Raw genomic sequence first — 55,432 nt, forward strand, 5'->3', positions numbered from 1 at the left:
AACCCTCACAGAAGATCATCAAGGCGTACGGCTCATGCGGCTCGAGTGACAGGCAAGAAGGGCACGCACACTTCCAGAACCACCAGCACGCTTCCTCTTCGAGTGAGGCTGGTTAGGATCATGCCGTATGGAGGCTCCCGGAGAGACGCGCGGGGTTCTGTATGTGGTCGCGTGCGCCGCACCTGCGGCTGCCGACCTTCAGGCTTTGGTGGCGCTCGCTCAGGAAGCCGGATGGCAGGTACATGTGGTCACCACGCCGATGGGCGCGCGCTTCGTCGACGCTCCAAAGCTGGAGCGGCTGACCGGTGATCAGATCCGCAGCGCCTACCGCATGCCCGGCGACCCCAAGGGGCTGCCCCCCGCCGACGCGGTGATCGTGGCTCCGGCGACGTTCAACACCATCAACAAGTGGGCCAACGGCATCGCGGATACGTTCGCGGTCGGACTACTGTGCGAGGTGATGGGCTTCGGCGTTCCGATCTTGGCCGTACCGCTGCTCAAGGACGCCCTTGCCAGGCATCTCGCTTTCGGCCGCAGTCTCGATGTCTTGCGAGAGATGGGCGTGCGGGTCCTGTTCGATCCCGATGCGCCGTCACATGCGCGCATGCCATCCTGGGAAAGCATCATGCGAGAACTGCACAGCGCTGTCGGGAGGCGACGCTCACAGGGGGTCGGGAACTGTTCACTAAAACGTGAGCGAACGTAAGCGAACGCGTGTTCAATGGGTGCGTGAAGCTTGCCGAGTGGGCGCGGTCGCAGGGCATTCACCCGCAGACCACTTACCGATGGTTCCGGGAAGGCAAAATGCCTGTCCCGGCCCGCCGTCTGCCCACCGGCACGATCGTCGTGGACGCTCCGGCCGCCGGGAGCCCGGGCGGGGCCGCGCTGTACGCGCGGGTGTCTTCCCACGATCAGCGCGCCGACCTGGACCGGCAGATAGCCCGCCTGACCTGTTTCGCCACCGGTGCCGGACTGGCCGTGGTGGCGTCGGTCACCGCCGCCCAAGCCGCTGATCGCCAGACCTCGTGAAGGTCGTCCAGGCGTACCGGTACGCCCTTGACCCCACGCCCACGCAAGAGGGCGCGCTGGCGTCGCACTGCGGTGCGGTGCGGTTCGCCTTCAACTGGGCTCTGGCCCTGGTCAAGGCCGCCCTGTCCCAGCGGGAGGCGGAGAAGACCTATGGGATGCCCGAGGAACTGCTGACCGAGGCGCCCTGGTCGCTGCCCGCGCTGCGCCGGGCGTGGAACACCGCCAAGGGCGCGGTCGCGCCATGGTGGGCGGACAACTCCAAGGAGGCCTACAACTCCGGCCTGGACGGGCTGGCACGGGCGTTGAAGAACTGGGCCGCCTCCCGCGCCGGGACCCGGACGGGCAAACCTCCCGGGTTTCCCCGGTTCAAGTCCAAGCACCGCACCATCCTGTCGTGCCGGTTCACCACCGGTGTCATCCGCCTGGAGGCCGACCGGCGCCATGTGACGCTGCCCCGGCTGGGCACCATCCGCACCGCCGAATCCACCCGCAAGCTCGCCCGGCACCTGGAACGCGGCACGGGGCGGATCCTGTCGGCCACCATCCGGCACCAGGGCGGCCGGTGGTTCGTCGCGTTCACCTGCGCAATCGACCGGGCCGACCGCGCCCCGGCCCGGCCGGATGCCGTGGTCGGGGTGGATCTCGGGGTCACGGCGCTGGCGGTGCTGTCCACCGGCGAGACGATCGACAACCCCAAGCACCACTGGGCGGCGCTGCGCAAGCTGCGCAGACTGAACAGGGAACTGGCCCGCCGCCAGGGCCCCCGCACCCCGGGCGGGGGCCGGCGCGAGGCGTCGGCCCGCTGGCGCACGACCAAGGCGGCACTCGGTAAGGCGCACGCGCGGGTGGCCGGCCGGCGGCGCGACGGCCTGCACCAGCTCACCAGCCGGCTGGCCGCCGCCTACGGCACGGTCGTGGTCGAAGACCTCCACGTGGCCGGGATGCTGGCCAACCGCCGCCTGGCCCGCGCCGTCGCCGATGCCGGCATGGCCGAGGTGCGCCGCCAGCTCGCCTACAAGACCACCTGGAGGGGCGGGCGGCTGGTAGTGGCCGACCGCTGGTTCGCCTCCAGTAAGACGTGCTCGGCATGTGGCGCGGTGAAAGCCAAGCTCGCCCTGGCGGAACGCACCTACGCGTGTATCGCCTGCGGTCTGGTCCTGGACCGGGATGTCAACGCCGCACGCAACCTGGCCGCGCTGGCGGCCCGGTATGAGCACGACGTCGCCCAGAGTTGCGGGGAGACGCGAAACGCCCGTGGAGCCGGTGTAAGACCCACCCGGGTGGGCTGTCGGCAGTGAAGCGGGAACCCCGGGAAACCGGGGAACGCCGTGGCCACAAGGCCACGGCTGCCTGACCTGTGCCCGCATTTGATCACATTTCAGGTAACGGTGATTGCGTGGATGCTCGATAGAACAGGCGTGGCGGCGCGGAACCTGGAGGGACCCCGCCGCCAGGCCTGGCGGGGATCCGCGTCGACGGTAACTACTCGGCCTATGACCCATGGCATCCGTCTATCCCTCGGGTTACAGCATCCACCACCCTGGTTACAGGGTTGCACCCTTCGACGTTCGCCGTGTTCGGGGTGGCCTTCGGATGTTCGGGGACCCGGGTAGGGGTCGGGTGGGCGGGCAACGACCGCACCACCGAAGCGACCGCACCACGGGTGGGCGGACGTGGCCAGGCCGGTGGGGACGAGCTTCGGTAACAGAAGGCCGAGAGGTCGCTCGCGCCTCACGCGTGGGCGGCGGAGCCGTACGTCACCGCCGGAACCGCCGCCCCGCGAGTTCACTCGCGCCCAGCGTTTGGGCAGCTCACAGCCCCGAAAGCGCCTTGTGCAAACTTTCCGTACGGCATCTGCCTGGACAAACGGACTTAAGTAACATCACGTTCACATATGGGCAACAGATGCGAAATGGCGGGTTGCAACTCTATGAGGGCAGTAGATCCCTCTCCTCAAGGACTCCGCCGATGACCTTCAAGGCTGAATACATCTGGATCGACGGCACCCAGCCGACCGCCAAGCTCCGTTCGAAGACGAAGATCCTGGCCGACGGTGCCGAGCTCCCGATCTGGGGCTTCGACGGATCCAGCACCAACCAGGCCGACGGCTCCTCCTCCGACCGCGTGCTCAAGCCGGTGTTCACCTGCCCGGACCCCATCCGCGGCGGCGACAACGTGCTGGTGCTCTGCGAGGTCCTCGACATCGACATGACCCCGCACTCCAGCAACACCCGCGCCGCCGCCGTCGCGGTGGCCGAGCGGTTCGCCGACCAGGAGTCGTGGTTCGGCATCGAGCAGGAGTACACCTTCTTCAAGGAGGGCCGCCCGCTCGGCTTCCCGATCGGCGGCTTCCCCGCCCCGCAGGGTGGTTACTACTGCGGCGTCGGCGCCGACGAGGTCTTCGGCCGCGAGGTCGTCGAGAAGCACCTCGACCTGTGCCTGGAGGCCGGTCTGGCGATCTCCGGCATCAACGCCGAGGTCATGCCCGGCCAGTGGGAGTTCCAGGTTGGCCCGGCGGGCCCGGTGGAGGTCTCCGACCACCTGTGGATCGCCCGCTGGCTGCTCTACCGCGTCGCCGAGGACTTCAACATCGCCGCCACGCTCGACGCCAAGCCGGTGAAGGGCGACTGGAACGGCGCCGGCGCGCACACCAACTTCTCCACCAAGGCGATGCGCGAGGGCTACGACCCGATCATCACCGCCTGTGAGGCCCTCGCCGAGAACGCCCTGGAGCACGTCAAGCACTACGGCTCCGGCATCGAGGACCGTCTCACCGGCCACCACGAGACCGCCCCGTGGGACAAGTTCAGCTACGGCGTCTCCGACCGCGGCGCCTCGGTCCGCATCCCGTGGCAGGTCGAGGTGGACAAGAAGGGCTACATCGAGGACCGTCGCCCCAACGCCAACGTCGACCCCTACAACGTGACCCGCCTCATCGTGAACACCTGCTGCTCCGCCCTGGAGAAGGCCGGCCAGGTCTGATCCAGCGGTCCAGCGCGCGAGAAGCCGCGACCACCTTGCCGGAGGTGGTCGCGGCTTCTCGCGTTTCCAGCGGCCCGGGCCGGGAAGCCCCCAGACCCGGGCCGGGAAGCCCCAGACCCGGGCCGGGCGGGCAGCAGGACCGAAAGGCAACAGGAAGGCGACAAAAAGGCATCGGGAAGATGCCGGGAACGTGCCAGCCGGCTCACAGAGGCCGCCTCACCGGCCAAAACTCTCAAATGGCAAATATGAGGCCGAATCAGGTGCTTTAGGACAGCACAAAATGACTACCGCGCGCCGTACCATGACTGCGATGCGGAACGTCGTGGAACAGTTACAACGCCTGGGCATGTCGGGTTACGAGGCCAAGGCATATCTCACGTTGGTCGGAGCCGGGCAGCCACTCAACGGCTACGAGGTGGCCAAACGTTCCGGCGTGCCGCGCAGCACGGTCTACGAGACGCTGAGCAAGCTGGTGGCCAAGGGCGCCGCCTACGAGCTGCACGGGGCCGAGGCCGCCGTCGACTACCTGCCGCTGCCACCCCAGTCACTGCTGGAGCGCATGCGCCGGGACTTCAACGACTCGATGGAGTCGCTGCAGGCCTCGCTGCCCAAGGTCGTCGCACCGCCCAAAGCCCACCCGATCCACAATCTCAAGGACGCCGAGGGGCTGCTCATCCGGGCCGAGGACGTGGTGGCCGCCTCGCGCGCCGACCTGTTCCTGTCGATCTGGCCCGAGGAGATGAGGCGGCTCTCCCCCCTGATCAAGCGGGCGGTCGAACGCGGTGTCGACACGTCGGTGATGCACTTCGGGCCCGCCGAAGACGCCGAAGACACGGTCGGGCACCTGTACGAGCACCGTTTCTCCGCCCCCGACGCGGCCATGGAGAACCTGGGCTGCCGCCTCCTCGTCGTGGTGAGCGACCAGCGGGAGGTGCTGGTCGGCGGCCTGAGGAACGGTTCCGGCTGGGGCATCTACACCCAGGATCCGGCCATGGTCCTGATGGCGGTGGAATACATCAGGCACGAGATCGCCCTGCAGATCGTCGCCGGCCGGATCGGGCACGAGTCGCTGCGCGAGTTCTGGACCAGCGACCCCGAGCTCACGCGGCTGCGCGCCGGCCATGGCCACCCGACCTCCCTGCTCCACGCCACCGGCATGCCCGATTCCCCACGTTCGGGCGATGAATCGCCTGATTAGGGATGTGAGAATCTTTGAATTAAGTTGTCTCCTTTCGGGGGAAGGTAGGTCATGGACAAGCCGGTCATCATGACAGTGGATGACGATCCGGGCGTCTCGCGTTCGGTAGCGCGTGATCTACGGCGTCGTTACGGCCACTCCTACCGCGTCGTCCGGGCCGACAACGCGGCCCAGGGCATGGAGAGCGTCCGCGAGATGCGGCTGCGCGGAGACGACGTCGCGATCATCCTCGCCGACTATCGAATGCCCCAGATGAACGGCGTGGAGTTCCTGGAGCAGGCCATGGACCTGTATCCCTACGCCCGCCGCGTGCTGCTCACCGCCTACGCCGACACCGACGCCGCCATCCAGGCGATCAACGTGGTGGATCTCGACCACTACATGCTCAAGCCGTGGGATCCGCCGGAGGAGAAGTTCTACCCGGTGCTGGACGCCCAGCTCGACGCCTGGCAGCGGACCGACCGGCGCGAGTCCGACGAGCTGCGCGTGGTGGGAGCCCGCTGGTCGGCGCGGTCGTACAAGGTCCGTGACTTCCTGGCCCGCAACCAGGTGCCCTACCGCTGGGTGCTGGCCGACTCCCCCGAGGGCACCGAGCTGCTCGCCGCCGCCGGCGAGGCGTGCGAGATCAGCCCGGCCAAGCTGCCGCTGGTCATCACCGCCGACGGCACGAAGCTCGTCGCCCCGAGCACCTCTGAGCTGGCCGCGGCCGTCGGCCTGTCCACCGCCCCGGCCACCGACTTCTACGACCTGATCGTCATCGGCGGCGGCCCGGGCGGGCTGGGAGCGGCGGTCTACGGGGCCTCGGAGGGGCTGCGCACGGTGCTGGTCGAGCAGCACGCCTCCGGCGGGCAGGCCGGTCAGAGCTCGCGCATCGAGAACTACCTGGGCTTCCCCGACGGCGTCTCCGGCGCCCAGCTCGCCGACCGCGCCCGCCGCCAGGCCCTGAAGTTCGGCGCGGAGCTGCTCACCGCCCGCAGGGTCACCAGCCTCGAGGTCAGGGGGCAGGCCAAGGTGGTCGGCTTCGCCGACGGCAGCAGCATCGCCGCGCACACCGTGATCCTGGCCACCGGCGTCTCCTACCGGCGGCTGAACGCTCCCGGCCTCGACGACTTCATCGGCACCGGCTGCTACTACGGCGCGGCCCTGACCGAGGCGCCCGAGTGCAGGAGCCGCGAGGTCTACATCGTCGGCGCCGCCAACTCGGCGGGGCAGGCCGCCGTCTACCTGTCGGGATACGCCAGCAAGGTCCACCTGATCGTCAGGAGCGACGGGCTGGAGAAGTCCATGTCGCACTACCTGATCGAGCAGATCTCGCAGATCCCGAACATCGAGGTCCACATCGAGACCGAGGTGGTCGGCGCGGAGGGCGAAGGCCATCTGGAACGGCTCACGCTGAAGGGGCCGGACGGCGAGCGCACGGTCGACGCCGAGTGGCTGTTCGTCTTCATCGGCGCCGAGCCGCTCACCGACTGGCTCGGTGACACGGTCGAGCGCGACGCGAAGGGCTTCATCCTCACCGGACCGGACCTGACCGCCGCCGAGAACCGCCCCCGCAACTGGCCGCTCCGGCGCGAGCCGTACCACCTGGAGACCAACGTGCCGGGCGTCTTCGCCGCCGGGGACGTCCGAGCCGACTCGATCAAGCGGGTCGCCTCGGCGGTCGGCGAGGGCGCCATGGCCGTGGCACTCGTTCACCGTTACCTGGAGAAGGCGTGACTGAGCGAGGCGAGATCCCCGGCGGGCATGGCGCCATGGCCGCCGGCACCGAAGGAGGCCGTATGACCAGCACGGACGTACTCCGCGGACTGTTCCTCTTCGAGAAGCTCGACGACGAGAAGCTGGAGTGGCTGGCCACTCACGGCGTGGAGCGCGAGTTCGGCCCGGGCGAGCCGATCCTCCGGCAGGGTGAACCGGCCGAGGCCTTCTTCGTGCTCATCGACGGCGAGATCGTCATGAGCGTCGAGACCCCCACCGGGGCGGTCTCCATGACTCCCACCTCCCAGCCGGGGGTCTACGCCGGAGCCACCTCGGCCTACCTGGGCGACCGCGCCCCGGAGGCCTACACCCACTCGCTGCGCGCGACCAAACCGGCGCGGCTCTTCGTGCTGCCGGCCAAGAAGTACGGCCTCATGATCGGCGAGTGGTTCCCGATGGCGGTGCACCTGCTCGACGGGGTGCGCCTCGGCGGGCTGGCCCAGCGCGAGCTCATCGACCGGCGGCAGCGGCTGACCGCGCTCGGCACGATCACCGCCGGTCTCACCCACGAGCTCAACAACCCGGCCGCGGCGGCCGTGCGTGCCGTGGGCGAGCTGCGGGAGAAGATCCGGGTGGCGCGGCGGCAGCTGGCCGAGCTGGCCGAGGCGGGCATCCCCGCCAACCGGCTGCGCGCCCTGATCGACCTGCAGGAGGGGTGCACCGACAAGGCCAAGAGCGTGCCCGCGCGGTCGCCGCTGGAGGTCTCCGACGCCGAGGACGAGCTGAGCGACGCGCTGGAGGAGGCCGGGGTGAGCGACGCATGGGAGATCGCCCCGGCGCTGGTGGGCGCCGGGTTCGGGCTCGGCGGGCTGGAAAAGGTGAGCCACGCGGTCGGGGACGAGCACCTGCCCGGGGCCACGCGCTGGCTGGCGGAGGCCATCGAGATCAACCAGATGCTGAACGAGGTGACCGACGCGACCGAGCGGATCACCGCGCTGCTCGCCTCCGCCAAGCAGTACTCCCAGATGGACCGGGCGCCCTACCAGACGGTGGACGTGCGGGAACTGCTGGACAGCACGCTCACCATGTTCCGGGGCAAGATCCCTCCGGGGATCAGCGTGGCCACCGACTACGACCCCGAGCTGCCGGCGATCCCCGCCTATGCCGGGGAGCTCAACCAGGTGTGGACCAACCTGATCCACAACGCGCTGGACGCGATGGCCGGCACCGGCACGCTCACCGTCCGCACCCGGCTCGAACACGACACCACCGCCCTGATCGAGATCTGCGACACCGGCCCGGGCGTCCCCGAGCACCTGCGCGAGCGGATCTTCGAGCCGTTCTTCACCACCAAGGCGGTGGGCGAGGGCACGGGCCTGGGCCTGGACATCTCCTTCCGCATCGTCGCCGGCCGGCACGGCGGCGATCTGCGGGTGGAGTCGGTGCCCGGAGACACCTGCTTCCAGGTACGGCTGCCGCTGGCCGAGCTCCCGGCTCCCTGAGGCGCCCTTGAGGCGGCCCGCCGGGAGGCTCAGCCGTAGACGCCGTTGACCATGTCCATCAGGCGGGCGAGGACCCTGCCGCCGGAGACGCGGACCCCGTCGTGCTCCCACTCGTTGGTCACCCAGGTCCGCACGTTGCCCACCGCGCGGGCGGTGCGCATGGACAGGCCCTCGTCGACGTACATGTCGTCGTAGTAGACGGCGGCGGCCACCGGGACCGGGTTGGCGGCCAGCCGTACCGGGTCGTAGAGGCGGGGCCAGCCGGGGTCGGCGGCGAGGATCTCGGCGGCGCCCTTGAACGGGCGGAGGGCGGCGATCTCGTCGAACATCCAGGGGTAGATCATTTCCCCGGTGGGAAGCAGCGGTTCGGCGTCCTCGGCGAACTCCTTGGGCAGCAGCCGGTGAGCCGACCACGCGGTGGCGGCGCCCTGGGCGTAGATCGACTCGTGCAGCACCGCGTAGAGGGGGTTGCCGACGAAGCCGGTGGCCACCATGACCTCGTACAGGAACAGGTCGGAGAGCTTCCCGCCGATCCACGCCTCGTCGAGCACCCAGTGCAGGTAGTCGGCTCCGTCGCCCATCCCCAGGCACACGCCCATGGCCTGCAGGCGGCGCACGGACAGCACGTCGCCGTCCGGGAGCCTGACCTCCTCGCCGCGCAGGTGGTCGGCGATCGCGTTCAGGCGCGCGGAGTCCTCGAGGTAGCGCGCGAAGTAGCGGTCCACCTTGTCGCGGACCCGGGGGTAGGTGCGGGAGTAGACGTCGTCGGCGGTGGCGTCGAGCCCCGCCAGGCCACCGGTCACGTAGCAGGCCTTGAGGCCTTCGGGCGCCTGGGAGAGGTAGGTCAGCGTGATGAATCCGCCGTAGCTCTGGCCGAGGGTCTCCCACGGCCGGTCTCCGCAGAGCTCTCGCCGGATCCGCTCGGCGTCGGCCACGATCGCGTCGGCGCGGAAGTGCTTGAGGTGGGCGGCGATCTCGGCGTCCGTCCCGGTCACCGTCTTGGCGGTGACGGGGGTGCTGCGGCCGGTTCCCCGCTGGTCGAGCAGGAGCACCCGGTGGGTCTTCAGCGCGTGCCCCAGCCAGCCGTCGGCCGCGGTCGGCCGCGGTGACTTGCCGCCGGGACCGCCCTGCAGGAAGACCAGCCACGGCAGATCCTCGTCCCGCCTGGCCGGGTCGACCGCCTCGCGGGCGAAGACCTCGATCGTCGCGCCGCCGGGATCGGCGTGGTCGAGGGGGACGGTGAACACATGGTCGGTGAGCGCGACACCGGGCAGCAGGACAGTCACCCGGGGAACGTTACCGGTTGCGCCATTCCAGATAGCGCGGGCGTTCCCGGACATAGTCGGCGAACGCCCGCGCCGCCAGTTCCCGTACGGCGGGCACGTGGGCGGCCAGTTCCCCCTGTGGATGCCATACCAGCAGGTGCCGCATGAGCAGGGGGTCGCCCCGCAGCGGCCGGATGACCAGCCCGTCGCTCTCGGCGAAGGTCGCCCGGCAGGGGGCGACGGCCCGGCCGGAGGTGACGATCTCCCTTATGGTCCAGGCGTCCACGGCCCGGTGGGGCGCGTGCGGGACGAACCCCGCCTGGTGGCAGGCCGTGCGGAAGCATTCGGGCCAGCCTCCTCCGTCCGGCGGCGACAGCACCCACGCCTCTCCCGCGAGGTCGGAGAGGTCGAGCTCGGGCCGGCCGGCCAGAGGGTGACCGCTCGCGAGCGCGACGAAGACGGGCTCGGCGGCGACCGGCTCGTGGCACAGCGGAGGTACCGGCCGCAGCTCGTGCCCCACGTAGTCGACCACCACGGCGGCGTCCAGGCGGCGGGCGGCCACCAGGTCGCACAGGAGCCGCGGCGCGGCGTCGGCGTAGGAGGTGACCTCCCTTCCGCCGAGCAGGTCGCCGAGCCGGTCGACCAGGCCGACCAGGATCGGCCCGTCGATCCCGCCGAGCCGTACCGGGCCGCCGGCGGGGCGGGCGGCGGCGCCGGCGAGCAGCTCGTCCATGCCGCTCAGCACGGTGCGGGCCCGGGTGAGCACGAACTCGCCGAGCGGGGTGGGCCTGGCGCCGTGGCGGTCGCGCTCGAAGAGCCTGCCGCCGATGACGCGCTCGACCCGCTGGAGCTGGGCCGACAGCGCGGGCTGGGTGGTGCCCAGGAGGGTCGCGGCCCGGGTCAGGCTACCGGTGTCTGATATGGCGCACAGGACTCGTAGATGTCGTAGTTCCAGGCTCACCGGACGAGCGTACGACTCCATCCCACTTTCCATCACCCCCGAATGATGGATGGCCTTTGACCTGTGTTTTCGCCTTTCACGCGAATTCCGGCGGGTCGTCTCGTCATCTCCACGTGATCGGCGCGTTACCGCTGGACACCGAAGATCAGCGCACTTCACGACATTTCCGAAAGGAATTCCTGTGCGCCGAATCTCCCTCCTCGCCGCGGTGACCGCGACCACCGCCTGCGCAGCCACCCTGGCCGCCGCACCCGCGCTGGCCGATCCGGCGGGTCCGGCGGGCTCGACGGACCCGTCCAGGCCGGTCGAGGTCTTCTCCGAGGACGGCACCATCACCCGCGCCGAGGCCCCCGCCTCCGCCGCTCCCCGGGCCCGCACCCTCGCCCCGGCCGCGGCGAAGCTCACCCCCATCGAGGTCAATGGGCCGAGCGAGAACCGGATCGACCTGGTCTTCGTCGGCGACGGATACACCGAGGCCGAGCTCGGCCGCTACGGCGAGCAGGTGGCCGCCAAGTGGGCGCTGCTGTCCAACCGCGAACCCTTCAAGAGCTACCGCAAGCTGTTCAACGTCTGGCGCGTCGACATCCCCTCGCCCGTCTCCGGCGTGAGCGGCGACCCCTCCCGCGACGTGGTCAGGAACACCCCGCTCGGCATGACCTTCTGGTGCGAGGGCCTGGAGCGGCTGCTCTGCGTGAACGAGGAGCGGGCGAAGGCCTACGCGGCGCTGGCGCCCGGCGTGGACCAGATCGCGGCGATCGCCAACTCCGCCAAGTACGGCGGCGCGGGCTACCCCGACGAGGAGATGGCGACCTTCTCCGGCGGCAACGAGCGCGCCGGGGAGGTCCTGCCGCATGAGCTCGGCCACTCCCTGGGCGACCTGGCCGACGAGTACGACTACTACGCCCACCCGGGTGACGGCAGCCGCTACGAGGGACCGGAGCTCTCCGAGGTCAACGTCAGCATCCGCGACGCCGGGCGCATGCGTGCCGAGCGGGCCAAGTGGTGGTACTGGCTGGGCGCGCCCAGCCCCGACGGTGACACCGTCGGCGCCTACGAGGGCGGGTACTACACACAGTACGGCGTCTACCGGCCCACGTCCAACTCGCTGATGAAGTCGCTCGGCCGGGAGTTCAACTCCGTCGGCAGGGAGAAGATGATCCAGTCGTTCTACGCGATCGCCCGGCCGATCGACTCCCACACGCCCGACGAGCACCCGGTGGCGCGCAAGAGCACGCTCTCGGTGACTCTCGCCCCGATCTCGACGCTGTCGGTCCGCTGGTACCGCAACGGCAAGGAGCATCTGCCCTGGCGGGGCCGTACGTCGGTGAACGTCGCCGGCATGGGCGGCGGCGACACCGTCACCGCGGTCGTCTCCGACACGACCGCCGACGTGCGCGACCCCGGCTACCGCGAGGAGTTCCTGACACAGTCCGTCACCTGGACCGTTCGCGCCAACCACTGATACGCTCGACCAAGCGAGCGCTTGGTTACGTACGGCCTGCCGTACCCGAAGCGCGGAACGGGCCACACGGAGACGACCGCCAGGGGATAGCCGATGAAGTTCTCGACCTTCCACCTCTTCCACCGGTTCGACGGCCAGAGCTTCAAGGATGTCTACGACTATCACCTTGAGCTGGTCGAACTCGCCGAGGAGCTGGGTTTCGACGGAGTACGGCTGGCCGAACACCACTTCCGCGACTACGGCGTGGTGCCGAACCTGTTCACGATGCTGGCCAACATGGCCGCCCGCACCGAGAAGCTGCGGCTGGGCACCGGCATCGTGGTCCTCCCGCTGCACAACCCGATCCACGTCGCCGAGGAGGCGGCCATGGTGGACCTGCTCTCGGGCGGGCGGCTGGAGCTGGGCATCGGGCGCGGTTACCAGAGCTTCGAGTTCGAGGGCTTCGGCATCGACCTGGCCGAGGCCCGCGACCGGTTCAACGAGGCGCTGGAGGTCATCCTCGGGCTCTGGGGCAACCCGGCCTTCCAGCACGAGGGCAAGTTCTACCGGACCGGAACCGAGGTCGAGCTCGTCCCCCGGCCGGCCCAGACCCCCTTCCCGCCGATCCACGTTGCGGCCGTCTCCCCCGAGACCGTGACCATGTACGCCGAGCGGGGCCTGCCGATCCTGGCCGACCCCGCGGCGACGTTCCGCAAGGTGGTCAAGGCGGCCGAGACCTGGCGGGAGACCGCCGGGAGCGCCGGGCACGACGTGACCTCCTCGGAGCTGGTGGTCGCCCGCAGCGTCTACGTCGCCCCGACGGCGGAACAGGCCCGCGAGGACCAGGCCCGGTTCGAGGCGATGTTCGACCGGGCCCGGATCTTCAACGAGAAGAGCTCGCCGATCGACCCCAGGACCGGCAAGGCCGCCCAGGGGTTCGAGTACTACCAGGACCGCTATCTCAAGGGCGGTTCGGTGTCCAACGACTTCCGCTGGGAGCAACTGGAGGTCATCGGCGACCCCGAGCGCGTGATCGGCCAGATCCGGCTGCTCCAGGACGCCGGGTTCGCCAACCTGCTCTGCGACTTCGGCAGCACCAGGCCGATGCCGCTCGAGGAGATGAAGAAGGTCATGCGGTTCTTCGCCGCCGAGGTCATGCCGGCTTTCAAGTGATCCATCCCGTACGGCTCGCGCCGGACACGACAGGCAGGGCGCGGGCCGTACGCCACCCCCCAGGAGGCGCGATGATCCACCAGTTGACCCTGTCCGACGTCCTCGCCGAGCACGCCCGCAGCCGCCCCCAGGTGACGGCGGTGGTGGACGGCGAGACGCGGCTCACCTACCCCGAACTGGACGGGCGGGTCACCCGCCTGGCGAACGCGCTGGCCGCCCGGGGGGTCACGGCCGGAGAGCGGGTGCTGTGGCTCGGCCAGAACTCGCACGCGGTGCTGGAACTGCTGCTCGCCTCGTCCCGGCTCGGCGCCGTCTTCTGCCCGGCCAACTGGCGGCAGTCCACCGACGAGCTGTCCTTCATCGTGGACGATCTCGCCCCGAAAGTCGTCGTCTGGGAGGGCTCCGAGGCCGCCGCTCCGCTGAGCGGGGACGGCTGGATCCTCGCGGGCGCCGACTACGAGGCGTTCCTGTCGGGCGGCGCCCCCGGCGCGGAGGGGTACGGCGGCGCGGGAGGCTCCGGCGGGGCTGGGGAATCCGGCGGCGCGGGAAGCTCCAGCGGCGCGGGAAGCTCCGGCGACGCGGGGGGATCCGGCGGCGTTCCGGAACCTGGCGACGATTCCGCACCGGTGCTCGCGCTCTACACCGCCGCCTTCGACGGCCGCCCGAACGCGGCCCTGCTCAGCAGCGCCGCGCTGGTCGCGCACAGCACCGGTCTCCTGGTGGTCCGCCAGATGGAGGACGGCTTCACCTTCCTGAACAACGGCCCGCTCTTCCACGTCGGCACGATGATGTTCTGCCTGGCCACGCTGCAGATCGGCGGGACCAACGTGTTCACCCCGGCGTTCGACGCCGAGGAGGTCTGCCGCCTGATCGACGCGGAGAAGGTCACCCAGGCGTTCCTGTTCGGCCAGATGATCGACGCCGTGGTGGCCGCCAACGCGGGCGGCAAGTACGACCTGACGTCGCTCCGCTTCATCTCCCACTCGGCCGAGTGGGACGCGATGACGACCGTGGACGACTCCCCCTGGTGCCGTTCCAAGATGGGCGGCTACGGCCAGACCGAGGTGGGCGGAATGCTGACCTTCCTCGGCCTCGCCCCTGGCGCCGCCGGACTCGCCGGACGGCCCTCGCCGCTGGTCCAGGTCCGCATCCTCTCCCCTGAGGGCGACGAGGTGCCGTCCGGTGAGGTCGGCGAGATCTGCGCCCGCGGCAAATCGCTTTTCTCCGGATATTTCAACCGGCCAGAACTGAACGAGGCGAAGACGCGCGGCGGCTGGCACCACACCGGCGACCTCGGCCGCCGCGAGCCCGACGGCACGATCACCTTCGTCGGCCCCATGCTTCGCATGATCAAATCCGGCAACGAGAACATCTATCCCGCCGAGGTCGAGCGGGCGCTGAAGACCCACCCCGCCGTCGCCGACGCCGCCGTCATCGGCGTCCCCGACGACCGGTGGCGGCAGGCCGTGAAGGCCGTCGTCGTCCTCAAGAGCGAGGCCACGGCCGAGGACGTCATCGAACACGTCCGCACCCGGCTCGCCTCCTACAAGAAGCCCAAGCACGTCGACTTCGTCGAGGCCATCCCCAAGAAGGGCTTCACCCCCGACTACGACGCCCTCGACGCCGCCCACGGCGGAGGCGGCTACCCCGGCTCGTGACGCTCACCCCGCCCACGCCGCTCGCACCGTGAGACGGCCGCCTCCGAAACACGGAGGCGGCCACTGGGTCCCGACGACCTTGCGCAGGCTGCCGGCATCGGCACGGATCAACGGACGGCGCGAGCACACGTCCCGCAACGCCGCCGAGACCACACGGCCGCCGCTGGGTGAGATCGCGGACCGGCGCGCCTACCCGAGCAAGGCTCGCGATCTAACGACTCTCCACACATAAGCCCAGCTCAGCACGGTCGACGCCAATCAGTCGAACGCCGCGAAGTACTCGGCGGAGCGATCAACGAGTACCGCCGAGCCGCGTAGTCCAGCCGCAGAAATCCCAGCTCAGACCGTACACGCGAGTTTTGAAGCGGCGCAGGCCTGCCCTTGCCCGTCAAATGGTTGACCTTGCTGGATTCCATCCATACCGTCCGCTTCATGACCTCTGCTGCCGACCAGAGAGAGATGATCCTGGAGATCGCGACCCGCATGTTCGCGGCACTCGGATATGACGGAACTTCCCTTCAGCAGATAGCGGAGGCCGCCGGGTTCGATGTCGCCACGGTGACCTCCCAGGTGGGGAGCAAGCGAGACCTCTACCTCACCATCATGGAACGTGCCCACGAGGCCGACAGCGCCGCGATCGAGGCGGTCATGGCCCAGTTCACTCCGCTGTCTCCCGCCGACGCCCCACAGATGATCCACGCGCTGGCCGACAGCTATCTGGACTTCTGCATGTCCAACCCGCAGATCCCCGCACTCTGGGCGCACCGCAGCCTCTTCGACGCCCAGGACATCACCGACCTCGAGCGTCGCTATGTCTGGCCGCTGCACGCCCGGATCCACAAGAGCGTCCAGCCCGCCCTCGAGGCCGGATACATCGACGACGCTCCTGACTTCAGGTACGTCCTCTGGACGATGATCTGGTGCGTCGAAGGCTTCTGCTGCGGCGACGTACTCGACGACGAAGGCTACCGCCTTGGCCCCGATGATCAGCAAGCCCGCATCGACTTCCGCAGGTACCTCCACCTCCTGCTCGACCGTCTGCTCACTCCGCCGCAGAAGACCCCCTGACGACCTGATCATCTCACTCGGCCTCTGCCCCCAGCAGGCGCGTAGCCTGCCTGTAGTGCTCCAAAACCCAATTTTTCGGCACCCGCAGAGGTACGGCTGCGCGACCGGGCGCTCGTCCCTCTTCCCGGCCGTCACGGGAGCAGCAGGCCCCAGTGAAGAGCCCACGGGACGAGCACCGTCCCTCCGGCGAGCAGGAGGCCGAGCCGTACCCTCTCCCCTCGCGTCACGGAACCTCGGGAGCGGCGCCAGGCGAGCGCGGTGAGGATCGTGGCGATCACGGAGGCCACCGCGAGGGCCTGCAGGGCCAGCCAGATCAGCGGGCGTCCCGCCAGCACGGGCCCGGGAGCGGCCAGCTTGCCGCCGGTCGTCAGCAGGTAGAACAGATAGGAGAACGAGCCGAGCACCACCGTGAGCCCTCCGGCGCTGAGCAGCCGCGCGGCTCTGGTCGCCGGAGCCTGCGAACGGCCGCGGAGGCGCCTCGCCAGCGCGACCACCGGGTAGGCACCGAACGCGACCACGAACAGCGCCAGGGCCACGAGCTGGATCGCCCCCGACCCCCACCAGGCCGGAGGATCCATCGGCCTGCTCGGCGTGACCTGCACGGGGGCGGGTCCCGACGTCCGCGCCGTGGGCGGCCTGCCCGCCGTGACCTCGCCGACCCAGGATCCGACCAGATCGGCGTAGCCGGGGGCCAGCTCGGGCAGCCGGGTGACACCGCCGTCGGGGCTCTGGTGGGCGGCGTGGTCGGCGCCGGGGAAGAAATGGAACGCGTAGTGCCTGTTGCCGCCCTTCTCCAGCGCCCTGGCGAAGATCGGCGGGCTCTCCTTGGGCGGGGTCAGCAGGTCATGGGTGCCCCAGATGCCGAGCACCGGCTGGCGCACCGCGGCTATGGTCGGCTCGGGGTCGTAGTAGGGCTCGGGGAACATCCCGCCGTCAGCGATCATCTGATACATGACGGGCTCGGCCCGGTCGACGAGTGAGCCGGACACCCCCGCCTTGCGCAGCCCGGCCGCCACGGTCCAGGTCTGCTGCCGCAGCGGCGGCAGGCCGTTCGCGCCCACGAGCACGACGAAGGCGATGTCCGCCGAGCGGGACGCCGCGATCGGGGCCACCCAGCCGCCCTCGCTGAGCCCCCATATGCCGACTTTCGCCGGATCGACGCCCGGCTGGGACCGCAGCGCGGCCACGGCCCCGAGCGCGTCGTCGGCGAGCTGCGAGTAGGACCGGTGGAAGAGCGAATAGCCCTCGGACCGCTTGTCGTAGATCAACACGGACAGGCCCCTGCGGGCGAACTCGACGGCCTCGCCCATCAGCTTCGTACGAGGCGTGCCTGTGCCCGCGCCGTGCACCAGAACGATGCCGGGCCGCGCGGACCTTCCCTCGGCAGGCGAAAGGACCGTGCCGTGCATGGCGAGGCCTCCGCTGCCCCGGAAGCTCACCTCCGCCGCTTTCAGGTCGGAGGGTACGGCGGGCGCGGGCGCGACGGCCGCGCCCGTGATCGTGGTCGCGGTCGCGGTCGCGGTCGCGGTCGTGGCCGCTCCGGCGGCCACCGGAGCGGCCGTGACCAGGCAGAGCGCGGCGGCCACCGCAGGGAGGATTCGTCTCATATGCCGAAGATAGTCTGCAGAGGTTTGTCGGCAAACAGATATCTGCAGATATCGTTCTGCAGGACTAGGCTGTTCATCATGAAGGATGACGAGTCGCTCGTTCTCGACGACCCCGCGAGGCTCAAGGCGCTGGCCCACCCCATGCGACGGGCCATGCTGCGCCATCTCAACCTGCACGGCCCCGCGACCTCGACGACGCTCGGCGAGTTGCTCGGCGCCAAGACGGGCACGACCAGTTACCACCTGCGGCAGTTGGAGAGGAGCGGCTTCATCGAGGAGATCCCGGAGCGCTCCGGCGGCAGAGAGCGCTGGTGGCGCAAGGTCGAAACGCCCAGAGACATCCGGCTGCCCACCCCCGACCAGCTCTCCCCCGAGGACCGCCCGGTGCTCGCCGAGCTCCACCGGATCGGCATGGACGAGGACCGTGAGCTGTTCGAGCGCTTTCCCGAGGCCTACCTGCGCGACCCCGACTGGGCCAAGGGGTCACGCGGTCTCGGCCGGATGACCAAGCCGGAGTTCGAGGAGTTCTTCGAGGCCTACATGGCGCTGCTGATGAAATACAGCCATCGGGCCGAGGACGCGCCCCCGGACGCGCGTCCCATGTACATCCGGCTCTTCGCCTTTCCCGCCGACGAGGACTGACCACCTCCCGTTTCGGACGTCAAGGCTCCAAGGCGTTGATCGAGCGCCGCGCCGGAGCGGACCAGAAGATCACATCTAGCCGGGTCCGCCCAGCAGACAGGTGGGACCGGTGCCGCCACCACCGTGACAGCCGATCTTCACCGAGGTTCCGGCCGGCATTTTCGCTGCTTCTGCGACGATCACTACCGAAGCTCCCCGGCAACCTGCCCGGGAAGCTCCACGTGCACGGCGGTGCCGTGCTCCGCGGCCGAGGTGATCCAGCAGCGCCCCCCATGGGCGTCGGCGATGGCCTTGACGATCGCCAGGCCGAGCCCTGCGCCGGCGGGCCCGCCCTTGCTGAACCTGTCGAACGCCCTGGCGGCCTGCTCCTGCGGCATCCCGGGCCCGTCGTCAACGACCTCGATCAGCACGCCGCCATGCGCCTGTCGCGCCAGCCGTACCACCGCGGTCGTCCCCTCGGGCGTGTGAGCCCGGACGTTGGCCAGGAGATTGATCAGGATCTGCCGTATCCCGGGCTCGTCGACCACGGCCGGCAGGGAGTTCGGGGCGTCGACGAGCACGGGGGATTCCGGGGCGATCGCCGCGCAGTCGGCGGCGATCTCGCGGGCGGCCGCGGCCAGATCGGTCTCAGCCGGCTGGAGCTCGGCGCCGCGATCCAGACGGGCCAGTTCCAGCAGCTGGCCGACCAGATCGCCCATCCGCGTGGCCTCGTCCTCGATCCGCCCCATGATCTTCGACAGCTCCTCGGACGGGATCGCGCCGGTCCGGTAGAGCTCGGCGTAACCGCGGATCGCGGCCAGGGGAGTGCGCAGCTCGTGCGAGGCGTCGGCGGCGAAGTGGCGAACCCTGTCCTCGGAGGCCCAGCGGTCCCGCAGCGCCCCGGCAACCCGGTCGAGCAGCAGGTTGATCGTCCCGCCCAGCCTGCCCGCCTCGGAGGACCCCTCCGGCATCCGCAACGACAGGTCACCGCTCCTGGCCATGTGGTGGGCGGTATCGGCCATCCGGGACAGCGGCGCGAGCCCGCCGATGATCAGCATCCGGCCGATCATCGCCAGCGCCAGGATGAGCGCTCCCCCGGCGAGCAGCTCGGCCAGGATGAGCCTGCGCACCGGCGCGTTGACCGACTCCAGCGGAACGGCGACGACCACCAGCATGTTCGGCCTGGCCCGCGTGACGGCTCTGGCGAGCATGCTGTACTCGCCTGAGGGGTCGAGATCGAAGGTCTGTCCGGCCTGGGCGTAGGCCTTGATCCGATTGCCGCCCAGCCGCTCGATCAGGAACGGCACGGCCGTCGCCTCTGCGGCGTCACCCTCGACCAGCCGGGCCCGGCCCGAGGTGAGGTTGAACAGGGCCGCCGCGTACGTGGAACCGGTCAGCACCCGGCCCAGCTGCCCGCTGGGGGCGGTCTTCCCGATCCCAGGCTTGGCGGCGGCGGTCACGAGCTGGCCCTCCAACCGGTCGCGTAGGTGCCCGCGCAGGACGAGCACACTCACGGCCGAGAGCGCCACCAGCAGGATCACGCTCACCCCGAGCAGGCCGACGAACAGGCGGCTGCGCAGCGACATCAGGGGGCCCGCAGGGTGTAGCCGACGCCACGCTGGGTGTGGATCAGCGGGGGCCCCAAGGGAGCGAGCTTGCGGCGCAGGTAGGAGACGTATGTCTCGACGACCTGCGACTGCCCGCCGTACCCCCAGACGTGTTCCAGCAGCTGGCGCTTGGTCAGCACCAGACCCTGGTGTTCCATGAGAAACGCCAGCAGCCGGAACTCGGTGGGAGACAGTGCGATCTGCGTGCCGCCGCGCCGTACCTGCCAGCGCGACTCGTCGAGCTCCAGGTCGGCCACGCGCAGGATGTGCGCGTCCTGCGCGGTCTCGCTCCGCCCGGCCTCGACGGTACGGCGCAGCACGGCCCGCACCCGCGCGACCAGCGCCTCGACCGAGAAGGGCTTGGTCACGTAGTCGTCGCCGCCCAGGGTCAGGCCGTGAACGGTGTCCGCGGGGGTGTCCCGCGCGGTCAGGAAGATCACCGGAACGCGCCGGTCCGCGAGGCGACGGCAGACCTCGAAGCCGTCGATGCCGGGCAGCGCCACGTCCAGCACGATCAGGTCCGGCTGGTTGCGCTCCACCTCGGCCAGAGCGTCCTCACCCGTGGCCACGCTCGTCACCCGGAAACCATGGAAACGCAGTGCAAGTTCCACGATGTCGCGGATGTGCGGTTCGTCCTCGACAACCAGGATGGCTCGCTCAGTCATGGCGGACCATTCTTACCGATTCTTACCGATCTGTTCGTGTGTTCAAGCCGAGTGGGGCCCCGGCGCATCACGGGACCCCACCCCCCGGATCAGCTGCTGGGAACGGACGGAGCCTCGAGCATTCCGCGGTTACGCGGCACGAACACGGCCGCGGCGGTCGGCCCGACCGCGCCGGGGACGCCGATCGCGAACACGCCGTCACCCACGAGCAGCTTGGACAGGTCGGCGGGCTTGCCCAGGCGCCGGTAGCGGGTCGTCTCGTGCATCGTCCAGGTCTGGAGGAAGCCGTCCTTGCTGGTGATCGTCACCGACGTGGGGGTCTTGGCGGTGATCGTGCCTCGCTGCCAGGTGTAGTCGATGAACACCGGGCCCTTGTCGCGCACCGTGGCCTGGCCTCGCAGACCCACCACGAACATGTTGTAGTAGGAGCGGAAGCCCGGCGCGTGCGGCGTCGAGTCGGTCTTCAGGATGTGATCCGTGATCGTCTTCACGCCGTCGGGCACGGTCGCGGCCGTGGTCGTCGGCGTCTCCGTGCTGGTCGTAGACGATCCGGCCGTGGACGATCCGGGATCCTCGGCCCAGGCCGAGATGGGCGACGTGGCCAGCATCGCCGAGGCCGTCATGGCCGCGAGGCCGAGAACGATGGTCTTCTTCATTGGACTTCTCCTTGGTGAGTGTGCTGCCCCTGGGGGCAGACCAAGGCAATCGGTCCCACTTGTGATGATCTATGGAGAAGTATGGGAATTCCCTGAGAAACCATATGAAGGCATTTTGACGACGCAGAAGACGGGCAGGCACGAGCGACCGTCCGGCGGCAGGAAGGATGAGGCGCCCGACGAGAACAGCCGCTGACACGACTCTGGCGCGGGCCCGTGTCGCTTACATACCCTTGAAACGATTGGGTTCGGGGTTGGAACGCACTCTGCGCCCGAGTTCGGTGCATGATCATGACGATTGACCACGACGGGGCCGTCCCCGTCCACCAGCAGCTCGCGAACATCCTTCGCGAGCGGATCGTGCGCGGCGAGATAGAGCTGGACTGCCCGATCCCCTCGGATTCAAGCCTTCGGCGGCAGTACGGCCTCGATCTCGACAGCGTCCACCGCGCGGTCCAGGTGCTCCGGGATGAGGGACTCCTCTACACCCTGGAGGGGCAGGGCGATTACGTGTCCTCCCGCGCCGCGGAGACCGGCGGCGGCTAGGATCCGTCTTCAAGATCCAATGGCCGGGCCGGCACTCAGAAAATCAATTCGAGACTCAGCCGCCGTGGAGGCCGTCGGGATCGCAGTAGTTGATCTCTCTTGTGGGTCTGAAGTTCGCCACGATGATCTCTCGCTTGAACTTTCCGCCCTTCGGCACGTCCTCGGCCGACACCTCATAGGTGAACTGCTGCATCGCCCGCAGAGTGGTGCCGCCGATGATGACGGGCCTGCGCGCGAGATAGATCGCGCCCCACGGGCAGCAGTAGTAACTGCCGAACGGTTTGCGGTCGGCATCGGTGGCATAGGTGACGGAACCGTCTTTGAACGCCGCGTCGATCTCAGCCTGGATACGGAGGGTGGCGGCGGGATCGGGGTCGTATTCCCACATCTCCTTGATCGCCTGCCGGGCACGCGGATTCGCCTGCCACACATCGCGTTTCTGCGGGTCGGTCAGGCACCACTGGTCGAAGTAACGGGGGTTCGCCACCGGAGCGGTGGCCGATGGCACGGCCGGCCGTACCGCAAGGCCTCGATAACCGGCGATCAGCTGGGGCATCGCGATCAGTTGCCCGAGGTGGTAGTAAATCTCCAGCGCGCGTTGCAACCGCTGCTCGATCGCCTCGTGCATGCGCTGCTGCGGATCGGTGTCGAGCAGCCCTTCGGCGTAGTCGGCCGAGGTCGCGGCCTCGGCTGCGAGCTGCCGCAGCCGCTGCAGGTCCACTTTGTGCCAGTCGCCGTCCACGACGGTCTGCTCGAACACGCCGAAGGCCACCTCGGCATGCCCCCGGATCGCACGGGACGCGGCCAGCATGCCCTGCAGGTGGGGTAGCGGACACGGGTCGGCCTCGGCCCATGCGGGCAGGTCCGCCGGCAGCTGAAGCTCCCTCTCCAGCAGGTATCCGGGATTGCCCGCCGCCTGACGGGCGTATGAGACCCATCCCTCCACCTGGTCAAAACACGCGGCCACCTGCCGGCCGGTGACCTGCGGGACATATCCAGTCGTACGCGGATCGGCGGCATAATCGGCATCGAGAAGGTGCTCTCCAATGGTCTGCAGGACAAATGCATTCCAGGTGCACAGCAGCTGCCTGGCGGCGCCCTGCGGGCCGTACCACAGATTCACCCCGTCCTGGGCGAGCTGGCGGCGCAGAATCTCGGCATGTTCCAGCTCCGCGTAAACAAGTCCGCCCGCCCTTCGATACGCCTCAAGCTCGTCGGCCGGCACCTCACCCTTGAAGGCCGCCGCCATCCGGGTCATGAGCGTTGGCTTCCCGGCCCCCTGGGTTGTCATATGCGTCCTTCCGCCCGCCCGTTTTATTTGTCGTAGCCTAAACGCTTGAACTATGCCGGGAGATCCTTAACAGGCGGCACATTTCAATCACAAAGGCGGGCCTGGTCGCGCTATCGCGCCACGACGGCAATTGAACGGCCGCTGATTGTCACCGCGAGGTCCTCGCCGGAAATCAGGAAACGGCCGGTACCTCGTGCACCGTGCGCCCGATTCCGGTCTCAGTGCCGGTGAAGATGGCGGCCCGGCCCATCTGGTTGACGTGGCGAATGCCGGACACCGAGCCACCGTCCCGGATTACCGCGGCCTCGTGCCGACCGCTCGCTACATGAGTCCGTCCAGGGTGGACCAGAAGTCCAGGTTGTGGTCGGCGGCGTAGTCGACCGGCTTGACCGCGTCCGGCTCCAGGGACTGGGTGGAGGGGACGGGGGCGGCCGGGTCGAAACGTTCCCAGCGGGGCAGGCCGTCGCCGTTGGGGTCGCCGGTCCGCGCGAAGTTGGTCCAGTAGGCGATCATCTGGTCGGACAGCCTCCGCTGCGCCGGGGTGAAGACGGCCTTCTTCTCGGGGAACAGGTACGGCAGGTCGCCCGCGTGGAAGGCGCCCCAGTCGAAGTCCGTCTTCAGCGGCAGGAACATCGGGGCCTTGCGGTCGGCGAACTGGTAGGCGTAGGTCCGGGCCTTCCTGCTCAGCGACCGGTTCTGCTCGAAGACGGCCTTCGCCCACATCCTGTCGGTGACCGCGGCGGCCCACGCCAGCCCCGGCGAGCCGTACTTCCCGGGCGGGTACTTCGTGCCCACCTTCGCCGCGTTCTTGCCGAAGGCGGTCTTCAGCAGCCCGTCGTACTGCCCGGCGGTGACCGGTTTGCCCGCCACGTCGTGGAACAGCCCGACGAAGAGCCGATGCTCGTCGCGGGTGGCCCCGGAGATCACCGGAACCCGGTGGACCCGGCCGGCCCGGAGTTCCTTCGACGGCAGCCTGGGCAGCGTCTCGGTCCCGTAGGCGTAGGCCTGGAACATGTTCATGATCTGCGGGACCTTGAGGATCCTCTCCACCGGCAGGGCGCGCAGGCACGCCAGGTCCCCGCAGCCGAGCCGGGGCGCCACGTATGTCCCCATGCCCTCGACCTCGGCCACCGGGCGCCAGGCGTAGGACGGGGAGGCGGGAACGCCCTGGCCCATGCTGCCGGCGAGCATGTCCATCATGCCCTCACCGCTCTGCATGACGGCCCGGTCGAACAGGCCCTTCCCGCCCGGCGAGGTCAGGTGCCCGCTGATGCTCAGCGCGCCCCACGAGACGCCGAACACCGTCACGTTCGAGGGGTCCCCGCCGAACGCGGCGGCGTTGCGGCGCACCCAGCGCAGGGCCGCCTGCTGGTCCTGCAGGCCGTACGTGCCGGACCCCCTGAGCCCCGGGTACCCGAAGCCGCCGAACACCCCGAGCCGGTAGTTGATCGTGACGACCACCACGTCCCCCCGGGTGGCGATCCGGCGCGCGTCGCTGAGGTCGCCGGAGCCCAGGGCCCCGTCGCCGTGGATCCACACCATCACCGGCCTGTTCCGGCGGGGCGTGCGCGGCACCGTCACGTTGAGGAACAGGCAGTCCTCGGCGGAGCTGGCCACCTTCGCGTAGTCGCTGCCCACCTGCGGGCACATGTTGCCCGGCCTGGTCGCGTCCCGGGTCCCGGTCCAGGCCTTCACCGGCGCCGGCGAGTTCCATCGCAGCTCCCCCACCGGCGCGGCGGCGTAGGGGATCCCCTGGAAGATCCGGTGTTCGCCGGTCACCGTTCCCCGCACGGCTCCCGCATCAGTTCGCACCGCGCTCTCGTCGGCCTGCTGCCGCGTCTGCCCCGCCTGTGTGCTCGCGCACGCCGGCAGCAGGAACATCGCCACCACGGCGCTCATGGTTTTTCCGTTCATGCCCCCCACGCTGTCAAGGGACGATCGGCCCCGGCAGATCCATCGATCCCGGGTGACCCAGGACAAAAGTCCTTATGGATCTCCCCTTGACCGTGCCCGGCGCCACGGCCCTGCCTCCGTGAATTCCCGTCTCCGAGCTCAGACGGTCTTGATCGACCCGCCGTCGATGAGATGGTCGGCGCCGTTGATGCTGGCGGCATGGGGAGAGGCGAGGTGGACGACCAGGGCTGCGACCTCGGCGGGTTCGACGAAACGGCCGGTGGTCATGCCCATCCCCGCCGGGAGCTGCGCCAGTAGTTGCTCGTGCTCCACCCCCATCGACCTGGCGAGCTCCGCGCCGTACCCGGCCGGGTCCTCCCACATGGAAGTGCGCACCAAACCGGGTGAGACGGTGTTGACCCGCACGCCCTGGGGTCCGAACTCCTCGGAGAGGGCCTTGCCGAAGGCTGTCAGCGCCGCCTTGGCGGTGGTGTAGGTGACGGGCCCGGCGTGGGGTAGCCGGGCGCCGTTGGAGGAGATGTTGACGATGCTCCCGCGGCTCCGCAGGAGGCTGGGGAGGGCGGCTCTGGTGGCGCGGACCGCGCTGAGGAAGTTCAGGTCGAACGCCTGCCTCCACTGCTCCTCGTCGAAGCCGAGGAACCCGCCCAGCTGCCCCTCACCCCCGTCGCCACCACCGACGTTGTTGACGAGCAGGTCGATCTCGCTCAGCTCGGCCAGCGCCTCGCCGATCAACAGCGCCGGGCCGTCCTGCGTGGACAGGTCCACCGGTACGGCGGTCGCCCCGGTCTCCTTGAGCTCCGGCGAGACCGTGCGCGCACCGGCCACCACCCGCATTCCCTCCGCCACGAGCGCCGTCACGATCGCCAGCCCGATCCCCCGGCTCGCCCCGGTCACCACGGCGGTCTTCCCGCTCAGTCGCATGTCCATGAGAACCTCTTTCACGATTTGCATCACTGAAGACGCAATGAACTTATTACTTGCAACATCGATGTTGCAAGTAATGATTGAGAAGTGACTCTGCTGTAGTCTTCGAGCCGTGGTGAGAGGCGAAGCAAGGGACCATGGCGGCAGAGCGCTGCGCGCCGACGCCGAGCGGACCGTGCTGGCGATCCTGGAAGCGGCCGAGCGGGTCCTGAGCAGGAACCCCTCCGCGACCATGGAGCAGATCGCCGAGGCCGCAGGGGTCGCCCGCACCACCGTCCACCGCCGCTTCGCCTCCCGCGAGGCCCTGGTGGACGCCATGACGGCCTGGGCCACCCGCCAGTTCGACGCCGCCGTGGAAGCCGCCTACTCCATGACCGCACCGCCCCTGGTCGCCCTCTACCAGGTGACGGCGAACGTCCTCCGAGTCAAGATCAGCTGGGGGTTCGCGATGAGCCGGCCCTCCTCGGCCGATCCTGAGGTCGCGCGCATCCACGCCGCCGTGCTCGACAGGTGTGACCAGATGTTCCGCCGCGCCCGAGACGCGGGCGTTCTGCGGCCTGACGTCGACCTCGTCTGGGCGCGCCGCGTCTACTACGCCCTCATCCACGAAGCCGCCCAGAGCGAGGGCGACGATCCCGACACCCTCGCCACCCGGGTCGTGGACACCCTGCTCCGGGGCGTCGGATCCGACCGCGGCCTGTGAGCCGCGCTCAGAGCAGCCCGCGTTCGCCGAACACCCGTCTGGCCACGAGCATCGCGTTGACGACCCGGGGGAAGCCCGCGTACGGCAGCACCTGCATGACGGCCTCCACCACCTCTCCCGGCTGGAGGCCGGCGTTGAGACCGGAGTGGAGGTGCGCCGCGAGCTGCGGCGCGCAGTCGCCGAGGGCGATCAGGACGCCGAGCGTGACGAGCTCGCGCCTGGCCGCGTCGAGGCCGGGCCGGGAGTGGATGTCGCCGTAGGCGAACTCGACGGCGTAGCGGGGCAGGTCCGGGGCGATCTCCGCGAGCAGGGCGTAGGCCTCGCTCCGGGCGGTGGAGGCGCCGTCGAGGGCGGCGATGCGGGCGGTTCCCCGCTCGTGACGGTCATTCACCCGGCCGTCCGCTCCGGCGCGACCCGCCTCTCCCGCGAAGTCACGCTCGCTCACGCGGACGCCTTCCTGGCGGAGACGCGCTCGGTGAAGTCCAGGATGCGAAGCCAGGCGTCTTCGCAGGCCTGCCGCCACTCGCCGAAGGACCGGTCGAAGAACGAGTGCGGCGCGCCTTCGTAGACGTACGTCTCCTGTTCCTTGCCCGCCGCGTCGATCCGTGCGGTCAGCAGGCCGAACTCCTCCTGCGAGGTCGCCACGTCCTCGCCGGCCAGCAGGAGCAGCAACGGCGCGGACAGGTCGTCGACCACGTCCTCGACCAGGTTCGGCAGCCCGTAGAACCCGATGGCTCCGGCGAGGCCGAGGTCGCTCGCGGCCAGCCTCCATGACTGGCCGCCCCCCGCGCAGAAGCCGACGGTGAAGACCGGGCCGGGGCTCTCCCACCGCAGGAACGCGGCGGCAGCGGCGGCGTCGGCCCGCACCTGCTCGGGCTGGAGCCGCGGGTAGTGGCTCTTCCAGTCGAAGGAGTCGTCCCGCTCTCCCACACCCGCCGTACGGCCGTAGTAGTCCACAGCGACGGCCAGGAAGCCCGCCTCGGCGAACCGCAGGGCGAGGTCGCGGTAAAAGGGGTGCAGGCCGCGGACGTCGGGCAGGAGGATCACGCTCCGGCCGTTCGGGGCGGCGGGTGCCGCGCGGTAGGCCGCGAAGCGGTTGCCGTCCTCGGACGCCAGCTCCACGGGCCCGTGGTCGGCGACCTGCCCGGCGATCGGCCCCGCCGGAGGCCTGCTGTCGGTGGTGTGGCACATGGTGGTGGGTCCTTTCGTTTGTGACGGCCGGATGCCGCCGGGTGAAAGGCTCGCCGCTCTCCGGCACACCACCCAGACCCCTGCCGTTACTGGTACTGGCAGGGACAGGCTCAGCGAGGGCCGGCCCGGCACAATGGGGACCATGGATGATCGTCACGATCTGGGTGGTTTCCTGCAGTCCAGGCGAAGCCGTCTCTCCCCCGAGCGCTCCGGCATCCGGGGCGGGTCACGGCGGCGGGTCCAGGGACTGCGCCGCGAGGAGGTCGCCCAGCTCGCGGGGATCAGCGTCGAATACTACGTACGGCTGGAGCAGGGCCGGGCGACGCGGCCCTCGGACGAGGTGCTGGAGGCTCTCACCCGCGCCCTCGGTCTCGACGAGGTGGAGCGGGAGCATCTCCGGGACCTGGCGAGGCTCCCCCGCCGCGGCGAGCGGAAGAAGACGCCCGCCGAGCGGGCCCGCCCGGAGCTGGTGCACCTGCTCGCCGCCATGACCGACGTCCCCGCCTTGATCCTGACCGATCGCATGGACGTGCTGGCCTGGAACCGGCCGGCCGCCCGGCTCATCCTCGACTTCGATGCCGCCATTCCCAGGGACCGGAACCTGGCGAGGTTCGTGTTCCTGGAGCCGGCCGCCCGCGAGCGCTACCTCGACTGGGAGGAGGTCGCCCGGTCGGCCGTGGGCGGCCTGCGGCTCACCGCGGGCCGCAGGCCCGACGACGCGACGCTGGCCGCCCTGATCGGCGAGCTGGCGATGAACAGCGACACGTTCCGCACCCTGTGGGCGGGCCGTGACGTCGAGCTGCGCACTCATGGCCGCAAGCGCCTGTGGCATCCACTCGTCGGCGAGCTGACGCTGCGTTACGAGAACTTCGAGGTCGTCGGCGGCTCGGGGCAGTTGCTGACCACGCTCTACGCCGAACCGGGCAGCCCCGAGCAGACCACGCTCCAGCTGCTCAACACGCTGGCACCGTGATCAGCCGCGATCAGAGGATCGCCAGGGGGTTGATGGGGCTGCCGGTGCCTCCTTCGATCTTGAGAGGGGCGGCGACGAAGACGAAGTCCTTGCCCGTACGGCCCGCACACGCCGCGCCCAGTTCCTCAAGCCAGAGCATCTCCGCCAAGTGGATGCCGTGGCGCCAGAGCAGGATCATGTGGAGATCGTCTTCCAGCCCCTCGTCAGCCAGCTGGCGGGCGTTGAGGCCGCCGATGGCCGCGTTGTCGGAGGCGACCACGGAGACGTCGCGGGAGGCGAGCCAGCGGCCGCCGTCGGCGGACAGGCCGGGCTGGCCGGACCAGTACTCCTCGGGGGAGCTGTTCCAGACCAGGGGCCAGCCAGTGCGGACGACGGCCACGTCGCCCGGCCGCACGTCGTCGTGGATCTCCCGCAGAAGGTCGCCGGAGACGCGCATGTCCACCGGGAGATGGTCCAGGCCCAGGTGGCGCGGAACGTCGAAGAGCACCGCCCGCGCCACGACGCCGCCGACGGTCTCGATGCCACACCGGGTGGCACCGTACGATCTGACCCTGGCGGCTGGGTGACCGTTGTAGAGCTCCTCTCCCGCCCACATGTGGCACAGGGCGTCCATGTGGGTGGTGGTGCCGTGGTGGGTGACGACGAGGGCGTCGTCGGCCATGCGCAGACCGGCGCCGATGGGACGGGTCCCGGCCGCGTAGTCACCGCCGTCGACCGACATGAAGTGCTGCGGCAGCGGCCGGCCCCGCAGATGGGGAACCGTCGTGGGCGCGGGTGAGGAGGTCGCCCCCCTGATGGGCATGGCCAGGCTGATCACCTGCCCTGTGGAGGCGGAGGCCAGGGCGGTGAGGACCGCGGCCGGGGTCAGGAGGTTCAGGGTGCCGCGCTGGTCGTCTGGGCCGAAGCGGCCCCAGTTGTTAGGCTCGGTGACCAAGCAAGTGCTCACTTTCATAAGGATGGGTCAATGGCGGTGGTTCACGGACAGTGCGATCCCCGGTTCTCCCGGGTGCGCGAGGTGTTCGACCGGCACTTCGCCGACGGCGAGGAACTGGGGGCGGCCTTCACGGTCTTCCTGGACGGCGAGCCGGTCGTGGACCTGTGGGGCGGGGTCGCCGACCGGCGCAGCGGGCGGTCCTGGGAGCGTGACACCCCGGCGCTGACATACTCGTGCGCCAAGGCGGTGACCGCGACGGCGGTGCTGCTGCTGGCCGAGCGGGGACAGCTCGACGTCGCCGCCCCGGTCGCGGACGTGTGGCCGGAGTTCGCGCGGAACGGCAAGGAACGGATCACCGTCGAGCACCTGCTCACCCACCAGTCGGGGCTCCCCACGATCGAGGAGCCGGTCCCGGTGGAAGAGTTCGAGGACCAGGCCGCCATCGCGGACCGGCTGGCCGGGCAGGCTCCGATCTGGGAGCCGGGCACCGCACACGGCTACCACGCGTTGACGTACGGATTCCTGCTCGGCGAGGTGATCCGCCGGGTGTCGGGCAAATCGGCGGGCGAGTTCGTGGCCGCCGAGATCGCCGGGCCACTGGGGCTCGGGCTCTGGCTGGGAGCGCCGGACGACGTGGCGGCGCGGGCGGCCCGGCTGTCCGCCGGGGAGCGGAGCGCATCCGCCGGGACCAAGGCACCCGCGGACACCGCACAGACCTCGGCCGCCGGCGGCGCGGGAACCGACACGGACGCCACCCCTGACGCCACCCCTGACGCCGCCTCGCAGGTGTCCGCGGTGTCCGAGCTGCCCGGCCGGAGGGCCGGCGACCCTATGCACGAGATGTCCCGGGCCGCGCTGGACAAGGACAGCCTGATGAACCGGGCCCTGGGCAACCCACCGATCCACAGGCTCCAGGGCGGTGCCAACCACCCGGTCATCCTGCGTTCGGGCTGGCCGGCGATAGGGGTCGTCACCACGGCCCGGGACCTGGCCGGGTTCTACCGCGACCTGATCGCCGGCCGGATCCTGCGCCCGGAGACCCTGGGCGACGCCGTCCGGCGGCGGGTCAGCGGCCCGGACAGGGTGCTGTTCATCGACAGCTCCTTCGGCCTGGGATACATGCGCCCGGCCCTGACCTACCTCGTCCCCGCCAAGGGCGCCGAATCCGCCTTCGGCCACACGGGTCTGGGCGGGTTCCTGGGACTCGGCGACGTCGAGCACGGCCTGGGCATGGGTTACACGATGAACAAGATGGCCAACGCGGTCTCGGGCAGCCTCCGGGCCTACCGCCTCGCCGACGCCGTCTACGAGTCGCTCTAGAACCTGCTTCGCGACCCCTCCCCGCGGCGCGGCCGTTCCCGCCGGGCCGTCGGGGTGCGGGCCTTCGGCTTCGGTCATGGGCTCGGCGTCACTGCATGGTGATGCCGCCGCTGACCGACAGGATCTGGCCCGTGATGTACGCGGCCCTGTCGGTGCAGAGGTAGGCGACCAGGCCCGCGACGTCCTCGGGGGCGCCGAGGCGCCGCAGCGGGACGCCCCGGGCGAGTTTGTCGACGAGTCCCGGCTTCTCGGCGTCCACGCGGCGGAGCATCGGGGTGTCGGTGGGTCCCGGGCAGACCACGTTCGAGGTCACGTTGCCCCGGGCGGCCTCGCGGGCGAGGGTCTTGGCCAGGCCGAACAGCCCGGCCTTGGTCGCGGCGTACGCTCCCTCGCCTCCGGACCCGGCTCGCGCGCCGTCGGAGGAGATGAAGACGAGACGTCCCCAGCCCCCCTCGGTCATCCCGGGCAGCATGAGCTTGGTGAGGAGCATCGGACCACGCAGGTTGACCTGCCACATCAGGTCCCAGGCCGCCGGATCGCTGCTGACGAACGGCTCGACGACCGACACGCCCGCGTTGTGCACCAGGATGTCCGCCTGCCCGGCCCGGTCGCAGAACTTCGCGATGGAAGCCGGATCGGTCAGGTCCACCCGCAGTGCCGTGGCCGGGAACCTCGGCCCGCTCGGCGCCCCGACCCTCGTTCCCAGCCCCAGCGACTCGCTGTTCAGCTCGTCGGCGATCGCGGCGGCACCCGGCTCGTCCACGTCGGCCACGACGACCCGCGCCCCGAGCGAGGCGAGGTCACGGCAGATGGCCGCGCCGATCGCCCCGGCTCCCCCGGTCACCACCGCGGTGCGGCCGTCCAGCCGCAGGCCGTTCATCACCGCTTCCAGACCTCCACGAGATCCGCGGCGGGCACCCGCGCGGCCAGCAGGCTGACGGTGTTCTCCAGTACGGCCCGCCCGTAGTCTTCGGGGATCCCGGCCACCGCGTCGGTCGCCACCACCACCCGGTAGCCGAGGTTGACGGCCTCCAGGGCGAGCCCGGGGATGCCGAGGTTCAGGGAGAGCCCGACGGCGACGACGGTGGAGACGCCGAGGGAGCGCAGGGTCATGTCCAGGGAGGTCCCGGTGAAGGGCGAGAAGCCGTGGTAGCGGCGTGACTCCAGGTCGCCGGGGTCGAGCAGGCCGGGCAGGACCTCGATCGCGCCGGTGCCCTCCAGCATGTGCGCGGGGTCCTTCAGCAGGGCGGTGACGAACGGGCTGTTGCCGGTGTGCGACCCGGCCCGGTCGGCGCGGAAGGCGGCGGTGCAGTGGATCACCGGGACCCCTGCCGAGCGGGCCGCGGCCAGGACCGAGGACGCGTTGGCCACCACGTCTCGCCGCGCGCACACCTCCACCAGATCGGGAAATTTCGCTAGATCACCGATGACTCCGCGCTGCATCTCCATCACCAGCACCGCGCTGTGCCCCGGCGCGGCCAGCGATCCCAGATCGACCGGCATCCGACCTCCATAAACCCTAGCGCTTGCTTGGGCAGCCGGTCAGAGCCTAACACGCGACTGGACGGCCGCCCCGGACGGGCATCGCCCGCCCACCCGCAAAGTTCGCGAACCATGACAACCAAGAGGAGGGGTGAGACCGTCGAACAAACGACGGCACTCGGAGGGGGACTGAATTGGTTCCGGGATACCGCGAGGTTCGAGAGCTCGGCGTCGGAGGCAGCGGCCGCGTGGTGCTGGCCACATACGCCTCCACCGGTGCCTACGTGGCCATCAAATACCTGAACGCGGCCCTGAAGGACGACCCGTGGTTCCTGGCCCGCTTCCGTGAGGAGGCGCGCGTCATGGTGGAGTTGCGCGACCCCAACGTGGTCCAGTTCTACGAGTACTACGAGGACGTGCTGGCGGCCGCGATCGTGATGGAGCTGGTGGACGGGGTCGCGCTCAGGAAGGTCCTGACCGACCACGGCACCACGAGCCCCGAGGCGGCGCTGACGGTGCTCAAGGGCTCACTGACGGGCCTGGCGTCCGCGCACTCCGCCGGCATCGTGCACCGTGACTACAAACCGGAGAACGTGCTGGTCCAGGCGGACGGCACCAGCAAGCTGACGGACTTCGGCATCGCCACCCGCGCCGGGGAGCCGGACACGCCCGCGGGCACCCCGCCCTACATGGCGCCCGAGCAGTGGGGCGGGCATCCGGCCACCCCGGCGAGCGACGTATACGCGGCCACGTGCGTGTTCTTCGAGTGCCTCACCGGGCGCAGGCCGTACCGGGCGGACCGGCACGCCGCGCTGATGCACCAGCACCAGGCCGCGCCGGTCCCGCTGGACGCTGTGCCCAGCTCGGTCCGGGGACTGGTCGCGCGGGGCATGGCCAAGAACCCGGCGGACCGGCCGCCGACGGCCCAGGCGTTCGTCACGGAGCTGGAGGCGGCCGCGCTGTCGGCCTACGGACCGGAGTGGGAGCGGCGCGGGCGGCGACACCTGGCCGAACTCGCCACCCTGCTGGCCCTGGCGTTCCCGCTGGCCAGACCGGCGTCGAAGGCGAGCACCTCGGTCGCGCGGAGCGTGATCGGCCGCGCGGGGAAGAGCGCGGGGAAGAGCGCGGGGAGAATCCGCCGCCCCCGGATCGGGCCCCGGGTCCTGGCCGGGGTGGCCGTCATCACCGTCGCGGGCACCGTCGGGCTGATCACCGCCAACCGGGCCTCCGACCGGCTCTCCGCCGGCACGATCTTCACTCCGGCGCCGGGATCCCCCTCGGCCGAGGACACGCCGACGGCCTCCGCGGGGAAAAGGGGATCCTCGCCATCGGAACCGATCACCGTCCCCCAGTCGTCGCGGAGTGCCGCCCCCTCCAAGCCGTCTCCCCGGCCGTCGTCCGGAGCCAACGCCGGCCGGACCGCGCCGCCTTCGGCGACCGCCGGCCCGAGCCGTCCCGCCCCGACCCCGGCGAGAACGCCGTCGAGAGCACCCACCCCGAGCGTGCCGGGAACGCCACCGCCTCCCGGACATGTGGTCAGCGGCCTGACGATCGGCGGAATCGATGCGAACGGGACCACGATCGGCGTGCGCGCGTCCACCGCGGCGAACGTCCTGCTGACCGTCGTGCTCGCCGAGGGCGAGGACCGCGACCGGCTCACCGAGGCGCCCGCGCGCCGCTTCACGCTCGCCGGAGCCGGCACCTACTCCCAGGCCGTCCCGCACGCCTTCACCGCCCCGGCCTGCGAGCAGACCCTCTACCGGCGGGTCACGGTCTTCACCTCACCCCAGGCCGAGGGTGGCGCGCGGACCCGCACGGCAGAGGTCAAGGGCGATCCGTGCCCGGCGCCCTCGGTCGAGAACGTGGACATCACCTCCTTCGACGGCACCACGGTCCGCTTCCGGGTGCGAACCGGGAGCACCTCCGCGGTGACCGTGAAGCTTGGATTCGTCCAGAAGGTCACCGGCGGCGAGGGCGGCTCGACCAGCAGCGCCCGGACGCTGGAGCTGTCCGGCCAGACCGACTACACGCGCGAGGTCACCGGGGACTTCGCCGCGCTGCCCGAATGCGGCAGGGACGTGCGGCGGCTGGTGACCGTCACCACGGTCCCCGAGAGCGGGACGCGCTCCCGTGAGGCGAGGATCGACCTGCCCCCCTGCGAGCCGGACCCGAAACCCGACCCCTCCCGGTCCGAACCGTCCACCGACGGCGAGCAGGGCTCCGAACCGCCCGTCGACATCGAGCAGGGTCCGGACAAGCCAGGACACGACGGCATCTTGTGAGCAAACCAAGCGTGCGCTAGCTTGGCGATCGATGACCAGTGACACGCTCACCTACTGGGATGCCTGCCGTCGCGGCGAGTTGGTCATTCAACGCTGTACGGCCTGCGCCCGGCGGGTGCATCTACCCGCTCCCGAGTGTCCCTACTGCGGCGGCACCGACCTTCCCTACGAACCCGTCTCCGGCGACGGCACCGTGCACACGTTCACCGTGGTGCACCGCTCCTTCGTGCCGGAGTTCCGGGGGCGGGAGCCGTACGTCCTGGCCTGGATCGACCTGCCCGAAGGGGTGAGGGCGTTCGGCCAGGTCGTGGACTACCCGCCGGACCGGGTGCGGATCGGCATGCCGGTACGCGTGATCTTCGTCGACGACCTGCCCCACTGGAGGCCAGCGTGAGCAAGCTCGGCAACGTCCTGATCCCCGTGAACGACCTGGACGACGCGATCGCCTTCTACTCCGGCACGCTCGGCCTGGCGGTGCGCTTCCGCGACGGCGACCGGTTCGCGGCCCTGGACGGAGGGGGCGCCACGGTCGCGCTGGTCACGACGGACGAGCAGGTGGCGGGGGACGTCACCGCGCCGTCCTACAAGGTCGGCGACGTCGCGCGGGCCGTACGGGAGCTGGCGGAGGCGGGGGCGAAGGTCGTGCGCGAGCCCGAGACGGGGCCGCACGAGATCAGGGCCGTGCTTCGTGACCCGTCAGGAAACGTCTTCGTCCTCTACTCGTCCCTCTGACCGGAGGTCACAATGGCGCGATCCCCCTACGGCAACTACGCCCACGCCATCCTCACCGCCAACGCCCTGCGAACCCCGGACAAGGTCGCGCTGACCTACTGCGGCGAGCAGAGCTTCACCTACGAGGAGCTGAACCGCACCGTCAACAGGCGCGCCCACGCTCTGGCCGAGGCCGGGGTCGCGCCGGGACAGCGGATGGCTGCACTGCTCAACGAGACGCTGCACGTGGCCGAGGTCTATCTGGCGGCGGCGAAACTGAGCGCGATCACCGCGGCGCTCAACCCGTACTGGCCGGTGGACACCTTACGGGAGGTCGTCGCGCACTCCGGCGCCACCTCCTTCGTCTACGACTCCACGGTCGAGCGGGTCGTGTCGGAGATCCGCCCCCAGCTTCCGGGCGTCACCACCTGGATCAAGGTCGGCGGCCCCGGCGAGGAGGCCGTGGACCTGGACGCGCTGACCTCCGGAAGCTCGCAGGAGGAGCCCGCGCTGGGCGGCTTCGACGACGACCCGCTGGCGCTCTACTACACCTCCGGGACCACCGGCCTGCCCAAGGCCGTGATCCACACGCACGCCTCGTCGCTGGCCACCGCGCGGATCTGGCTGGACGTGCCACGCGCCGAGGACTCCGTGCTCGGCACCGGAGCCATCATCTGGGGCATCGGCTTCCCCGCGCTGGTCGGGCCCGCCCTGTACGCGGGCATGCGGCTGGTGCTGGAACAGGACTGGGGACCGGCGAACTTCCTGAAGGTCGTCCCCCGCGAGAAGGTCACCCACGTCTCGCAGATCCCCTCGTTCTACGCGGCGCTGCTCGGCTCGGACGACCACGAGGGGGTCGACCTGTCGTCCCTGCGCGTCATCATGCTGGGCGGCGAAGCGCTCCCGGCGGCGCTGCTGGCCAGGATGCGGGAGCGGCTGCCGGACGCGGGCGTCTACTGCTACTACGGCCAGACCGAGGCCCCCTACACCTGCTTCGGCCGGGTGGACGACGGCAGCACGCCGCTCGGCTCCTCCGGCAGGGCGAGGACCGGCAACGCCGTACGGATCACCGGGCCGTCCGGTGACCGCGTGGTCGACGAGGTGGGCGAGATCAACCTGGCCGGACCGCACCGGATGACCGGCTACGACGGGCTCCCCGACAAGACCGCCGAGGTGCTCCGCGGCGAGTGGTACGTGGGCGGCGACCTGGGCATCCTCTCCGAGGACGGCAACCTGACCGTGCTCGGCCGCCGCGAGGACTCCATCCTCAAGAGTGGCGCCTGGTCGCAGCCTTCGGTGGTCGAGGAGGCCGCGGTGGCGCTGGACGACGTTGCCGAAGCCGGCGCGGTCGGCGTGCCCGCGCACGTCGAGGGGCAGGACGCGGCCGAGCAGAAGATCCTGCTCGCGGTGGTCGCACGCGCGGGACACTCGCTGGACCCGTCGAAGCTCTCGGTCGCGCTCGCCGAGTCGCTGCCCCCGCACCAGCGGCCGGACCACGTCGTGGTCGTCGAGGAGCTTCCGCACTTCCAGGACGCCTCCGGCGGCCCCGGCAAGCTGCTGCGCCGCGAGATCCGGGAGAAGTACCAGCACCTCGTGGACCAGGCGTGACCGAACACGACGTCCTGGCGGTGGACGTCGCCCTCCCCGAACCCTTCCCCGAGCACTTTCCCGAGCACGAGGTCAAGGCGCTGCTCAGGGAGGCCGGCGTGGCGGTGCCGCGCGGCGTCACGGCCCCCACTCCCGAGGAGGTCGCGGCAGCGTCCGCGGACCTGGCCCCGCCCCTGGTGCTCAAGGCCTTCGGACCCGGGCTGGTGCACAAGTCGGATGCGGGCGCGGTGCGGCTGGCCCTCGACGGACCTGCCGAGGCCGGTCAGGCCGCCGCCGAGATGCTGCGCGGCCTCCTGTCCCAGGGCATCACACCGGACGGTTTCCTGATCGAGGAGCAGGCCGTGCCGGGGGTCGAGCTGATCGTCGGCGTCGTGCGCGACCCCGGTTTCGGGCCCGTCCTGCTCACCGGGCTCGGCGGCGTCTGGACCGAGGCCATGCGCGACACCGCGCTGCGCCTGTGCCCGATCTCCGAGACCGACGCCCGGCGGATGCTCGCCTCCCTGCGCGGGGCGCCCCTGCTGTACGGCTACCGCGGACGCCCGGCCGTGAACGTGGACGCTCTCGTCGAACTGCTCGTCACGATCGGCGGAGACGGCGGCCTGTGGGAACGGCTGGAACTCGGCGAGTTCGAGCTCAACCCGGTCATCGCCACCGGGCAGGGCGTCATCGCGGTCGACGCCCGCTACATCCGCGCCGATCGCCGTCCGGAAACACCCGAACCCGATCGCCGCTCGGAGACGCCGGAAACCGTCGCGCGCCGCCCCGCCGTACCGGCACCGCGTGAGAGCGGCGCGGCGAGAACCGACTTCACCTCACTGTTCGAGCCGCGAGCCGTGGCCGTGGTGGGGGCCTCTACCAACAGGCCGAACTTCGGGAACATGTTCCTGGAGTTCTACCGGGCCACGGGGATACCGCTGGTCGCGGTGCACCCGGAGGCGGACGAGATCGACGGCGTGCCCGCCGTGCCGACGCTGGCCGACGCCGACGCCGACTACGCGCTGGTCGCCGTCCCGGCCGGGCGGTGCGCCGAGGTCGTACGGCAGGCGGGTGGCATCCCGTTCGTCCAGGTGATGAGCGGCGGCTTCGCCGAGGCCGGCGCGCCCGAGCTGGAGGCCGAGCTGATCCGCGCGGCGCGGGAAGCGGGCACGCGGCTGCTCGGGCCGAACTGCATGGGTGTCTACAGCCCGCGCGGCGGCCAGACGTTCATCGGCGGCGAGCCCGGACCGCCCGGACACGTGGCGCTGATCTCACAGAGCGGCGGCCTGGCCGGGGAGGTCATCAAGGTCGGCGAGCGGCGCGGGCTGGCGTTCAGCCGGGTGGCCACCGTGGGCAACTCGGCCGACGTGACCCCTGCCGAGCTGCTGCGCTGGCTCTCCACCGACGAGCACACCTCGGTCGTCGGCATGTATCTGGAGGATCCCCGCGACGGCCGCGCCCTGTTCGAGGCCCTGATGTCAGTGCGCGGGCGGCTCCCCGTCGTCCTGCTGGTCGGCGGCCGGAGCACCCAGGGCCGGAGGGCCGCCGCCTCCCACACCGGCGGCATGGTCAGCGACGGCCGCATCTGGCAGGCCCTGGCCGACCAGGCCGGCGTCACCCTGGTCACCAGCCAGGACGATCTGATCGGCGTCCTGTCCTTCTTCCAATCCCACGCCCCCCGCCTCCACCCCCCCACCTCGGCGCCCGCCTCCGGAACCACCCCTGCCGTTCCGGCCCTCGACCCCGACAGCCGCCCGGCAACTCAAGGGGTCCGAGGCGGAGCCGAGGGTGGGGACCCTGCGCTGCTGGTGATCGGGCCGAGCGGCGGGGCGAGCGTCCTGGCGGCCGACGTGTTCGACGCCGCCGGGCTTTCGCTCGACGCGTTGCCACGGGAAGCCCTGGACGGGTTGAAGGCGCTCGGGGTCGGGGTCGGCAGTTCCCTGGCCAACCCCCTGGAGATTCCGGTGGGCCCGAAGGGAAATCCGGACCTCGTCCGGGAGGCCGTCGCGGCGATCGTGGCGCGGCGGCCGTACCCGGACGTCGTCGCTCACGTGAACGCGCAGAGCTTCTTCACCTACGGGACCTCGGCCGAGCCGCTGTACGCCTTCGCCCGCAGCCTCGCCCAGGCCCAGGACGACCTGCCAGGGGTCAGGATCACCCTGGTCACCCGGAACGCCGAGTGCGCGCCGCCCGGGGTCGCGGACGAGGTCCGCGCGATCGCGGCCGATGCCGGGATCCCCGTCTACCGTTCGATGGAGGCGGCCGCCGTGGCCGTCGCCGCCGCCAAACGTTTCATCCGAGGAGCTTGAGATGGGTCTGCTGGATGGCAAGGTCGCGCTGATCACCGGCGGGGCCAGGGGCATGGGCGAAGCCCACGTGCGGCTGTTCGTGGAGGAGGGCGCGCAGGTGGTCTTCGGCGACGTGCTCGACGACGAGGGCAAGGCGCTCGCGGAGGCCACGGGGGCGCTGTTCGTCCATCAGGATGTGACGCGGCCCGAGGACTGGGAACGGGCGGTGGGCACCGCCGTCGAGACGTACGGCAAGCTCAACATCCTGGTCAACAACGCCGGAATCCTGAAATTTCGCCGGATCGCCGATATGACGCTGGACGAATACGAACGGGTCATCGACGTGAACCTCAAGGGCACCTGGCTCGGCGTCAAGTCCGTCATCGAGCCCATGAAGGCCGCCGGCCGGGGCTCGATCGTGAACATCTCCTCGATCGAGGGCTTCATCGGCGCCGAGGGCATGTCCGCCTATGCCGCCTCCAAGTTCGGCGTGCGCGGGGTGACGAAGGCGGCGGCCCGCGAACTCGCCCGCTTCAAGATCCGGGTGAACTCCGTCCACCCCGGCGCCATCAACACCTCCATGGCCACGGATCCGGAGCTCATGGCCGAAGTGGACGGCGAGGCGTTCGTGAAGTCCATGGTCATGAAGCGCTTCGCCAAGCCGGTGGAGGTCTCCCATGTGGTGGCCTTCCTCGCCTCCGACCGGGCGAGCTACTGCACCGGCAGCGAGTTCACCGTGGACGGCGGCCTGCTCACCGGCGCGGGTTACTGACACCTCGCACCCGAAGCCCGCTGTGGAAGACCGTATGACGTGGCACTGACACCGCCGCGGAGCGTTCTTCTTGCGGTCAGGCGCAGTTGCAGGGGTCTGTTACGGGTAGGCCGAGCCGTACCGGCCTGCCTATCCTGATCGTCGGCACCGAGGGAGGCACGTGAACGCGATCGACGGACACAAGCTGGTGGCGGACGCACACGACTATCTTCGTACGGCGACCCTCGGCGTTCCCGAGAAGCGCTGGGGGAACGGCACCCTCTGCACCGAGTGGACCGTCCGGCAGGTCCTCAACCACGCCCGGCTCGCCCAGCTGGCATATGCGGCCGCCATCACCGGCGGCGAGGGCGAGCCGCCGGTGAATCCCTTCCAACCGGCGGACGCGTTCAACGCGACTCCCGTCGACGACCTCGACGAGGCCCTGTCCAAGGTCTCCGCGGCATGGTCCACCATCTCGCCGGACGCGCAGACCGCCCCGACGCCGATGGGCCCCATGCCGCTCTGGGTGGGCACGGGGGCATGTGCTCTCGACGCGGGCGTGCACGCGTGGGACATCGCCGTGGCCACCGGCCAGGATCTGCCCTTGCCCGAAGACCTGGCCGAGAGACTCACGCCGGTCGCCGAGCAGCTCGTGGACCGCATGCGCGACAGCTACGGTTTCTTCGCCCCGGCACTCGACAACCCCACCGGTACGAACCGCGCCGAAGCCCTGCTGCGTTTCCTGGGCAGAGATCCGCACTGGTCGCCCGCGGTCTAGTGCTGCGTTTCTCAAACGGTGGTCACGATCCCGTGGTCAGCGTGAGATCCTCACGCACCACACGGGCACGCGTCACCAGCTCGAAACGGCTCTCACCCTCGGTGACCTCCAGCTCGCCGCCGTCCCCGCCGCCCCCGCCGCCCTCGCCGTCCCCGCCGCCGTTCACATCGCCGTTCACGGCGAGTTCGATGGCGCACTCGGTGGCGTCACCGTCAGGGCGCCGATGTAGGCGAGGACGAACCACCGGGCGTTCGGCACGCCGCTCAGAGCCAACCGGCGTCCTTGATCATGAATCCGGACACCTGCGAGCCGAAGGCCCTGCGGACGCTACCCGGTAGCGTCACCAAGGCGCCGCGCACCATGTGCACATCTTCAGCAAGCAGAACCCTGATCAACACGCCTCCCCACCAGTCACAGGAAGAGGCTTTTATAGCCTTCTACACCGTTCGCGAGATTCTCACGTGTGATCGTAGCTTCACACGCCGGTGACGGCGCCCGAGCTCCATGCCCAGGCGGCGATGCCGACCCGGTTGGCCGCTCCGAGCTTGCGCTGGATGTTCGCGACATGGGTCTTCACCGTTCCGGCACCGATGAACAGCTCGGCGGCGATCTCGGCGTTGGTACGGCCGTGGGCGACCAGACGGGCGATCTCAAGCTCTCGCTCCGTCAGCGGCTCGGCGAGTGCGGTCGCGGGGGCGGACGGCGCGGCAGGTGCGCGGAGATGGGCCAGCAGGCGGACGGTGACCTGCGGGCTGATCAGCGTGTCACCGGCCATGGCCGCCCGGATCGCCTCGATGAGCAGGGTGGGGCCCGACCTCTTGAGCAGGAAGCCGCAGGCGCCGTTGCGCAGCGCGGCGTGCACGTACTCGTCGAGATCGAAGGTCGTCACGACGATCACCCGGGTCTGTCCGGCCAGCAGCCGGGTGACCTCGAGCCCGTCGAGCTTCGGCATGCGGATGTCGGCGAGCACCACATCGGGCCGCAGATGCCGGGCCAGGTCGACGGCGCCGCGTCCGTCGGCGGCCTCCCCCACCACGGTCATGTCGGGCTGGGAGTCGAGGATGAGCCGGAAGCCGATTCTCACGTCTTCCTGGTCGTCGGCGATCAGGATCCGGGTGGTCATCTCAGCGCTCCACGATCGGAGGTCGGACGACTCACACGTGCGCCGGGGCGCCGGAGCCGCCGGGACGGGTGGGTGGGCAGGAGCGCCTCGACCCGCCAGCCGCCCGACTCGGGTCCGGCCGACAGCGAGCCGCCGAGCACCTCGACCCGCTCAGTGAGCCCGACCAGACCGAAGCCTCCGCGACCGGCCGCCTCCGAGTGGCCGCCACCGTCGTCGTCGACGCGCACGCGGACCGACTCTCCCACACGGGTGACGGTGACCGCGACGGAGATCGCCTCGGGAGCGTGGCGGCGCACGTTGGTCAGCGCCTCCGTCACGACCCGGTAGACGGTGGCGGAGGTCTCCTGGGAGAGCCCCCGCTCCAGCCCGGGATCGACCGCGAGGTCCACCCGCACCGACGGAGAGTAGCCGTCGACGAGCTGTTCCAGGCCGTCGACTCCCGGCAGCGGTTCCGCCGTGCCCGGTCCGGCCTCCTCGGCTTCGTGGAGCATCTGAACGGTTCGGTCCATGGCGGCAAGAGCCCGCTGGCCCGCCTCCTCGATACGCCGTAGCGCGTCGGTCACCTGCGGCGGGAGCGGTCCCGGCACGAGCTGGGCGGCCTGCGCCTGCACGAGGATCCCGCTCACGTCGTGGGCGACGAAGTCGTGCAGGTCGCGGGCGAGCGTCAGCCGCTGCGCCCGCTTGGCCTCGGCCACCGCGCGGCGCCGGCCGTTGTCCAGCATGCGGGCGTAGAGTCCGGCCCCCGCCGCCGCGATCGCGAGGAGGGACCAGCCCGCGCAGGCTCCGGCGGCGAACGCGAGATCGCCGGGCCAGAGCGCGCGCACGAGCATCAGCGCGACCGCGCTCCCCGCGAGCCCGGCCGAGACGACGGCCTGAGGGACCGGCGCGCGCCTGGCGGCCATGAGCGTCAGCACGAGCAGGGGCGGCACTTCGACCAGCACCCATGGGACGGTACCGCCGTGCCATCCGGCCAGCGGATGCGCGACAGTGATCGCGACCGAGATCGCCCCGGCCGCCGCGGCGGGCCACGCGGGCGGCACGCGTGGCACGAACGCCACAATCATCATGGCGAGTGCCAGAAACGCGGCGGCTGTGTCCATGGGTCGACCCTATTGGGGCACCCGACCGCAGGAGATCCCCCAAAAGGGAGACGGGCCGCGACGCCCGCCGGACGAGATCCGCCGAACGGCAGATGGGCACGCCACCCTCCACCGCTCGACGCTTGAGCCATGGAAACAACCATGGAAAACCAGAAGGTGGCCGCCCGGTGGCCCCGCTGGGCGGCGTACGCGGCGAGCGCCTGGTCGCTGGCCTACGGCGGGCTCGGGCTCCACTGGACACTGGGCGGCGCGGGTTTCCCCTTCGGCGAGGGCGACCTCCCCGACGCCAGGGCGGAATCATTGCTGGGCGGCGCGACGGCCGCGGGAACCGCGCCGGTCATCATGGCGCTCGGGTTCGCGGGCGCGGTGCTCGCGCTGGTCATGGCCCGGGTACGGCTGCGCGGCGCGGCCCGCTTCGCGGTGCTCACGCCGGCCTGGGCCGCCGCGGTGACACTCGTCGGCCTCATCCCCGACGCCCGGATCATGACAGCGGTCGGTTACGCCCCGATTTTCCTGATCGGGCTGCCGTTCGGCTGGCCGGACGCCAACTACTTCGAGCTCGCGTTCCCCTGGCCGGTGCTGAACCTGATCATCTGCATGGCCGGAGGGCTGCTGTGGGCGGGCGCGGCGCTGGCCTTCCAGCGGCGCACCAGTGACTCCTGCGGCAGCTGCGGCCGCTCAGCGCGCGGGGCCGCCCTCTGGACGACACCCGCGTCGGCGGCCAGATGGGGGCGATGGGCGGCCTACACGGCCTTCGTCGTCCCGCTCTTCTACGCCGTGGTCCGCTGGGCGTGGGCGCTGAACATCCCGCTGCTGTTCTCCGAGGAGAATCTGCGCTGGCTGCACGAATCGGGCCTGGCGTGGGCGGGAGCGGCACTGGCGACGTTCGCCGCGGTCGGCAGCACGCTCACGCTCGGGCTGGTGTATCGCTGGGGTGAGATCTGGCCCCGCTGGGTGATCGGCCTGGCGGGCAAGCGCATACCACCCGCGCTTCCGCTCACCCTCGCGTCGCTGGTCACGGCCGTGCTGCTGTCGGCGGGCCTGGAAGCCGTGCGCATCACCGACTGGACCGACCCGGCCGCCTGGCTGAGCAGCCCCATAGCGTACTGGCCGATCTGGGCCGTGGCGCTCGGCACGGCGACGCTGGCGTACTACCTGCGCCGGCGGGGCAGGTGCCGCTACTGCGGGCTGATATGAACCGCAACTCGCCGTACTCCGCCTCAAGCGCTCTCACGATCAGGCCACCGACCAGCCGACCGTGCAGCACCTCCGATGACCAGGGAACACAGGCGTGCGGGGCGGGGATGAACTCGCCGTTCCTGAGAGTGAAGAACGCGCTGTCGCCTGCCATAGAACAAGATTCTATTGATCGCGGATCAGCGGTGCGCGGGGATTCCCGCCCCCATGCCTTCCGGTCGATCTCCGGCCAGGCGGTGCGTGAAAACCGGCGAAGTCATGATGTGGTGCCGGTGGACCGTTCCTCCGGCCCGGGGATGCCGCGGTCGTCCTCCATCCAGAGCCGGGGCGTGATGAACAGGCCGGTCGCCTCGACCAGCGAGGTGCCGTCAGGAAGGGCGATCCGGCCTTCGGACCAGGTCTTGCGGCCCTCGGAGCGGACATATTCGGCGGTCGCCACCAGCGGCTCGCCGTACGGGACCTGGCGCAGGTAACGCAGGGTCAGCGTGGCGGTCATCCCGGCGACACCGGCAACCGCGACGGCATGACCCAGCATGTGGTCGAGGATCATGGCGCTGACACCGCCGTGGACCGAGCCGGGCGGTCCCTCGTGGGTCAGGCGGAAGCAGAGATCGGCCCGGACCGTCTTCTCCGGGGTGACCTGGACGACCAGCGGAAGGGCGTGCGGGTTGGCCGAGCCGGTGACCGCGTTTCCCGCGTGCCGGGGCTGGCCGTCGGGGCCGAACTCGAAGGCGTGCGGGGAGGTCCGCCGGACGGCACGCAGACGATCGGTGAGAGCGGCCAGTTCGGCGGTGACGGCGGCGATCTCATCCTCCGGGACGTCCGTCAGCACGACCGCGTCGACCAGCTCACGGGCCTGCCGGGCGAGCAGGGCCAGCGCGTCGAGACCGGCGTCGGCGTCCTCGGTGGGGGCGAGATCCATCGTCATGCGCACACCTTAGAACATGTTCTACAGAATCCCGTTCGGCCCCCCTCCGGACGCCCAAGGACCGCACGCCTCGAAGATTTTTTGTTGGGCCGGTTCGGCGAAGGAGGATTCCGAAAAGGCCGTTGACGTGGGCGTTTGCTCCCGATCGAGACCACAGACGTCTTTATGTGCACTTTGGGCTGTCTTGACCCACCCTTTTGTCAGGTAGCCTCCCACGTCACGGAAGAAACTGGCCAATGGTGCCGCCACACGCGCCCCGACTGCCCCCCAGGTCGGTCCGCGTGAACGCACCATCGCTCAACCCATCTCCCGGTAGCCCGGTCGCGAGGGCGGCGCGACCATGCCCACGTGGCTGCCTGGGGATCACTTGAAACTTCCTATGACCCCTGAGATGCAGAAGTTCATCGAACTGCTGGAGAGCGAGCTCGGGTATACCGAGAGGGGCGGCTCTACCAAGTTCGGTAAGTGGTACGGCGGGAACGTGGAGTTCGACGCCGACTACTCTTCGGCCCCCTGGTGCGACATGTATCTGTCGTGGGCGGCCAGCAAGCTGGGTTACGAGGAATGGGTGGGCCAGTTCGCCTACACCGTCTACCACGCCGAGTGGTTCCAGCAGCAGGACGCCTGGGGCACCACCCCCAAGCCGGGCGCCATCGTCTTCTTCGACTGGAGCGGCTCGAACAAGGTTGAGAACATCGACCATGTCGGGATCGTCACCAAGGTGGACGGCAAGACGATCCACACGATCGAGGGGAACATCGACGGCGGGGTCGCCAAGCGCAAGCAGCGCGACACCGACAAGATCGTCGGCTACGGGTATCCGGAGAAGATCAAGGCCCGGCTGGACAAGGAGGCGGCCCAGAAGCAGACGGTCATCACCTCCCCCGACATCCAGGCGAACAACTCGGTGGCGCTCGACCCCGGGCCCAGCCTGCTCTCGATGATCTCCCCGCCGGATCCCGCGCACGAGACCGACGCGTCCGCTGAGTCCATCTCGGCCAAGCCCGCCCCCAAACACGCCAAGCCCGCCGCCAGGCCCACCGCCAAGGAAGGCGGGGCCGCCCCGGAAAACACCCCGAAGCCCAGCGAGACCCTCGCCCGGCCGCAAACCTCCGCCAGCCGTACCACGACACCCGGCAAACACGCCAAGCCCGCCACCGCCGACACCAACGCGCTCGCCACCGCCCCCAGCTCGGCGAGCCGCGACCTGTCCCTGGACACTCCCCAGCTCGGCTCCCCCGCCGTCCTCGCCCCGGTCCTGCTCGCCGCGGTCGCGATCATCGCCCACGCCAAGGTCAAGCAGTCGCGGGTCCGGCTCGCGTTCGCCGGTGGGGGCACCGCGCCCGCCCGCCGGGCCCCCTCCCGCCGGGCCCCGGGCCGCCGCCGCGCCCCCGGCCGCCGCCGGATGACCGCGAACGCGCCCGCCGTCACCGAAGAGCACCGGACCACCCCGCCGATCGAGGAGCCCCGGACCACCCCGCGGACCGAAGAGCCCCGGACCACCCCGCAGGCCGTTCCCGAGATCACGCTCCCACCGGCCGCGGTGACCGACTTCCCCTCGGTCACCACCCCGCTCGCCCACGTCAGGGAAACCGGCCTCACCCCGGCGGAACAGGCCTGCCTCGCCCGCGCCGAGGAGATCATCCAGGCCAGCCTCGCCCGCGCCGAGGAGGCCGGCTGGGTCGGCTTCTTCGGCCCCGGCGAGAACGGCCGGACCGACTCCTTCCGCCCCGGCGAGAACAGCCGGACCGGCGGCATGGTCAGCCCCACCCGCCCCGGGGCAACCGTTCCGGCCGGTCGGCGCCACGACGGTCCTCGCGTCCCCTACCAGGGCAGGCGCCGCCTCCGCGAGCGCCCGGTCGCCGAGTCGTCCACCTTCGTCCAGGACGCCCCCCTGCGCGGCCGGCGCCACCGCCGGGCCGATCCCGTGGTGAGCACAGCCGGTACGGCTGGCATGACCATCCCGGCCGCCTCGACCACGCCGGTCGGCCCGGTCGGCCCGGTCGGTCCGGTCAGCTCGACCCGGCCGAGCGGCTCGGCGAAGCCGCTCACCGCCGAGCCCACCGACGTCCTGGTCCACAGCGGTTACCAGGGTCGCCGCCGGGCGAGAGTGCCGGTCTAGGCCTGTCGTCAAGGTTCACCCATGGCACCTCGCCTCACCAAGTCGGCAGGCGAGGCGTGAGCCTGCCCAGCCCCACTCCGGCGGCTTCCCTCATATGCGGCGGGTTCTGACACCGGCTCCGCGCAGTGAACTCTGATGCGGTCTCAGTATCGCGAAAACCGGTCGAGCGCATAGATGATCTCGTCCTTCATGGTTCCGCTGCCTGTGTGCCCGGAGTCGTCGACGACGACCAGCCGCGCGTCGGGCCAGGCCTGGGTCAGCTCCCAGGCGGTTCCGACAGGGCAGCCCATGTCGAGGCGGCCGTGGATCAGCACGCCCGGGATGCCCGCCAGGCGATCGGCGTTGCGCAGCAGCTCACCCTCCTCCAGCCAGGCTCCGTTCGAGAAGTAGTGCGCGCAGATCCGCACGAAGGCGAGCAGCGCGTCCGGAGGGCGGGAACTGTACGCCTTGGGCTTGCCGTTCGGCTCCAGGGAGATCACCGCGTCTTCCCACGCCATCCAGTCGTCCGCGGCCCTGGCCCGCACATCCGGATCGGGATCCTCCATCAAGCGCGCGTAGGCGGCGAGGAGGTCGCCGTCACGATCGGCCTCGGGCACCCCGGCCCGGAACCGTTCCCACTCCTCGGGGAAGAACCGCCCCACGCCCCGGTAGAGCCAGTCGATCTCCGAGCGCCGGGTCGTGGTCACCCCGGGGATGACGATCTGCGACACCCGCTCCGGGTGGCGCTGGGCGTAGGCGAGGATCAGCGTCGCCCCCCACGAGCCCCCGTACAGCAGCCACCGCTCGATCCCCAGGTGCCGCCGCAGCCGTTCCATGTCCGCGATCAGATGGCCGGTGGTGTTCGCGCTCATGTCCGTGGCCGGGTCGCTCGCGTGCGGCGTGCTGCGTCCGCAGCCACGCTGGTCGAACAGCACGATCCGGTACCGCTCCGGGTCGAAGACCCGGCGGTTGCCCGGCGAGCACCCGCCTCCGGGCCCGCCGTGCACGACCAGCGCGGGCTTGCCGTCCGGGTTCCCGCAGGCCTCCCAGTAGACGAGGTTGCCGTCGCCCACGTCGAGCATCCCGCTGTCGTACGGCTCGATCAGCGGATACGGCTCAGCCATGTCACGGGTCTCCTTGATCACTTATGGGCGAGCTTGTGACATTAGCAGGCACGCTCGCTCCCGCTACCCGGCCGCGCCGCGTGGCATCGGCCGCACCGCGTGCTCGGCCCGCCGGGCACCGGCAGCGCCGCTTCCCCCGAGGACACGGGTCTCAGGAGCGGAGGCCCCGGTTCAGAAGTAGCCGGCGGCGAAGTCCGCGAGGCCGGCGACGGCGTCGCGGCTGCGGCGCCAAGGGCGGACGATCATACGGTCCACGCCCAGTTTCTCCCACTGGGCGATCTCGGCGGGGCCGGTGAGCTCGTAGGCGTGCGCGGTGACCGAGAAGGGGCGGTCGTCGCGGAGCGCGGCGAGCCTGTCGAGCTGGGGGCGGATCGTGTCCAGGGAGTGCGGCATGCTGATCCAGCCGTCGCACAGCCGGGCGGCTCGCCGCAGGGCCGCGCCCGACTCGCCCCCGGCCAGGATCGGCAGCCGGTCCTGGACCGGTTTGGGCTCGAAGGCGACCTCGGGGAAGTCGTAGAAGCGCCCCGCGTGCGCGACGACCGGTTCGGACCAGAGCCGCCGGGTCACCTGGATCGCCTCGTCCAGCCTGGGGCCCCGGGTGGCGAAGTCCACCCCGGCCGCCAGCCACTCCCCCTCGTACCACCCGGCGCCGACCCCGCAGATCGCCCGGCCGCCGGACACCCGGTCCAGGGTGGCGAAGGCGCGGGCGGAGACGAAGGGGTGGCGCAGGGCGTAGAGGTGCACGGCGGTGCCCAGCCGTACCCGCGAGGTCAGCCCGGCCAGCCAGCACAGGTAGGCGGGGGCGTCGAACAGCGGGGTGGCCGGCGAGATGCCTGGCTTGTCGGTTCCCGGGTAGGTCGCCAGCGACAGGTCCGTGGCGAAGACGAGGTGCTCGGGCAGCCACACCGACTCGAAACCGAGCTCGTCCGCCGCGACCGCGACGTCCCGCCACGCGTCCGGGTGGATCAGCCCGAGGGGAACGCCGAACCTCATCGGCGGCCTCCCACTGCCCGGTTCCGCCGTACCCGGATCACGGCCATCTCCTCAGTTCGGGAGCGCCCAGGATCGCGGTTCTCAACCGCGAGCGGTGCAGGCCGGTCCCGCCGTACGCGGCCGAGAGCGACCACACCCGGGCGAGCCAGAGGTGCAGGTCGAGCTCTTCGGTGTAACCGATCGCGCCGTGCACCTGGAGCGCGGTCCTGGCGGCCAGCTCGGCGGCCTCTCCCGCCGCGGCCTTGGCGGCGCTGACGTCCCGGTCCGTGGTCGGCAGGTCCCGGTCCACGGCGAGGGCAGCGGCGTAGACCAGGGGCGCGGCGAAGTCGACCGCGATGGCGACCTCGGCGAGCTGGTGCTTGACCGCCTGGAACGCCCCGATCGGACCGCCGAACTGCCTGCGGGTCCGCGCGTAGTCGACGGTCACCTCCAGCAGGTGTCTGGCCGCCCCGATGAGCTGGGCGGCCACCGCGACCGTCACCCCGCGGACCGCCGGGGCGACCTCGGCCCTGAGCCGCGTCCCCTCCCGGAACTCCACACCGAACAGCCGTCTCGTCCGGTCCGCCCCCGGTTGGGGCGTCAGCCGTACCGCGTCGGGCTGGACCGCGTACGGCACGCCGTCCCGCTCCACGATCAGCAGGTCGGCCAGGTCCGCGTCGGGTGAGTAGACCTGGTCGCCGATCCGCACGCTCACCCGCAGCGAGCCGGCGGCGAGCTTGCCCAGCACCGGATCCCCCGCGAGCAGCGCGGGGGCCGCCACGGCGGTCTCGGCCACCGGGCCCGGCAGCGCGGCCCGGCCGGTCTCCTCGAAGGGCAGGACCGCGTCGACGAGCCCCAGGCCGAGGCCGTCGTGCTCCTCGGGAACCAGCAGCCCGAACAGCCCGATCTCGGCGAGCTGGGACCAGGCGGGGGTCCGCTCGTCCCGTACGGCCCGGGCCGGGCAGTGAGTCTTGAGGACGTCCCGGACGGTCGCCGCGAGTGCCAGCTGGTCGTCGGTGAATGCGAAGTTCATCGCGGCAGCCCCAGAACACGTTCGGCGATGATGTTCCGCTGGATCTCGTTGGTGCCGGCGTAGATGGGACCGGCGAGGGAGAACAGGAAGCCGTCCAGCCAGCGGCCGCCGTCCTCGGCGTCGGGGGCCCCGCCGTCCAGCAGCCCGCGTTCGCCGAGCAGGCGGAGGGCGAGGGTGTGCATGCGCACGTCCAGCTCGGACCAGAACACCTTCCCCATGCTGGACGCGGGGCCGATCTCCTCCCCGGCCGCCAGCCTGCGGGCGGTGCCGTAGGTGTGCAGCCGGTAGGACTCGGCGTCCAGCCAGGCCCGCGCCACCTGGTCGGCCAGGACCGGGTCGGCGTCGAGTGAACGGGCCAGCCGGACCAGCCGGTCGGCCGTCGCGAGGAACCGGCCGGGACTTCGCAGGGTGAGGCCGCGCTCGGAGGAGGTGGTGGCCATCGCGATCCGCCAGCCCTCGCCGGGGGTGCCGAGCACCAGGTCGTCGGGGACGAAGACGCCGTCGAAGAAGATCTCGGCGAAGCCGTGTTCCCCGTCGAGCTGGGCTATCGGCCGGACGGTGACGTCGGCCAGGGGGAACATGAAGTAGGTCAGGCCCCTGTGCCGGGTCGAGGCCGGGTCGGTGCGGAACAGGCCGAAGCCCCAGTCCGCGTAGGAGGCCCGGGAGCTCCAGGTCTTCTGCCCGTAAAGCCGCCAGCCGCCCTCGGCCCGCTCCGCGCGGGACACGAGCGAGGCGAGGTCGCTGCCGGCCTCCGGCTCCGACCACGCCTGTGCCCAGATGTCGCCGGCCCTGGCCATGCCGGGCAGGAACCGTTCCCGCTGTTCCGCGGTGCCGAAGGAGAAGATCGTGGGCGCCAGGAGGAAGATGCCGTTCTGGCTGACCCGGCCGGGGGCGCCCGCCGCCCAGTATTCCTCCTCGAAGATCAGCCACTCGATGAGGCTCGCCCCGCGCCCGCCGTACTCGACCGGCCAGGACACCACCGACAGCCGCTCCGCGGCGAGCAGGTGCTCCCACTCTCGATGCGCCTCGAACCCCTCCCGGGTGTCCATGGAGGGCAGCGGGACCTTGGGCACATGCCCGGCCAGCCAGTCTCGCACCTCAGCCCGGAATTCCTGCTCCGCCCGCGTGAAGTCCAGATCCACCTAACCAAACTAGCGCACGCTTGGTAAGTCGTATAGAGCCGGACCGCGTGGACAACGAGCCGGTGCGCGAAGCTTTCCATTAGGCGGCGACCGGGAACCGTTAATCCGGCAGCGCCGGCCGGTGGATGGAGGGGCGTAGTGGGCGCGGAAACTCCTAAGATCCTGGTGCTGTGGGACGTTGACCACACGCTGATCGAGAACGGCGGAGTCAGCAAGGAGACCTACGCCGGAGCCTATGAGTTACTGACCGGGCGAACCGCGATACACAGGGCACGGACCGATGGCCGCACCGATCCGGCGATCATGCGCGACCTGCTTGATCAACATGGAATCGAGATGACCGACGCTCATGCGGCCAAGCTGAACACGGCGCTGGAAAGCTCTCTGCAGTCAAGGCGGGAAGAGCTGAGAAGGCGCGGATACGCTCTTCCAGGAGCACGAGAGGCAATTTCCGCTCTTGGCGATTTGGGCGGGATAGTCCAGACCGTCCTGACAGGCAATATCAAACCAAATGCCTTCACCAAGGTCGCCACGTTCGGCCTGGACTTCGGCCTGGACTTTGAAGTGGGCGGCTATGGCTCCGATGACAGCGTCCGGGCGAACCTGGTCGGCGTTGCCCGCAAAAGAGCAGGGGCCAAATACAGGACATCCTTCGATGAGTCAACGACGGTACTCATCGGTGACACCGTCCGAGATGTACGTGCGGGCAAGGACAGCGGGGCCTACGTGATCGCGGTCGCCTCGGGCCTCGACACGATCGAGAGATTGAAGAGCGAAGGTGCGGATATCACGTTGCCGAACCTCGTGGACACCTCCGCACTGATCGATGCCGTCATCGCGACGAAGAAGAGGAATCTCTAGTTTCTCCGGAGAGCAAGGCGGCACGCTGTCTTCAAAAATTGGACTCTTCGATCGGATACGAAATATCCCAGACCCGCTCGAAGCTTCGAACGTAGGTATCGAAGAAGTCGCCACCATCGATGCGACGCAGGTGAAGAAGCGGCGCAATATAACCATAAGCACCAAATATGTGCTGATTGATCAGCATGTCGTTGCCGTAGCGGAAATCGAGTTACATTTTTCATAATTCGGGGGACTAGCGGTCCTGAGCGCCACCAGTCCCCCGAATTATGAAAACAGCGGCTCACCCACCGGGCTCGTACATCACACCGTCGAACGCGACCTAGCCACACGAGCTCGAACGGATTCGGGCGTCGTTGAGCGTCAGGTGTCTCGGTCTCCGTTGAGGATGTGCGTCATCCACTCCAGTGAGCCCGTGCTGAGCGCTTCCTCTGCGATGCGCTTCGCGGACGGCGTCTTCAGGGCGGCAAGTGAGCTGTCGATCCACGGCTGTACGTTCCCGTGTCCCTGCTCCCGGTATTCGATGGCCTGGATCAGGCACTCCAACTTGTCGGCGTCACGGGCGCAGACGGCTTCGAGGCTGGTTTTCTCCTCGTATTCGCCGACCGCGCCGCTCACCATCTCGGCCACGGGTTCGGGGACACCACGCATCTGGTCTGCGGTGACCTCCTCGTTCGGGGCCGCTGTCAGATAGCGCTTGCCGATATAGGGGATGTCGGTGACCCGGGTCTCCTGCGTGTCGTGGAACAGGCTCATGAACGCCGCGCGCTCGGGGTTGCCGCCTTCCAACGCGGTGATCACGCTCGCGATGATCGCCGTTCGGAACGAGTGATCGGCGATGCTTTCGGGGTCCCGCACTCCCGCGACCAGCCAGCCCGTGCGCTTGTAGCGCTTGAGCAGCCCGATCTCGTACAGCAAGCCTGTCAGCTTCGACAGCTCCTCCGCCATGGAAGTCCCCTCTCACCCTCGGTGGATCATGCGCAGAGCGTAGCTGACCGCCTCCAGCTCTCATTGAGACTGCGGCGACAACGCTCCACTTCGGTGGCGGGTTCGCATGGTCGGCGACAGTCTCAGTCGATGTGCGGGTATGCGCCGTTCAAGTAATCGTTGAGCTGGCGCCACTGGGTCGGATGGATATCGAGCGCCCGGAGGTCTTCGGGTGCTACCCACTGGACGGCGCTGGCCTCGTCATTGACTTCCGGCCGACCTCCGATCGGACGGGCGATCAACATCACCTCGTACTCCTGGCGGACCTCTCCATCGGTGTAGGCGACGATATGGCCGGGATCGGAGTAGATGCCGAGCATGCCAACCGGTTCGACGATGACCCCGGTCTCCTCCTCGGTCTCTCGTACGGCGCACTGTGAGGGCGTCTCACCGATCTCCATCTTTCCCATCGGCAATGCCCACTGGCCGGTATCCCGCCTGCGCTGGAGGAGGATGCGTCCCGCCTCGTCAACGGTGATCGTTCCGCACGCGGGAACCAGGGTGTTGGCCTTCGGCGCGTTCGGGTCGTTCCAGAACTCGACTCGTCCCACGGGTTCCTCTCAGATCTCAGTGCCGGACCACGGCACGGCCTCGGCCCACACGCGATCGAATGATGTCATGTAGTGCTCGGCGAGCGTCCCGCTGTCGAGTCGGCGGAAGTGGAAGGTCGCGTTGGCCGATGCGGGTTCGCCGTACGCGTGCGGGTTGACGAGGATCTCGTCGTCATAGCGGAACAGGGAGGCATACAGCGTCGTCCCGTGCAGCCGTATCTCACACCCGTCAAGATCGACAAGATCTCGGTAGTAGGTGAGAGACGAACGAATCTTGGCCGCCAGCGTGCCGCCCAACCGCTCCTCTCGGTCACGGACCTCCACGGCCTGAGAATTGGGATCGCCAAAGCACAGGCGAACCGCCACACCGCGTTGAACCGCCTCGGTGAGCATGCGAGCCACCTTTGGTTGCGTCTGGGCGTAGAACGTCCCGGAGAAGACCAGGACGTCTATGTGCTCCTGAGCATCACTGAGAAGACGTAGCCACGTCTCACGCGGGACGCTCGCCCGGTCGGGGTAAATCTCCAGAAGCTCGGAACGACTGGCCTCGCCCTTGCGAGCGCCGCTCTGCCGTAACACGTCAGGCCAGAGATAGGTCTCGTCAGCCGCAAGCAGCTTGGCCGCCGCCCATCGGTGACGACGGTGCGGAACCCGGCCGGTGTTGATCCACCGCTCCACGGTCTTGGCCTCGACTTCACACGCTCTGGCCGGATCCTCCAGGGCTATGCCGTGACGCAGCATCGCCGTACGTAGGCGTTCGTTCACGCCCTTCAGTGGAAAAGACGTTCCAGGACGTTTCAAGGCCTTCTTGGGACGTTTTCATGGTCGTCAACACGTCCCCACAACGACCTCCAGCGAAGTTCAAAGATCCGGTTCACCTCGGTTCACTGTTCCCATCCGTCAATGCCCAACTACGCATCGTGACAATTCGGAGGTCGGGTGCATGCAACCACCAATGACCGGTCTGGACTTCGCCTCGGTGACCCCTCTCGATGCCGCAGAAGAACTCCGGGCCGAACTAGGGCTCCAGGGAATTACGGCTGATGTCCATGACGGGTACGGCTTGGCGCTGGTGTCGGTTTGGGTGGGCCTGGTTGTCTGGTGCCAGCACGATCGTTACTGGTGGCGTACCGGCTGGGATGCCCGACGGCACCGGTTCGTCTACGCCTGGCATCCGGCAACCGATCCTGACCAGGCTGCTTGTCGCATCATGTTCCGCTACCGGGAACTGCGGGAGACGCATCCTCTGTCCGAGCTGATCGCGGAGAGCGTCACGTGATCGTGCTGAATGAGTGCCTGAGTCCGCATGTGGCCATGCTTCAACGGAATCACGTCCGGCTGGTGTGGCGGCGGCCGTACTCGGTGCTGGAGCGGACTCGCTCGGTGGCCTGGACCTGCTTCTGCCGCGCCACGGTGTACGAACTGTACGAAGGCGGCGGACGGGCGTTTCTGCGGCGAACCGTTCAACTCGACGGGGGCCACGAGATCCGCGAGACCTCTCTCTTGCCGATCA

The 55,432-nt window shown here is 70.0% G+C and carries 53 protein-coding genes and 1 pseudogene (1 of these 54 running past the window's edge); 28 read left to right on the forward strand and 26 right to left on the reverse strand.

Going from position 1 to position 55,432, the window contains the following annotated elements:
• Positions 1-127 precede the first annotated feature (127 nt).
• The 7 genes and pseudogenes from ACFY2X_RS10515 to ACFY2X_RS10545 all read left to right on the forward strand — a co-directional run bounded on the left by ACFY2X_RS10515 (position 128) and on the right by ACFY2X_RS10545 (position 8,406).
• On the forward strand, positions 128-706 hold the full coding sequence (locus tag ACFY2X_RS10515; RefSeq protein ID WP_389935444.1) for a flavoprotein: 579 nt from the start codon (positions 128-130) through the stop codon (positions 704-706).
• 23 nt (positions 707-729) lie between these two features.
• Positions 730-993 (forward strand): annotated as a pseudogene (locus tag ACFY2X_RS10520) (recombinase family protein); the annotation flags it as partial.
• A 32-nt stretch (positions 994-1,025) separates the two neighbouring features.
• Positions 1,026-2,327 carry an IS607 family element RNA-guided endonuclease TnpB gene (gene tnpB, locus ACFY2X_RS10525; RefSeq protein ID WP_389935447.1) on the forward strand — a complete coding sequence of 434 codons (1,302 nt, stop codon included), beginning with the start codon at positions 1,026-1,028 and terminating at the stop codon, positions 2,325-2,327.
• A 670-nt stretch (positions 2,328-2,997) separates the two neighbouring features.
• Positions 2,998-4,011 carry a glutamine synthetase gene (gene glnII, locus ACFY2X_RS10530; protein ID WP_389935451.1) on the forward strand — a complete coding sequence of 338 codons (1,014 nt, stop codon included), beginning with the start codon at positions 2,998-3,000 and terminating at the stop codon, positions 4,009-4,011.
• Between the two features lie 310 nt (positions 4,012-4,321).
• Complete coding sequence (locus ACFY2X_RS10535; protein ID WP_389935454.1) at positions 4,322-5,209, forward strand: TrmB family transcriptional regulator; 888 nt, start codon at positions 4,322-4,324, stop codon at positions 5,207-5,209.
• A gap of 51 nt (positions 5,210-5,260) precedes the next feature.
• Positions 5,261-6,925: an FAD-dependent oxidoreductase gene (locus tag ACFY2X_RS10540; RefSeq protein WP_389935457.1), complete on the forward strand. Its 1,665-nt coding sequence runs from the start codon at positions 5,261-5,263 to the stop codon at positions 6,923-6,925.
• 62 nt (positions 6,926-6,987) lie between these two features.
• Positions 6,988-8,406, forward strand: a complete 1,419-nt coding sequence (locus ACFY2X_RS10545) for an ATP-binding protein (protein WP_389935461.1) — start codon at positions 6,988-6,990, stop codon at positions 8,404-8,406.
• Positions 8,407-8,435: 29 nt separating this feature from the next.
• Here the strand turns inward: ACFY2X_RS10545 and ACFY2X_RS10550 are convergent, their stop codons facing one another.
• Together ACFY2X_RS10550 and ACFY2X_RS10555 are read right to left on the reverse strand one after the other, a co-directional pair.
• Positions 8,436-9,692 (reverse strand): alpha/beta fold hydrolase, encoded by a 1,257-nt coding sequence (locus ACFY2X_RS10550; protein ID WP_389935464.1) that lies wholly within the window; start codon positions 9,690-9,692, stop codon positions 8,436-8,438.
• A gap of 10 nt (positions 9,693-9,702) precedes the next feature.
• The gene (locus ACFY2X_RS10555; RefSeq protein ID WP_389935467.1) at positions 9,703-10,653 is read right to left on the reverse strand and encodes a LysR family transcriptional regulator; all 951 of its coding nucleotides are present in this window, start codon (positions 10,651-10,653) and stop codon (positions 9,703-9,705) included.
• A 160-nt stretch (positions 10,654-10,813) separates the two neighbouring features.
• On the opposite strand from ACFY2X_RS10555, the gene ACFY2X_RS10560 reads away from it, so the two are divergent.
• The 4 genes from ACFY2X_RS10560 to ACFY2X_RS10575 all read left to right on the forward strand — a co-directional run bounded on the left by ACFY2X_RS10560 (position 10,814) and on the right by ACFY2X_RS10575 (position 15,972).
• Entirely contained in the window at positions 10,814-12,094 is a 1,281-nt protein-coding gene (locus ACFY2X_RS10560) for a M64 family metallopeptidase (protein ID WP_389935469.1), read from the forward strand.
• 93 nt (positions 12,095-12,187) lie between these two features.
• Complete coding sequence (locus ACFY2X_RS10565; RefSeq protein WP_389935472.1) at positions 12,188-13,246, forward strand: LLM class flavin-dependent oxidoreductase; 1,059 nt, start codon at positions 12,188-12,190, stop codon at positions 13,244-13,246.
• 71 nt (positions 13,247-13,317) lie between these two features.
• Positions 13,318-14,904 (forward strand): AMP-binding protein, encoded by a 1,587-nt coding sequence (locus tag ACFY2X_RS10570; RefSeq protein ID WP_389935475.1) that lies wholly within the window; start codon positions 13,318-13,320, stop codon positions 14,902-14,904.
• Positions 14,905-15,336: 432 nt separating this feature from the next.
• Positions 15,337-15,972 (forward strand): TetR/AcrR family transcriptional regulator, encoded by a 636-nt coding sequence (locus tag ACFY2X_RS10575; protein ID WP_389935478.1) that lies wholly within the window; start codon positions 15,337-15,339, stop codon positions 15,970-15,972.
• Positions 15,973-16,103: 131 nt separating this feature from the next.
• Here ACFY2X_RS10575 and ACFY2X_RS10580 read toward each other — a convergent pair whose 3' ends face one another.
• Positions 16,104-17,579, reverse strand: coding sequence for an alpha/beta hydrolase family protein (locus tag ACFY2X_RS10580; protein WP_389935480.1), 1,476 nt, complete (start codon positions 17,577-17,579; stop codon positions 16,104-16,106).
• A gap of 78 nt (positions 17,580-17,657) precedes the next feature.
• Here ACFY2X_RS10580 and ACFY2X_RS10585 point away from each other — a divergent pair, with 78 nt between their 5' ends.
• Complete coding sequence (locus tag ACFY2X_RS10585) at positions 17,658-18,221, forward strand: ArsR/SmtB family transcription factor (protein WP_389935483.1); 564 nt, start codon at positions 17,658-17,660, stop codon at positions 18,219-18,221.
• A gap of 182 nt (positions 18,222-18,403) precedes the next feature.
• On the opposite strand, the gene ACFY2X_RS10590 is transcribed toward ACFY2X_RS10585, so the two are convergent.
• The 3 genes from ACFY2X_RS10590 to ACFY2X_RS10600 all read right to left on the reverse strand — a co-directional run bounded on the left by ACFY2X_RS10590 (position 18,404) and on the right by ACFY2X_RS10600 (position 21,128).
• Positions 18,404-19,786 (reverse strand): sensor histidine kinase, encoded by a 1,383-nt coding sequence (locus ACFY2X_RS10590; RefSeq protein WP_389935486.1) that lies wholly within the window; start codon positions 19,784-19,786, stop codon positions 18,404-18,406.
• The gene (locus ACFY2X_RS10595; protein ID WP_389935489.1) at positions 19,786-20,472 is read right to left on the reverse strand and encodes a response regulator transcription factor; all 687 of its coding nucleotides are present in this window, start codon (positions 20,470-20,472) and stop codon (positions 19,786-19,788) included. Before ACFY2X_RS10595 ends, ACFY2X_RS10590 begins: the two co-directional genes overlap by 1 nt.
• A gap of 89 nt (positions 20,473-20,561) precedes the next feature.
• On the reverse strand, positions 20,562-21,128 hold the full coding sequence (locus ACFY2X_RS10600; RefSeq protein WP_389935493.1) for a hypothetical protein: 567 nt from the start codon (positions 21,126-21,128) through the stop codon (positions 20,562-20,564).
• 285 nt (positions 21,129-21,413) lie between these two features.
• On the opposite strand from ACFY2X_RS10600, the gene ACFY2X_RS10605 reads away from it, so the two are divergent.
• Positions 21,414-21,674, forward strand: a complete 261-nt coding sequence (locus tag ACFY2X_RS10605; RefSeq protein WP_389935496.1) for a GntR family transcriptional regulator — start codon at positions 21,414-21,416, stop codon at positions 21,672-21,674.
• Positions 21,675-21,729: 55 nt separating this feature from the next.
• Here ACFY2X_RS10605 and ACFY2X_RS10610 read toward each other — a convergent pair whose 3' ends face one another.
• From ACFY2X_RS10610 to ACFY2X_RS10620, 3 genes are all read right to left on the reverse strand, one after another.
• Entirely contained in the window at positions 21,730-22,965 is a 1,236-nt protein-coding gene (locus ACFY2X_RS10610) for a hypothetical protein (protein WP_389935499.1), read from the reverse strand.
• A gap of 321 nt (positions 22,966-23,286) precedes the next feature.
• Positions 23,287-24,879 (reverse strand): carboxylesterase/lipase family protein, encoded by a 1,593-nt coding sequence (locus tag ACFY2X_RS10615; RefSeq protein ID WP_389935501.1) that lies wholly within the window; start codon positions 24,877-24,879, stop codon positions 23,287-23,289.
• A gap of 138 nt (positions 24,880-25,017) precedes the next feature.
• On the reverse strand, positions 25,018-25,806 hold the full coding sequence (locus tag ACFY2X_RS10620) for an SDR family NAD(P)-dependent oxidoreductase (RefSeq protein ID WP_389935504.1): 789 nt from the start codon (positions 25,804-25,806) through the stop codon (positions 25,018-25,020).
• 109 nt (positions 25,807-25,915) lie between these two features.
• Between ACFY2X_RS10620 and ACFY2X_RS10625 the strand changes: the two genes are divergently transcribed.
• Positions 25,916-26,506, forward strand: coding sequence for a TetR/AcrR family transcriptional regulator (locus ACFY2X_RS10625; RefSeq protein WP_389935507.1), 591 nt, complete (start codon positions 25,916-25,918; stop codon positions 26,504-26,506).
• Positions 26,507-26,513: 7 nt separating this feature from the next.
• Here ACFY2X_RS10625 and ACFY2X_RS10630 read toward each other — a convergent pair whose 3' ends face one another.
• Together ACFY2X_RS10630 and ACFY2X_RS10635 are read right to left on the reverse strand one after the other, a co-directional pair.
• Positions 26,514-26,951 (reverse strand): carboxymuconolactone decarboxylase family protein, encoded by a 438-nt coding sequence (locus ACFY2X_RS10630; RefSeq protein WP_389935510.1) that lies wholly within the window; start codon positions 26,949-26,951, stop codon positions 26,514-26,516.
• On the reverse strand, positions 26,948-27,697 hold the full coding sequence (locus ACFY2X_RS10635; protein WP_389935513.1) for a dienelactone hydrolase family protein: 750 nt from the start codon (positions 27,695-27,697) through the stop codon (positions 26,948-26,950). Before ACFY2X_RS10635 ends, ACFY2X_RS10630 begins: the two co-directional genes overlap by 4 nt.
• Before the next feature lie 142 nt (positions 27,698-27,839).
• On the opposite strand from ACFY2X_RS10635, the gene ACFY2X_RS10640 reads away from it, so the two are divergent.
• Entirely contained in the window at positions 27,840-28,670 is an 831-nt protein-coding gene (locus ACFY2X_RS10640) for a helix-turn-helix transcriptional regulator (RefSeq protein ID WP_389935516.1), read from the forward strand.
• 10 nt (positions 28,671-28,680) lie between these two features.
• On the opposite strand, the gene ACFY2X_RS10645 is transcribed toward ACFY2X_RS10640, so the two are convergent.
• The gene (locus tag ACFY2X_RS10645; protein WP_389935519.1) at positions 28,681-29,604 is read right to left on the reverse strand and encodes a cyclase family protein; all 924 of its coding nucleotides are present in this window, start codon (positions 29,602-29,604) and stop codon (positions 28,681-28,683) included.
• A gap of 30 nt (positions 29,605-29,634) precedes the next feature.
• Here ACFY2X_RS10645 and ACFY2X_RS10650 point away from each other — a divergent pair, with 30 nt between their 5' ends.
• Positions 29,635-30,924, forward strand: a complete 1,290-nt coding sequence (locus ACFY2X_RS10650; protein ID WP_389935522.1) for a serine hydrolase domain-containing protein — start codon at positions 29,635-29,637, stop codon at positions 30,922-30,924.
• An 88-nt stretch (positions 30,925-31,012) separates the two neighbouring features.
• Here ACFY2X_RS10650 and ACFY2X_RS10655 read toward each other — a convergent pair whose 3' ends face one another.
• Entirely contained in the window at positions 31,013-31,804 is a 792-nt protein-coding gene (locus ACFY2X_RS10655) for an SDR family NAD(P)-dependent oxidoreductase (protein WP_389935526.1), read from the reverse strand.
• Positions 31,804-32,427 (reverse strand): cysteine hydrolase, encoded by a 624-nt coding sequence (locus ACFY2X_RS10660; RefSeq protein WP_389935529.1) that lies wholly within the window; start codon positions 32,425-32,427, stop codon positions 31,804-31,806. Before ACFY2X_RS10660 ends, ACFY2X_RS10655 begins: the two co-directional genes overlap by 1 nt.
• A gap of 173 nt (positions 32,428-32,600) precedes the next feature.
• On the opposite strand from ACFY2X_RS10660, the gene ACFY2X_RS10665 reads away from it, so the two are divergent.
• From ACFY2X_RS10665 to ACFY2X_RS10695, 7 genes are all read left to right on the forward strand, one after another.
• A complete protein-coding gene (locus ACFY2X_RS10665) occupies positions 32,601-34,688 on the forward strand; it encodes a protein kinase (protein WP_389935532.1) in 2,088 nt (695 codons plus the stop codon).
• Between the two features lie 31 nt (positions 34,689-34,719).
• Positions 34,720-35,082 carry a Zn-ribbon domain-containing OB-fold protein gene (locus ACFY2X_RS10670; RefSeq protein WP_389935535.1) on the forward strand — a complete coding sequence of 121 codons (363 nt, stop codon included), beginning with the start codon at positions 34,720-34,722 and terminating at the stop codon, positions 35,080-35,082.
• A complete protein-coding gene (locus ACFY2X_RS10675; protein ID WP_389935538.1) occupies positions 35,079-35,420 on the forward strand; it encodes a VOC family protein in 342 nt (113 codons plus the stop codon). Before ACFY2X_RS10670 ends, ACFY2X_RS10675 begins: the two co-directional genes overlap by 4 nt.
• A gap of 12 nt (positions 35,421-35,432) precedes the next feature.
• A complete protein-coding gene (locus tag ACFY2X_RS10680; RefSeq protein WP_389935541.1) occupies positions 35,433-37,007 on the forward strand; it encodes an AMP-binding protein in 1,575 nt (524 codons plus the stop codon).
• Complete coding sequence (locus tag ACFY2X_RS10685) at positions 37,004-39,292, forward strand: acetate--CoA ligase family protein (protein ID WP_389935544.1); 2,289 nt, start codon at positions 37,004-37,006, stop codon at positions 39,290-39,292. The genes ACFY2X_RS10680 and ACFY2X_RS10685 overlap by 4 nt, the downstream gene beginning before the upstream one ends.
• A 1-nt stretch (position 39,293) precedes the next feature.
• Entirely contained in the window at positions 39,294-40,043 is a 750-nt protein-coding gene (locus tag ACFY2X_RS10690; protein WP_389935548.1) for a glucose 1-dehydrogenase, read from the forward strand.
• Positions 40,044-40,203: 160 nt separating this feature from the next.
• Entirely contained in the window at positions 40,204-40,800 is a 597-nt protein-coding gene (locus ACFY2X_RS10695; protein WP_389935551.1) for a TIGR03086 family metal-binding protein, read from the forward strand.
• A 22-nt stretch (positions 40,801-40,822) separates the two neighbouring features.
• Here the strand turns inward: ACFY2X_RS10695 and ACFY2X_RS10700 are convergent, their stop codons facing one another.
• The 3 genes from ACFY2X_RS10700 to ACFY2X_RS10710 all read right to left on the reverse strand — a co-directional run bounded on the left by ACFY2X_RS10700 (position 40,823) and on the right by ACFY2X_RS10710 (position 43,023).
• The gene (locus ACFY2X_RS10700) at positions 40,823-40,978 is read right to left on the reverse strand and encodes a hypothetical protein (RefSeq protein ID WP_389935554.1); all 156 of its coding nucleotides are present in this window, start codon (positions 40,976-40,978) and stop codon (positions 40,823-40,825) included.
• Positions 40,979-41,275: 297 nt separating this feature from the next.
• Complete coding sequence (locus ACFY2X_RS10705) at positions 41,276-41,923, reverse strand: response regulator (protein ID WP_389935557.1); 648 nt, start codon at positions 41,921-41,923, stop codon at positions 41,276-41,278.
• Positions 41,920-43,023 (reverse strand): sensor histidine kinase, encoded by a 1,104-nt coding sequence (locus ACFY2X_RS10710; RefSeq protein WP_389935561.1) that lies wholly within the window; start codon positions 43,021-43,023, stop codon positions 41,920-41,922. Before ACFY2X_RS10710 ends, ACFY2X_RS10705 begins: the two co-directional genes overlap by 4 nt.
• A gap of 141 nt (positions 43,024-43,164) precedes the next feature.
• Here ACFY2X_RS10710 and ACFY2X_RS10715 point away from each other — a divergent pair, with 141 nt between their 5' ends.
• On the forward strand, positions 43,165-44,220 hold the full coding sequence (locus ACFY2X_RS10715) for a hypothetical protein (RefSeq protein WP_389935565.1): 1,056 nt from the start codon (positions 43,165-43,167) through the stop codon (positions 44,218-44,220).
• 256 nt (positions 44,221-44,476) lie between these two features.
• Here the strand turns inward: ACFY2X_RS10715 and ACFY2X_RS10720 are convergent, their stop codons facing one another.
• Complete coding sequence (locus ACFY2X_RS10720) at positions 44,477-45,148, reverse strand: PaaI family thioesterase (protein ID WP_389935567.1); 672 nt, start codon at positions 45,146-45,148, stop codon at positions 44,477-44,479.
• A 391-nt stretch (positions 45,149-45,539) separates the two neighbouring features.
• Between ACFY2X_RS10720 and ACFY2X_RS10725 the strand changes: the two genes are divergently transcribed.
• The gene (locus ACFY2X_RS10725; RefSeq protein ID WP_389935570.1) at positions 45,540-47,270 is read left to right on the forward strand and encodes a CHAP domain-containing protein; all 1,731 of its coding nucleotides are present in this window, start codon (positions 45,540-45,542) and stop codon (positions 47,268-47,270) included.
• Between the two features lie 143 nt (positions 47,271-47,413).
• On the opposite strand, the gene pip is transcribed toward ACFY2X_RS10725, so the two are convergent.
• The 4 genes from pip to ACFY2X_RS10745 form a co-directional block, all read right to left on the reverse strand.
• Entirely contained in the window at positions 47,414-48,373 is a 960-nt protein-coding gene (gene pip, locus ACFY2X_RS10730; protein WP_389935573.1) for a prolyl aminopeptidase, read from the reverse strand.
• A gap of 171 nt (positions 48,374-48,544) precedes the next feature.
• The gene (locus ACFY2X_RS10735; RefSeq protein WP_389935577.1) at positions 48,545-49,366 is read right to left on the reverse strand and encodes a TIGR03619 family F420-dependent LLM class oxidoreductase; all 822 of its coding nucleotides are present in this window, start codon (positions 49,364-49,366) and stop codon (positions 48,545-48,547) included.
• Positions 49,367-49,403: 37 nt separating this feature from the next.
• A complete protein-coding gene (locus ACFY2X_RS10740; protein ID WP_389935579.1) occupies positions 49,404-50,378 on the reverse strand; it encodes an acyl-CoA dehydrogenase family protein in 975 nt (324 codons plus the stop codon).
• Positions 50,375-51,520, reverse strand: a complete 1,146-nt coding sequence (locus ACFY2X_RS10745; protein ID WP_389935582.1) for an acyl-CoA dehydrogenase family protein — start codon at positions 51,518-51,520, stop codon at positions 50,375-50,377. Before ACFY2X_RS10745 ends, ACFY2X_RS10740 begins: the two co-directional genes overlap by 4 nt.
• A gap of 138 nt (positions 51,521-51,658) precedes the next feature.
• On the opposite strand from ACFY2X_RS10745, the gene ACFY2X_RS10750 reads away from it, so the two are divergent.
• Complete coding sequence (locus tag ACFY2X_RS10750) at positions 51,659-52,381, forward strand: HAD family hydrolase (protein WP_389935586.1); 723 nt, start codon at positions 51,659-51,661, stop codon at positions 52,379-52,381.
• A gap of 31 nt (positions 52,382-52,412) precedes the next feature.
• Here the strand turns inward: ACFY2X_RS10750 and ACFY2X_RS10755 are convergent, their stop codons facing one another.
• The 4 genes from ACFY2X_RS10755 to ACFY2X_RS10770 all read right to left on the reverse strand — a co-directional run bounded on the left by ACFY2X_RS10755 (position 52,413) and on the right by ACFY2X_RS10770 (position 54,684).
• Positions 52,413-52,568: a hypothetical protein gene (locus ACFY2X_RS10755; protein WP_389935589.1), complete on the reverse strand. Its 156-nt coding sequence runs from the start codon at positions 52,566-52,568 to the stop codon at positions 52,413-52,415.
• Positions 52,569-52,744: 176 nt separating this feature from the next.
• Entirely contained in the window at positions 52,745-53,329 is a 585-nt protein-coding gene (locus ACFY2X_RS10760) for an HD family hydrolase (RefSeq protein ID WP_389935591.1), read from the reverse strand.
• Between the two features lie 122 nt (positions 53,330-53,451).
• Entirely contained in the window at positions 53,452-53,919 is a 468-nt protein-coding gene (locus ACFY2X_RS10765) for an NUDIX domain-containing protein (RefSeq protein ID WP_389935593.1), read from the reverse strand.
• Between the two features lie 9 nt (positions 53,920-53,928).
• Complete coding sequence (locus tag ACFY2X_RS10770) at positions 53,929-54,684, reverse strand: XRE family transcriptional regulator (RefSeq protein WP_389935596.1); 756 nt, start codon at positions 54,682-54,684, stop codon at positions 53,929-53,931.
• A gap of 190 nt (positions 54,685-54,874) precedes the next feature.
• On the opposite strand from ACFY2X_RS10770, the gene ACFY2X_RS10775 reads away from it, so the two are divergent.
• Both ACFY2X_RS10775 and ACFY2X_RS10780 read left to right on the forward strand, forming a co-directional pair.
• Positions 54,875-55,198 carry a hypothetical protein gene (locus ACFY2X_RS10775; protein WP_389935598.1) on the forward strand — a complete coding sequence of 108 codons (324 nt, stop codon included), beginning with the start codon at positions 54,875-54,877 and terminating at the stop codon, positions 55,196-55,198.
• Positions 55,199-55,233: 35 nt separating this feature from the next.
• Positions 55,234-55,432, forward strand: partial view of a hypothetical protein gene (locus tag ACFY2X_RS10780; RefSeq protein WP_389935601.1) — the 5' portion only. 50 nt of this gene lie beyond the right edge of the window; the window shows 199 of its 249 coding nt (coding positions 1-199); it begins with the start codon at positions 55,234-55,236; its stop codon lies beyond the right edge, outside the window.

Origin of the sequence: Streptosporangium sp. NPDC000396 (genome assembly GCF_042898655.1) — a bacterium.
GTDB lineage: Bacteria > Actinomycetota > Actinomycetes > Streptosporangiales > Streptosporangiaceae > Streptosporangium.

What these genes read in the sequence shown, in the direction of transcription:
- ACFY2X_RS10515 (WP_389935444.1), top strand. Translation starts at nt 128, where the DNA reads ATGGAGGCTCCCGGAGAGACGCGCGGGGTTCTGTATGTGGTCGCGTGC.
- glnII (WP_389935451.1), top strand. Translation starts at nt 2,998, where the DNA reads ATGACCTTCAAGGCTGAATACATCTGGATCGACGGCACCCAGCCGACC.
- ACFY2X_RS10535 (WP_389935454.1), top strand. Translation starts at nt 4,322, where the DNA reads ATGCGGAACGTCGTGGAACAGTTACAACGCCTGGGCATGTCGGGTTAC.
- ACFY2X_RS10540 (WP_389935457.1), top strand. Translation starts at nt 5,261, where the DNA reads ATGGACAAGCCGGTCATCATGACAGTGGATGACGATCCGGGCGTCTCG.
- ACFY2X_RS10545 (WP_389935461.1), top strand. Translation starts at nt 6,988, where the DNA reads ATGACCAGCACGGACGTACTCCGCGGACTGTTCCTCTTCGAGAAGCTC.
- ACFY2X_RS10555 (WP_389935467.1), bottom strand. Translation starts at nt 10,653, where the DNA reads ATGGAGTCGTACGCTCGTCCGGTGAGCCTGGAACTACGACATCTACGA.
- ACFY2X_RS10565 (WP_389935472.1), top strand. Translation starts at nt 12,188, where the DNA reads ATGAAGTTCTCGACCTTCCACCTCTTCCACCGGTTCGACGGCCAGAGC.
- ACFY2X_RS10570 (WP_389935475.1), top strand. Translation starts at nt 13,318, where the DNA reads ATGATCCACCAGTTGACCCTGTCCGACGTCCTCGCCGAGCACGCCCGC.
- ACFY2X_RS10575 (WP_389935478.1), top strand. Translation starts at nt 15,337, where the DNA reads ATGACCTCTGCTGCCGACCAGAGAGAGATGATCCTGGAGATCGCGACC.
- ACFY2X_RS10580 (WP_389935480.1), bottom strand. Translation starts at nt 17,579, where the DNA reads ATGAGACGAATCCTCCCTGCGGTGGCCGCCGCGCTCTGCCTGGTCACG.
- ACFY2X_RS10585 (WP_389935483.1), top strand. Translation starts at nt 17,658, where the DNA reads ATGAAGGATGACGAGTCGCTCGTTCTCGACGACCCCGCGAGGCTCAAG.
- ACFY2X_RS10590 (WP_389935486.1), bottom strand. Translation starts at nt 19,786, where the DNA reads ATGTCGCTGCGCAGCCGCCTGTTCGTCGGCCTGCTCGGGGTGAGCGTG.
- ACFY2X_RS10595 (WP_389935489.1), bottom strand. Translation starts at nt 20,472, where the DNA reads ATGACTGAGCGAGCCATCCTGGTTGTCGAGGACGAACCGCACATCCGC.
- ACFY2X_RS10600 (WP_389935493.1), bottom strand. Translation starts at nt 21,128, where the DNA reads ATGAAGAAGACCATCGTTCTCGGCCTCGCGGCCATGACGGCCTCGGCG.
- ACFY2X_RS10605 (WP_389935496.1), top strand. Translation starts at nt 21,414, where the DNA reads ATGATCATGACGATTGACCACGACGGGGCCGTCCCCGTCCACCAGCAG.
- ACFY2X_RS10610 (WP_389935499.1), bottom strand. Translation starts at nt 22,965, where the DNA reads ATGACAACCCAGGGGGCCGGGAAGCCAACGCTCATGACCCGGATGGCG.
- ACFY2X_RS10615 (WP_389935501.1), bottom strand. Translation starts at nt 24,879, where the DNA reads ATGAACGGAAAAACCATGAGCGCCGTGGTGGCGATGTTCCTGCTGCCG.
- ACFY2X_RS10620 (WP_389935504.1), bottom strand. Translation starts at nt 25,806, where the DNA reads ATGGACATGCGACTGAGCGGGAAGACCGCCGTGGTGACCGGGGCGAGC.
- ACFY2X_RS10635 (WP_389935513.1), bottom strand. Translation starts at nt 27,697, where the DNA reads ATGTGCCACACCACCGACAGCAGGCCTCCGGCGGGGCCGATCGCCGGG.
- ACFY2X_RS10640 (WP_389935516.1), top strand. Translation starts at nt 27,840, where the DNA reads ATGGATGATCGTCACGATCTGGGTGGTTTCCTGCAGTCCAGGCGAAGC.
- ACFY2X_RS10650 (WP_389935522.1), top strand. Translation starts at nt 29,635, where the DNA reads ATGGCGGTGGTTCACGGACAGTGCGATCCCCGGTTCTCCCGGGTGCGC.
- ACFY2X_RS10655 (WP_389935526.1), bottom strand. Translation starts at nt 31,804, where the DNA reads ATGAACGGCCTGCGGCTGGACGGCCGCACCGCGGTGGTGACCGGGGGA.
- ACFY2X_RS10660 (WP_389935529.1), bottom strand. Translation starts at nt 32,427, where the DNA reads ATGCCGGTCGATCTGGGATCGCTGGCCGCGCCGGGGCACAGCGCGGTG.
- ACFY2X_RS10670 (WP_389935535.1), top strand. Translation starts at nt 34,720, where the DNA reads ATGACCAGTGACACGCTCACCTACTGGGATGCCTGCCGTCGCGGCGAG.
- ACFY2X_RS10680 (WP_389935541.1), top strand. Translation starts at nt 35,433, where the DNA reads ATGGCGCGATCCCCCTACGGCAACTACGCCCACGCCATCCTCACCGCC.
- ACFY2X_RS10690 (WP_389935548.1), top strand. Translation starts at nt 39,294, where the DNA reads ATGGGTCTGCTGGATGGCAAGGTCGCGCTGATCACCGGCGGGGCCAGG.
- ACFY2X_RS10705 (WP_389935557.1), bottom strand. Translation starts at nt 41,923, where the DNA reads ATGACCACCCGGATCCTGATCGCCGACGACCAGGAAGACGTGAGAATC.
- ACFY2X_RS10710 (WP_389935561.1), bottom strand. Translation starts at nt 43,023, where the DNA reads ATGGACACAGCCGCCGCGTTTCTGGCACTCGCCATGATGATTGTGGCG.
- ACFY2X_RS10715 (WP_389935565.1), top strand. Translation starts at nt 43,165, where the DNA reads ATGGAAAACCAGAAGGTGGCCGCCCGGTGGCCCCGCTGGGCGGCGTAC.
- ACFY2X_RS10720 (WP_389935567.1), bottom strand. Translation starts at nt 45,148, where the DNA reads ATGACGATGGATCTCGCCCCCACCGAGGACGCCGACGCCGGTCTCGAC.
- ACFY2X_RS10725 (WP_389935570.1), top strand. Translation starts at nt 45,540, where the DNA reads ATGCAGAAGTTCATCGAACTGCTGGAGAGCGAGCTCGGGTATACCGAG.
- pip (WP_389935573.1), bottom strand. Translation starts at nt 48,373, where the DNA reads ATGGCTGAGCCGTATCCGCTGATCGAGCCGTACGACAGCGGGATGCTC.
- ACFY2X_RS10735 (WP_389935577.1), bottom strand. Translation starts at nt 49,366, where the DNA reads ATGAGGTTCGGCGTTCCCCTCGGGCTGATCCACCCGGACGCGTGGCGG.
- ACFY2X_RS10740 (WP_389935579.1), bottom strand. Translation starts at nt 50,378, where the DNA reads ATGAACTTCGCATTCACCGACGACCAGCTGGCACTCGCGGCGACCGTC.
- ACFY2X_RS10755 (WP_389935589.1), bottom strand. Translation starts at nt 52,568, where the DNA reads ATGCTGATCAATCAGCACATATTTGGTGCTTATGGTTATATTGCGCCG.
- ACFY2X_RS10760 (WP_389935591.1), bottom strand. Translation starts at nt 53,329, where the DNA reads ATGGCGGAGGAGCTGTCGAAGCTGACAGGCTTGCTGTACGAGATCGGG.
- ACFY2X_RS10775 (WP_389935598.1), top strand. Translation starts at nt 54,875, where the DNA reads ATGACCGGTCTGGACTTCGCCTCGGTGACCCCTCTCGATGCCGCAGAA.